The 43,349-nt window shown below is 66.6% G+C and carries 35 protein-coding genes (1 of these 35 cut by a window edge); 23 read left to right on the top strand and 12 right to left on the bottom strand.

Annotation, left to right across the window (positions count from 1 at the left end; all coding sequences use genetic code 11):
• Positions 1–263: 263 nt before the first annotated feature.
• Genes D3226_RS12765 through mnhG form a run of 6 tightly spaced genes read left to right on the top strand, consistent with a single transcriptional unit; the run spans position 264 to position 6,583 of the window.
• A complete protein-coding gene (locus tag D3226_RS12765) occupies positions 264–3,140 on the top strand; it encodes a Na+/H+ antiporter subunit A (RefSeq protein ID WP_237462812.1) in 2,877 nt (958 codons plus the stop codon).
• Complete coding sequence (locus D3226_RS12760) at positions 3,140–3,691, top strand: Na(+)/H(+) antiporter subunit C (protein WP_202382966.1); 552 nt, start codon at positions 3,140–3,142, stop codon at positions 3,689–3,691. Before D3226_RS12765 ends, D3226_RS12760 begins: the two co-directional genes overlap by 1 nt.
• The gene (locus tag D3226_RS12755) at positions 3,688–5,352 is read left to right on the top strand and encodes a Na+/H+ antiporter subunit D (protein ID WP_202382965.1); all 1,665 of its coding nucleotides are present in this window, start codon (positions 3,688–3,690) and stop codon (positions 5,350–5,352) included. Before D3226_RS12760 ends, D3226_RS12755 begins: the two co-directional genes overlap by 4 nt.
• Positions 5,345–5,905 carry a Na+/H+ antiporter subunit E gene (locus tag D3226_RS12750; protein WP_202382964.1) on the top strand — a complete coding sequence of 187 codons (561 nt, stop codon included), beginning with the start codon at positions 5,345–5,347 and terminating at the stop codon, positions 5,903–5,905. Before D3226_RS12755 ends, D3226_RS12750 begins: the two co-directional genes overlap by 8 nt.
• Positions 5,902–6,216, top strand: a complete 315-nt coding sequence (locus D3226_RS12745) for an MrpF/PhaF family protein (protein WP_202382963.1) — start codon at positions 5,902–5,904, stop codon at positions 6,214–6,216. Before D3226_RS12750 ends, D3226_RS12745 begins: the two co-directional genes overlap by 4 nt.
• Complete coding sequence (gene mnhG / locus D3226_RS12740) at positions 6,209–6,583, top strand: monovalent cation/H(+) antiporter subunit G (RefSeq protein ID WP_202382962.1); 375 nt, start codon at positions 6,209–6,211, stop codon at positions 6,581–6,583. Before D3226_RS12745 ends, mnhG begins: the two co-directional genes overlap by 8 nt.
• A 39-nt stretch (positions 6,584–6,622) precedes the next feature.
• On the opposite strand, the gene D3226_RS12735 is transcribed toward mnhG, so the two are convergent.
• The 4 genes from D3226_RS12735 to aceB all read right to left on the bottom strand — a co-directional run bounded on the left by D3226_RS12735 (position 6,623) and on the right by aceB (position 12,765).
• Positions 6,623–8,578, bottom strand: a complete 1,956-nt coding sequence (locus D3226_RS12735) for an ATP-binding protein (RefSeq protein ID WP_202382961.1) — start codon at positions 8,576–8,578, stop codon at positions 6,623–6,625.
• On the bottom strand, positions 8,575–10,488 hold the full coding sequence (locus D3226_RS12730; RefSeq protein WP_202382960.1) for an HSP90 family protein: 1,914 nt from the start codon (positions 10,486–10,488) through the stop codon (positions 8,575–8,577). The genes D3226_RS12735 and D3226_RS12730 overlap by 4 nt, the downstream gene beginning before the upstream one ends.
• Before the next feature lie 11 nt (positions 10,489–10,499).
• Positions 10,500–10,988 carry a type III secretion system chaperone family protein gene (locus D3226_RS12725; RefSeq protein ID WP_202382959.1) on the bottom strand — a complete coding sequence of 163 codons (489 nt, stop codon included), beginning with the start codon at positions 10,986–10,988 and terminating at the stop codon, positions 10,500–10,502.
• 124 nt (positions 10,989–11,112) lie between these two features.
• Entirely contained in the window at positions 11,113–12,765 is a 1,653-nt protein-coding gene (aceB, locus tag D3226_RS12720; RefSeq protein WP_202382958.1) for a malate synthase A, read from the bottom strand.
• Between the two features lie 151 nt (positions 12,766–12,916).
• Between aceB and D3226_RS12715 the strand changes: the two genes are divergently transcribed.
• From D3226_RS12715 to D3226_RS12700, 4 genes are all read left to right on the top strand, one after another.
• On the top strand, positions 12,917–14,407 hold the full coding sequence (locus D3226_RS12715; RefSeq protein ID WP_202382957.1) for an XRE family transcriptional regulator: 1,491 nt from the start codon (positions 12,917–12,919) through the stop codon (positions 14,405–14,407).
• Positions 14,408–14,533: 126 nt separating this feature from the next.
• Positions 14,534–14,998 (top strand): FHA domain-containing protein, encoded by a 465-nt coding sequence (locus D3226_RS12710; RefSeq protein ID WP_337248992.1) that lies wholly within the window; start codon positions 14,534–14,536, stop codon positions 14,996–14,998.
• Between the two features lies 1 nt (position 14,999).
• The gene (ftsR, locus tag D3226_RS12705) at positions 15,000–15,677 is read left to right on the top strand and encodes a transcriptional regulator FtsR (protein WP_202382956.1); all 678 of its coding nucleotides are present in this window, start codon (positions 15,000–15,002) and stop codon (positions 15,675–15,677) included.
• A gap of 148 nt (positions 15,678–15,825) precedes the next feature.
• Positions 15,826–16,407: a MerR family transcriptional regulator gene (locus tag D3226_RS12700; RefSeq protein ID WP_202382955.1), complete on the top strand. Its 582-nt coding sequence runs from the start codon at positions 15,826–15,828 to the stop codon at positions 16,405–16,407.
• A 104-nt stretch (positions 16,408–16,511) separates the two neighbouring features.
• On the opposite strand, the gene D3226_RS12695 is transcribed toward D3226_RS12700, so the two are convergent.
• Positions 16,512–17,351 carry an AAA family ATPase gene (locus D3226_RS12695; RefSeq protein ID WP_202382954.1) on the bottom strand — a complete coding sequence of 280 codons (840 nt, stop codon included), beginning with the start codon at positions 17,349–17,351 and terminating at the stop codon, positions 16,512–16,514.
• A gap of 157 nt (positions 17,352–17,508) precedes the next feature.
• On the bottom strand, positions 17,509–20,184 hold the full coding sequence (locus D3226_RS12690; RefSeq protein ID WP_202382953.1) for a M1 family metallopeptidase: 2,676 nt from the start codon (positions 20,182–20,184) through the stop codon (positions 17,509–17,511).
• Between the two features lie 308 nt (positions 20,185–20,492).
• On the opposite strand from D3226_RS12690, the gene D3226_RS12685 reads away from it, so the two are divergent.
• Both D3226_RS12685 and def read left to right on the top strand, forming a co-directional pair.
• On the top strand, positions 20,493–23,891 hold the full coding sequence (locus D3226_RS12685) for a pyruvate carboxylase (protein WP_202382952.1): 3,399 nt from the start codon (positions 20,493–20,495) through the stop codon (positions 23,889–23,891).
• A gap of 10 nt (positions 23,892–23,901) precedes the next feature.
• Complete coding sequence (gene def / locus D3226_RS12680) at positions 23,902–24,393, top strand: peptide deformylase (RefSeq protein ID WP_202382951.1); 492 nt, start codon at positions 23,902–23,904, stop codon at positions 24,391–24,393.
• A gap of 79 nt (positions 24,394–24,472) precedes the next feature.
• Here the strand turns inward: def and D3226_RS12675 are convergent, their stop codons facing one another.
• The gene (locus D3226_RS12675) at positions 24,473–26,299 is read right to left on the bottom strand and encodes an AMP-binding protein (protein ID WP_202382950.1); all 1,827 of its coding nucleotides are present in this window, start codon (positions 26,297–26,299) and stop codon (positions 24,473–24,475) included.
• Positions 26,300–26,439: 140 nt separating this feature from the next.
• On the opposite strand from D3226_RS12675, the gene D3226_RS12670 reads away from it, so the two are divergent.
• Positions 26,440–27,120 carry a 1-acyl-sn-glycerol-3-phosphate acyltransferase gene (locus tag D3226_RS12670; protein WP_202382949.1) on the top strand — a complete coding sequence of 227 codons (681 nt, stop codon included), beginning with the start codon at positions 26,440–26,442 and terminating at the stop codon, positions 27,118–27,120.
• A 160-nt stretch (positions 27,121–27,280) separates the two neighbouring features.
• Positions 27,281–28,651: a class II 3-deoxy-7-phosphoheptulonate synthase gene (locus D3226_RS12665; RefSeq protein WP_202382948.1), complete on the top strand. Its 1,371-nt coding sequence runs from the start codon at positions 27,281–27,283 to the stop codon at positions 28,649–28,651.
• A 16-nt stretch (positions 28,652–28,667) separates the two neighbouring features.
• Here the strand turns inward: D3226_RS12665 and D3226_RS12660 are convergent, their stop codons facing one another.
• The 3 genes from D3226_RS12660 to D3226_RS12650 are packed head-to-tail and all read right to left on the bottom strand — an operon-like array spanning position 28,668 to position 31,629.
• Positions 28,668–29,609 carry a TAXI family TRAP transporter solute-binding subunit gene (locus D3226_RS12660; RefSeq protein ID WP_202382947.1) on the bottom strand — a complete coding sequence of 314 codons (942 nt, stop codon included), beginning with the start codon at positions 29,607–29,609 and terminating at the stop codon, positions 28,668–28,670.
• Complete coding sequence (locus D3226_RS12655; protein ID WP_202382946.1) at positions 29,606–30,979, bottom strand: histidine kinase dimerization/phospho-acceptor domain-containing protein; 1,374 nt, start codon at positions 30,977–30,979, stop codon at positions 29,606–29,608. Before D3226_RS12655 ends, D3226_RS12660 begins: the two co-directional genes overlap by 4 nt.
• Positions 30,976–31,629, bottom strand: coding sequence for a response regulator transcription factor (locus D3226_RS12650; RefSeq protein WP_202382945.1), 654 nt, complete (start codon positions 31,627–31,629; stop codon positions 30,976–30,978). Before D3226_RS12650 ends, D3226_RS12655 begins: the two co-directional genes overlap by 4 nt.
• A gap of 196 nt (positions 31,630–31,825) precedes the next feature.
• Here D3226_RS12650 and D3226_RS12645 point away from each other — a divergent pair, with 196 nt between their 5' ends.
• Positions 31,826–33,268 (top strand): MFS transporter, encoded by a 1,443-nt coding sequence (locus tag D3226_RS12645; RefSeq protein ID WP_202382944.1) that lies wholly within the window; start codon positions 31,826–31,828, stop codon positions 33,266–33,268.
• 71 nt (positions 33,269–33,339) lie between these two features.
• Here the strand turns inward: D3226_RS12645 and pknB are convergent, their stop codons facing one another.
• Positions 33,340–35,361, bottom strand: a complete 2,022-nt coding sequence (pknB, locus tag D3226_RS12640) for a Stk1 family PASTA domain-containing Ser/Thr kinase (protein WP_337248991.1) — start codon at positions 35,359–35,361, stop codon at positions 33,340–33,342.
• A 94-nt stretch (positions 35,362–35,455) separates the two neighbouring features.
• Between pknB and D3226_RS12635 the strand changes: the two genes are divergently transcribed.
• Entirely contained in the window at positions 35,456–35,803 is a 348-nt protein-coding gene (locus tag D3226_RS12635; protein WP_202382943.1) for an Rv2175c family DNA-binding protein, read from the top strand.
• A 28-nt stretch (positions 35,804–35,831) separates the two neighbouring features.
• Here the strand turns inward: D3226_RS12635 and D3226_RS12630 are convergent, their stop codons facing one another.
• Positions 35,832–36,932 (bottom strand): polyprenyl synthetase family protein, encoded by a 1,101-nt coding sequence (locus D3226_RS12630; protein WP_202382942.1) that lies wholly within the window; start codon positions 36,930–36,932, stop codon positions 35,832–35,834.
• Between the two features lie 72 nt (positions 36,933–37,004).
• Between D3226_RS12630 and D3226_RS12625 the strand changes: the two genes are divergently transcribed.
• The 7 genes from D3226_RS12625 to D3226_RS12595 form a co-directional block, all read left to right on the top strand.
• The gene (locus D3226_RS12625; RefSeq protein WP_202382941.1) at positions 37,005–37,388 is read left to right on the top strand and encodes a DUF3040 domain-containing protein; all 384 of its coding nucleotides are present in this window, start codon (positions 37,005–37,007) and stop codon (positions 37,386–37,388) included.
• Positions 37,389–37,730: 342 nt separating this feature from the next.
• Positions 37,731–38,162, top strand: a complete 432-nt coding sequence (gene mraZ / locus D3226_RS12620) for a division/cell wall cluster transcriptional repressor MraZ (RefSeq protein ID WP_202382940.1) — start codon at positions 37,731–37,733, stop codon at positions 38,160–38,162.
• A 10-nt stretch (positions 38,163–38,172) separates the two neighbouring features.
• Positions 38,173–39,141, top strand: a complete 969-nt coding sequence (gene rsmH / locus D3226_RS12615; RefSeq protein WP_202382939.1) for a 16S rRNA (cytosine(1402)-N(4))-methyltransferase RsmH — start codon at positions 38,173–38,175, stop codon at positions 39,139–39,141.
• Entirely contained in the window at positions 39,138–39,743 is a 606-nt protein-coding gene (ftsL, locus tag D3226_RS12610; protein ID WP_202382938.1) for a cell division protein FtsL, read from the top strand. Before rsmH ends, ftsL begins: the two co-directional genes overlap by 4 nt.
• Before the next feature lie 27 nt (positions 39,744–39,770).
• Positions 39,771–41,567, top strand: coding sequence for a peptidoglycan D,D-transpeptidase FtsI family protein (locus D3226_RS12605; protein WP_202382937.1), 1,797 nt, complete (start codon positions 39,771–39,773; stop codon positions 41,565–41,567).
• Between the two features lie 26 nt (positions 41,568–41,593).
• On the top strand, positions 41,594–43,150 hold the full coding sequence (locus D3226_RS12600; RefSeq protein WP_202382936.1) for a UDP-N-acetylmuramyl-tripeptide synthetase: 1,557 nt from the start codon (positions 41,594–41,596) through the stop codon (positions 43,148–43,150).
• A protein-coding gene (locus D3226_RS12595) for a UDP-N-acetylmuramoyl-tripeptide--D-alanyl-D-alanine ligase (RefSeq protein WP_202382935.1) crosses the window boundary here: on the top strand, positions 43,147–43,349 show its 5' portion. The gene runs 1,207 nt beyond the window's last position; 203 of the gene's 1,410 nt are visible here — the first part of the coding sequence; its start codon is at positions 43,147–43,149; its stop codon lies off the right edge, out of view. The genes D3226_RS12600 and D3226_RS12595 overlap by 4 nt, the downstream gene beginning before the upstream one ends.

Below are 43,349 nucleotides of genomic sequence, written 5' to 3'. Positions count from 1 at the left end.
TTTTATAGGGAGGGTTGCACTTGTTGGTCACCAGTGATGGTGGCTTGCGGGTGTGGCCCTCCCTTTTTTTGACCCCAAAAATTGGTGGGTGTCATGTCCGCACCTCTCCTCGTATCGGACAGTGAGACTGTAGTCCGCTTTCGGGTCAATTCGACGCGCCGTTCTCGGGAGAACCCTCAGGCAAAGCCATCGCTTTCCGATACCATAAATGAGGAAATAGACGACGACCTCAGTACGGAAGTGGGCCGCCTATGGGTGCGATGATGAGTGTGTTGCTCGTTCTCGCCCTCGCCGCCCCTGCCGCCTATCCACTGGTTCGTCGCGTTAGCCGCAACGGCTTCTTCGCGCTGTCTGGTGTGCTTGCGCTTGCCTTCGTAGCTCTGCTGGTGCTTGCTCAGCCCGTATTCGGGGGAGCGGTGCTGACAGAGTCCCTGCCGTGGGTGCCACAGCTGTCGCTGACGCTCACGTTCCGTCTCGACGTCCTGTCGGCACTGTTCGCGCTCTTGGTCACTGGCGCGGGCTCTCTCGTACTGCTCTACTGTGCGCGCTACTTTGATGAGGGTGAAGCGGGCCTTCCTCGTTTCGCAGCCGTGTTCATGGGCTTCGCGATGTCGATGCTTGGCCTGGTGCTCGCTGATGATGTCTTCCTGCTCTTTGTGTTCTGGGAGGGGACGACGATCTTCTCCTTCCTGCTCATCGGCCATGTGACACGACTGCGCACCTCGAACGCCGCCGCACTGCAGGCGCTGATCGTCACGACGCTCGGTGGCCTCGCGATGCTCGTTGGATTTGTGATCCTCGCTCACGCCGCAGGAAGCTCGTTGCTCTCGGACATCGTCGCCGCCGCGCCCACCGGACCGGCGGCCGTGACCGCGGTGTTCTTGGTCCTCGCCGGCGCACTCTCGAAATCCGCGATCTTCCCCTTCCACTTCTGGCTTCCCGGCGCAATGGCTGCGCCGACTCCCGTGAGCGCGTACTTGCACGCCGCCGCGATGGTGAAGGCAGGCGTCTACATGATTGCCCGGCTGAATCCGGGCTTCTCGGAAGTAGTCGGCTACCGCGAGGCGCTCGTGATCCTGGGCGCCATCACGATGCTGAACGGTGGCATCCGTGCGCTGAAGCAGTACGACATCAAGCTCATCGTCGCGCACGGCACCGTGAGCCAACTCGGTCTGCTCATCATGGTGTTTGGCGTCGGTGATCCTCGGGCAAGCTTCGCGGGCCTCGCGCTGCTCTTTGCGCACGCCCTCGCGAAGGCGCCGCTCTTCCTTGCCGTGGGCGCAATTGACCACGCTGCGGGAACTCGCGACCTTCGGAAGCTCAGTGGCCTGGGTCGGCAGCTTCCGGCACTCGCAGTCATCACCATCATCGCTGCTGCGTCGATGGCCGGTGTCCCGCCGTTCATCGGCTTCGTCGCGAAAGAGGCAGCGTTCACTGAACTGCTTGATCTTGCGCAGGATGAGCCGCTCGCGGGGCTCGCCTTCGGCGTTGCCGTGCTCGGAAGCATACTGACCGTGGCGTACATGGCGCGCTTCTTGTGGGGCGCGTTCGCACGCAAGCCCGGTGTTGCCGACTGTGGTCTCGCGCATCGCCCAGAGATCGTCTCGCTGTCGGTTCCCGCGGTCTTTGCGGCGCTGACGGTGCTCGGCGGCCTCCTCGCGCCCGCTGTCGACTCGGTGCTCCAGCGCACCGTGACCGGGGGAGCGACGCCGGAACACCTCGCGCTTTGGCATGGCTTCACTCCCGCCCTCGGCGCCTCCGCCGCGGTGCTGGTGCTCGGCGGTCTGCTCGGCGTGCTGCTCTCCCGCCCAGGCCTCCGGATGCCCGCGCTGCCCGATCGCTTCTCCGCCTCGCACGCGTACTGGCTGGTCACGCATCGTGTCGATAGCATCGCTGTCCGTGTGACGTCACTCACCCAGCGCGGCTCGCTCCCGTTCTACCTCGCGGTGATCCTCATCGTCCTCGTGCTGACGCTCGGCGGTGCGATCCTCACGACCGCTGAGTGGCCGGAAGAAGTCACCCTCGTGACCTCCCCAGTACAGGTGCCGATCGCGCTCATCATGATCGTTGCCGCACTGTTCAGCCTTCGCGCACGCACGCGCTTCCAGTCAGTCGTGCTCGTGGGCATCACGGGCTACGGGATGGCGGCGATCTTTGCCATGCACGGCGCCCCGGACCTCGCGCTCACGCAGGCGCTCGTCGAGACGGTCACGCTCATCGCATTCGTGCTCGTTATCCGTCGACTGCCGCAGCGCATCGGCTCGCCTCCATCAAAACGCGTGCGTTGGGGCCGCGCTCTGATTGGTATCTCGGTCGGTCTCGTCATCGGCGCTTTCGCGGTCATCGCGCTGGGTTCTCGGATCGCGGAGCCGATTTCGCTCCAGCTCCCGGAGATGGCGTATGCCGGCGGCCACGGCGCGAACACGGTGAATGTCATGCTCGTGGATATTCGCGGCTGGGACACCATGGGTGAGCTCTCCGTGATCCTCGCTGCCGCGACCGGTGTGGCCTCCCTAGTGTTCTTGAACACGCGCGCGGACCTCCGCCCGAAGCTGCGGCGCCGCGACGCGCGGAGCCAGGCGCAGGCGCATCTTCTGCATGTCGCGGATCCGAACCACCCGGCCAGCCGGGTGTCCTGGTTGCTTGCAGGTCGCCAGCTGAACCCTGCACGCCGATCGATTATTCTCGAGGTCGTCGTGCGTCTGATCTTCCACGCGCTGATCATTCTTTCGATCTATTTGCTCCTCACCGGACACAACACTCCGGGCGGCGGCTTCGCTGGCGGGCTGGTCGCTGGGCTCGCGCTCGTCGCACGCTATCTTGCAGGCGGCCGGCACGAGCTTGGGGCGACTGTGCCGCTTGATGCCGGTCGCATCCTCGGGGTGGGCCTCGCGCTTGCAGTCTCGATGGCAATCCTGCCCATGTTCTTCGGCCAGTCCGCGCTTGCCTCCGCCTGGATCGATGTGGATCTCGGCCCGTTCGGAACGCTCCCGCTGGTGACCTCCACGCTGTTTGATATCGGCGTCTACCTCGTTGTGTTCGGTCTGATCCTTGACGTGCTGCGCAGCCTCGGTGCTGAGATCGACGAGCACGAGGAAGCTGAGGCGAACTCGTTCGTGGATGAGGAGGTGAACCGCTGATGACGATGCCGCTGGTTCTCGTGGTCGTGATGGTGGTGCTCTACGCCTGCGGCGTGTATCTCATGCTTGACCGCACGCTCACCCGTCTGCTGCTCGGCTTTCTGCTTGTCGGCAACGCGACCAACCTGCTCATCTTCTTGATGTCAGGCTCGTTCGGCACCGCGCCGCTCGTTGGCGCGGGCCCCGCGGACGAGATGAGCGACCCGCTCCCGCAGGCGTTTATCCTCACCGCGATTGTGATCACCTTCGGGGTGAGTGCCTTCCTGCTGGCGCTGATCTACCGCTCCTGGCGACTCGCGCAAGACCGCACGGACACCGTGCGCGACGACGATGGGGATCTCGAGCTTGCGGACGCCGACGAGCTCAGCTCTGACGAGGTCACGGAGGAAGATCTGGCGGATACTCCGGACTACACCGACGATGATGACCTTACCGAGGACGGCCAGGCGGTGGGATACGCGGTTCCGATCCCGGGCGTCGATGTTCGCCCAATTGATGCGCCCGGGGCCGGCCCCGACGGTGGCAGCTTCCCCGTGGAGGATCGCCGATGACCGCGCTTGTTCCCCTCGTTGTCTTGATTCCGCTCGCGAGCGCCGCGCTGGCGCTCGCGGTGCCGGGGCATCGTCGGCTGCAGCAGGGCATCACCCTCGTCGCGCTCAGTTCCGTGCTCGTCTTGAGCGGCACGCTGATGTGGCTGGTCGATGCCCACGGCGCTCTGGTCATGGAGGTGGGCGGCTGGGCAGCTCCGTTTGGGATCGCGCTCGTGGTGGACCGCGTGTCCGCGCTGATGCTCGCGGTGTCTTCTGTCGTGCTGCTGGGCGTCTTCCTCTTCTCGATCGGGCAGGGCCTCGCTGACGGAGACGAGGATACTCCCGTCTCGATCTATTACCCGACCTATCTCGTGCTGGGCGCGGGCGTCTTCAACGCGTTCATCGCTGGCGACCTCTTCAACCTCTACGTCGGCTTCGAGATCCTGCTCGTGGCGAGCTACGTGCTCATCACCCTCGGCGGCACCGCGCAGCGGATCCGCGCGGGTGTCACGTACGTGGTGGTGTCGCTGGTCTCCTCCGTGCTCTTCCTGGCCGCGATCGCGCTGATCTACGGCGCCACCGGCACGGTGAATATGGCGCAGTTGACGGTGCGTATCGCTGAGCTCCCGAGCGAAGTGCAGTTGCTTCTCAACCTGATGCTGCTGATCGCGTTCGGCATTAAGGCTGCGGTGTTCCCGCTGTCGTTCTGGCTGCCGGACTCGTATCCCACGGCTCCGGCACCCGTGACCGCCGTGTTCGCTGGTTTGCTCACGAAGGTCGGCGTCTACGCGATCATCCGCAGCCAGACTCTGTTGTTCCCCACCTCAAGCGTGGACACCGTGCTCCTCGTGGTCGCGGGCCTCACGCTTATCGTCGGCATTCTGGGTGCGGTCTCGCAGCTCGACATCAAACGCCTCCTCTCGTTCACGCTGATCAGCCACATCGGCTACATGATCTTCGGTATCGGGATGGCGAACGCCGCCGGCTTCGGCGCCACGATCTTCTACATCGCGCACCACATTATTGTGCAAACGACGCTGTTCCTCGCGGTCGGTCTGATGGAGCGCCACGGCGGCACGACTTCACTCTCCGGGCTCGGAGGCATGCTCCGCACAGCCCCGGTCATCGCGGTGCTGTTCTTTATCCCCATGCTGAACCTGGGCGGCATTCCGCCCTTCTCCGGCTTCATTGGCAAGCTCGGCCTCTTCACCGTGGCTGCGGATCTTGCGACCCCCGGTGCGTATTGGTTGATGGGGATCGGCGCACTCGTCTCGCTCCTCACGCTGTACGCGCTTGCCCGCGCGTGGGTGTTCGCGTTCTGGCGCCCGCGCCGACGCGCGGAGGCGGAAAGCCGCAGCACGCGGAAGCCGAGCACCGAGGCGATGATGCTGCGCGAGCGCGAAGAAGCGCTCTTTGAGCAGCTCCACGACGCGCCCGACGCATCACCGCAGCAGGAGCAGAAGGAGATTCCGCGGTTGATGATTGCGGCGACGACCGGAATGGTGGTCGTGAGCGTCGGCCTGACCGTGTTCGCCGGTCCGTTGTACGCGTACGCTGATCGTGCGGGCGAGAACATGGCCGAGCCGGGTCGCATGGTCGAGCTGGTACTCGGGGATACCCCGGGGCAGCTCGGCGGCGGCTCGGGTGATACGCGACCGGGAGGGGAGACGACTCATGACTGAGACACCTGCACCCCGCGCCGCGCGGAGAGTCGCGCTTGGCGTCCGCTTGCACGAGCTGCCCCTGCTGGTCGGCCTCGTGGCACTCTGGATGATGCTGTGGCACGAGGTGTCGCTCTTGTCCGTTGTGAGCGGCATCGTCGTCGCGATCCTGGTCATGCGTGTGTTCTATCTACCGCCGGTGGAGCTCGCCGGGCGCTTTAATCCTTGGTACGCGCTGCGCTACTTGGGCTTCTTCTTTTGGAACCTTGCGCATGCGTCCTGGCAGGTGGCCTACTTGTCGATCCGGCCGGGGCCGCCGCCGCCCACTGCGATTATCGCGGTGAAGCTCAGCACCCGCAACGACTTCATTCTCACCGTGGTGGGCCTCACGATCTCGCTCATCCCGGGGTCGCTCGTGGCCGAGGTCGACCGGTTTGAATCGACGCTCTACCTGCACGTACTGAACACGCCCACCCAGCGCGCAATCACGAAGATGCGACACGATGTGCGCCACATCGAGCGTCTCCTCATCCTGACGCTGGGGTCGAAGCAGGAGATCGGAGCGCTGCGATGAGTCTCGTCACCACCGCGCTGCTGATCGGAGCAGGAATCGGCCTCACCGCGACCGCGCTCGCTGCGATTGTGCGTATTGTTCGCGGACCCACGATCCTCGACCGAATGGTCGCCTCCGATGTGCTGCTCACCACGCTCATGCTGGCGGTGGGCACCGACATGGTGGTGCGCGGCCACACGGACTCGATCGCGCTGATGACCGTGATTGCGGCGACCGCGACATTCGCCACGATCGTTGTGGCGCGATTTGTGAAGCGACGCGCAGAGCAGCCGCTGCCCGAGGAACCAACGGAAGGGGCCGGCCATGTCTGATCTCGCACTGTGGGAACAGCTGATGGATCTCGCAGCCGTCGTGTGCGTGTTCCTCGCCGCTGTGCTCTCAGTCGCGGCGGGAATCGGGCTCCTCCGCTTTCCAGACGTGCTGAGCCGGCTCCACGCTGCGACGAAGCCGCAGATCTTCGGCCTGCTGCTCATCATCGCGGCGATCGCGCTCGACCAGCGTTCGTTCCCCACACTGCTCGCGCTCGTTCCGGTGTTCGTGTTCCAGTCGCTGACCGCGCCGGTTGCCGCTCACATGGTGGGACGTGCCGCGTACCGCACGAGGCAACTTGATGCGAACTCGCTCGTGGTCGACGAACTCGGCCCCGCAATCGAGCGCAGCGACACGCTCTACGGCTAGGGCGGGGCAGTGCGCGGGCCGAGCCCGCGCACCGTCTTCCTAAAGCTCGGCGATGAGCTGCTCGGCCCGCTCGTCCTGACCGCTTGCGCGGAGCAGCTCGATCAGCTCGCTCGCGACCTCGGCACGCGCGTCGCGGCTTCGGGCGATCGTGAAGCCCTCGAACGCTGACTCGAGTGCCCACACCGCCTCGCCGGTTGCGCCTGCTTCACGCTGGAGCTTTCCGGCGAGCCAGAACGCGTGTGCCGCGTCGCCGATGCGTCCGAGCTGCGCGTATTCCTCACCGGCGAGGCTGGCCTCGGAGAGCGCACGTTCAGCAGTCAGGCCCGCCGGGCGCTGCGCAGGGAGCGCTGCGCTGATGGAACGGGCCAGTGTGTCGCGCAGCTCCGCCCGCTGCGCGATCCATGCGAGACGTCGACGTTCTGCGAGCTCCTCAGTCATATCGGAGCCGTCGAACTCGCCGTATTCGCTGAGTTCGTCTGCGGTCGCGGTGAGGTGGCCGGTGGCATCGCTCATGCGAGCCGCGACGGGCGCCCACGCGGTGAGCACAGCGACTCGAACCTCGGGCTCCGCCTCACCGGCACGAAGGCGCGGCAGCGCCGCTGCGAAGAGCGCGTGTGCCGCCTCCTCGTCCTGGTCCTCCGCCGCATGCTGCGCGGCCTCGGCGTACGCGATCCCCGCTCGCCCGAGCCACCCCTCGCGCTCGAGGAGCTCTGCGGCAGACGCGTATCCGCGTGCCGCCTCGCCGTGCTGTCCCCGCGATGCGAGCGTCTCGGCATGAGCAAGCGCCGCGGCGCTCTCGGGTGCCCGGCCCGCTCCGTCCACTTCATCACCGACAGCCGTCGTACCAGTCGCCGCTGCCTCGACGGCGACCTCGGGCGCTGCAGTCACGGTCGGCACGGCGGTGCTCCCGATGACGGAGGCGGACTCCGGAAGCTGCGCGGCGACACGCTGCGCAGCAAGTGACCGATCGATGTGTTCGGCGTACATGCGGGTGCCGTTGCGGGCATCGAGTGGCCCCGCGAGTCGCTGTGCTGCGGCGAGCACCCACGCGTGGAGCTCGGCAACCGTGCGCCACTCGGGCTCGGCAAACCCGGTTTCGAGCTCGCCACGATCAAGATTTGCGGAGAGCCCCGCGAGGACGCCAACGTAGAAGCGAAGATGCAGCGCTGGGCTGGCGCCCTTCCGCAGCGCGTCTGGGTAGTCGCTGCGGAGGATCCGGAGGGCCTGCTCAATGCGGCCACCACGCGCGAGCATCTCGAACCCGTGGCCGCGCGCGGCCGGAAAATCGGTGATGTCGCCGTCGTCTGCGGCAACGGCCTGCTTGTGCACTCGCTCCGCTGCGACGGGATCCCCCTCGAGAAGCAGGGCGAGCGAGAGGGCGTAGCGCGTGCGTGCCGGCTCCAGGTTGCAGCGATCCTGTTGCGTCTGTCCCAGGGTCACTGCCTCGGCCGTGCGCTCGGAGTCAACAAAGAAGTCAACCTGCTGGCCGATCGTGCACGCCGCGCAATCCTCGAACTCGTCTCGCAGTCCGGTGATCCACGCGATCCGTTGCACCTCGGCATCGGGCCTTCCGGCGTGCCAAGCCCACCTGAACCAACTCATGCGCACGGAGGAGAGCCCGTGCCCGGCAAGAGTGAAGCGCCGCTCCATGTCCGCGAGGAACGCCTCTGCCTGGGGCGCGGTGATTTGCGGGTACTCCGAGAGGTCGGAGGCCACCCACTTAAACTCCCAGAACAGGTTCTGCTCGTCCGACGCGTCGAAGAGTTCGGGGCTCTCGTCCCACAGCCGGAGTGCGCGTGCGAATACCACGAAGGACTTTGCGCCCTCATCCGCGAAGGAGTAGGCCTCGACGAGATCGAGGAGCGCCTCAGCGAGGTACTCCTTCGGGCCCTCCGTCTCAATGCGTCGGGTGAGCGCCTCCGCGGTGGCGGTACGGGCGGTGCCGTAGGGCATGCGCCGAACGCTGGCGAGCTCGCGAGCGATGTCTTCGGTCACGGTGAGTCCTCCTGTGCAGGATCGTCGGGGGAGTGCGTGGGATCGGGGCGAGCGGCGGCCGACGGTGAGTCGGTCCCCCCGGCGGGTTCGACGACTGGTGCGAGGGCCGAGTCGAGCAGCACTCCCAGTGCGCCGGCGAGCGCCGCGGATTCGGCGCTGCGGAGGCCTTCGCCGGCGAGCATGACGGCGGAGAGGTAGAGCGATCGGAGCCCAGCAGCGAACACCTCGCCCCGCGGCGCCGCGAGCAGTCGTCTCGCGACGGCCGAGTCGTCGTTGAGGACCAGCGTTCGGCTGCGCTCAGGCCCGTTCTCCGCGAACGCATCGAGGAGGCCGCCCCAGAGATCTGGTGACGCCTCACGCTCTCGGTCGCGGTCGCGGCGGTGCTCGCCCTCCGAGTCGCGCAACAGAATCGCGGGCACCGCTTCGGGCGCAAACGTGCGAACAATGACATCGCAGTCGTCGTCCGTCAGCAGCTCGCGCGCGTGCGCAACCGCCTCAGAGACCTGCCACTCGCGCTCCAGCGACGGCACACCGAGCGTGTGCACAAGATCGGCGCTTTCGAGTTCGCGCACGCGCCACCCGGGCCGTCGGCCCAAACGGTCGAGCAGATCAGCATCGTAGACGTACCCGGCGTTCAGCACGATGAGTCCCTGCGCGCGTGCGACCGCGGCGACCCGACGATAGGCCTCGGTCGTGGTCGTGTACACGATCTCCGCGCCATCCGCCCCGAGCTCGGCGAGCGTACGCGGTCCGTCGGTCGTTTCGAAGGGGAGGATCTGTGCGATGAGGTCGAGCATCTCAGGGTCGGTGAGCGCCAGCCCTCGGAGCGCGAGGTGGTGCGTGCGAATCACCGCACGCGCGAGCTGTGACTCGCTCGCCAGTTCGGCAAGCGCCCACTGCTTCAGTTGCCCGCCGATGGCCTCGCGCACGCCAAGAAGCACCTCGTCGTCGTGCAGCTGTTCGCGTGACGCCGTGGGTGAGAGCGTATCCGTGTCGAGCACGGCGCGCACGAAGAACGACCACTCGGGAAGCACGCGGTCGACACGCGGTCCCAGGAGCATGCGCTTCATGTAGACCCGGTGCTGGCCAGCGCCCGGTGATACCGCCTGCGGGAGGATGAATGCGACACCGCTCACCCCGGCGAGCTCAAGCTCGAGATCGATGGCGCCGAGCGGTGTGAAGCCGAAAGTGCGCTCGCAGTACGCGGAGAGCGCCTGCTCACGCTCCCTGGTGCGTGCGTACTCCACGCGCCAGGGCAGCTCAGGCTCGGTCACGCGCACCCAGGCGTCGCCCGCGTCATCGATCGCAGCTCGCACCGCGATGTCGAAGGGGAGGAGCGAACCATACTCGCGGGCGAGCGCAAGTACAGTGTCGTGGCTGAGCCAGTGCCCCGCATCTGCCCGTGCCGTGAGGCGCACGCGAGTGCCGACGGGAACGGTTTCTGTTCCCGCCGGCAACTCTGCAACGTCGAAGGTTCCTTCGGCTCGTCCCTCCCAGCGAATTGCTGGCGCCCCGGGCTCAATGGAGCGCGAGATCACCTCGATCCGATCTGCGACCATGAACGCAGCGAGCATGCCGATGCCGAACTGGCCGATGAACTCGGCGCGGCCGAGCCCGAAGTCAGCGTCGCGCTTCGACGAGCGGCCGATGGTCGCGAGGAGCTCTGCCGCCTGCTGAGCGGTGAGCCCCACGCCCGTATCGACCACCTCGAGTGTTTCGCGCCCAGCTTCGTCGCGCCCCGCTGTAATGCGGATGTGCGCTGGCGCCGCTGCGTCGTGTTCACGGCGCGCGGTAACCGCGTCGACGCCGTTCTGGATGAGCTCGCGCAGGTAGACCTGCGGGCCAGAGTAGAGGTGTCGGGAGAGAAGGTCGACCATCCCGGAGAGGTCAACCTGGAACCGTTCGGTCATAGTGCTGCGGCTTAGTCCTCAGGCTTGTACTCGGCCCAGGTGGCCGGGAAGACCTCGTTGAGGTGCTCGTAGAACGACATGCCAGTGTTCACCGCGCAGAGCAGCTGCTGGTCAAGCTGACCATCGGTGATGCCCTGCTCGTAGTCGACGTTGTGCTCCGTGTGCACGCGCACCAGGCCCTCGTCGTCCAAGCGGGCGTACGTCTTCGGCCAGAGCTTCTCCGCGTTCCAGCTGTTGCAGGCCTCGATGGCCTGAGCGAGCTCGTCGGCTTTGAGCTTTCCGCGCCAGCTGCCGCGGATGCACAGCAGCTCCTCTTCCTTGCCGCTCAGGAAGAAGAAGAACGAGGCGTACTCCCAGCCGCCCCCAATGTCACCGTCTGAATCGACACTGTACGACCAGCCTGCGCGCTCGAGGCCCGCCTTGATCCGATCCTTGGAGATAGGGGAGAGCGCGTCACCGCCGCCTCCGGTGGGGGTGCTGTCCTTCGTGAAGAATCCCATGTTCGTACTGTCCTCTCGTGGGGATCGTGTTCTTCGAGGATGGCACATGCCACCGACACAGGAAAATGCGCGGCGCCTCCGAATCTCCGCAGATTCGAAGGCGCCGCGCGGGAACTCTGAGACTTTACGCGTCGACGAGGTAGCGGCTGTACGCCGGAACCGTGAGGAACGTGGGGAAGTCGTCGCCGAGCGCGACATCCGCGAACAGTTCGGCAGCGTCGTCGAAGCGGTCGCCCGCGAAACGCTCAAAGCCGGCGACCGTGTCGCGGAGGATCTCGGACACCCACTCACGGGTGATCCGCGTGCCCTCAGCGGTCGACTGATCCTGATGGATCCACTGCCAGATCTGCGAGCGGCTGATCTCTGCGGTCGCAGCATCCTCCATCAGATTGTCGATCGCCACCGCGCCGTTGCCGCGCAGCCAGGCCTCGATGTAGCGGAGCCCGATCGAGACGTTCTCCCGCACGCCGGCCTCGGTGATCTCGCGCCCGATGTGCACGTCGAGCAGCTGTGCCGCGGTCACCTCAACATCGTCGCGCTGGCGCTCAACCTGGTTCGGGCGCTCGCCGAGCACCGCGTCAAACTCTGCCTGTGCCACCGGAATCAGGTCGGGGTGCGCCACCCAGGTGCCGTCGAAGCCGTCGCCAGCTTCGCGCTGCTTGTCCGCACGCACCTTCTCCTCGGCACGCGCGGTCACCTCCGCGTCGCGCCGGTTCGGGATGAATGCACTCATGCCCCCGATCGCGTGTGCGCCGCGCTTGTGGCAGGTCTTCACGAGCAGCTCGGTGTAGGCCCGCATGAACGGCACGGTCATCGTGACCTCGCTGCGGTCCGGCAGCACGAAGCGTGCGCCGCGACCGCGGTAGTTCTTGATGATCGAGAAGATGTAGTCCCAACGCCCGGCATTCAGCCCAGCGATGTGGTCTCGCATCACGTAGAGAATCTCTTCCATCTCAAACGCTGCCGGCAGCGTCTCGATGAGTACCGTCGCGCGGATCGTTCCGTGCGCGAGCCCCAGCTGCTGCTCGGTGAAGGTGAAGATGTCGTCCCACAGCTTCGCCTCCTCGCTCGACTCAAGCTTCGCAATGTAGAAGTAGGGGCCGCGGCCACGCGAGACCAGCTCCTGCGCGTTATGGAATGCGTAGAGGCCGAAGTCGACGAGGCTGCCCGACGCTGCGCCCGACTGTCCCTGTGCGTCGGTGAAGCGCATGTGCTTCTCGACGAGGTGCCAGCCGCGAGGCCGCATCACGATCGTCGGCGTGGTCTCCGCGGTGATGCGGTACTCCTTGCCCTCCGGGCTCGTGTACTCAAGCTGGCCGCGGATCGCGTCAAAGAGTGACAGCTGGCCGCCAATGACGTTCTTCCACGTGGGGCTGGTCGCGTCTTCCTGATCAGCGAGCCACACCTTCGCGCCCGAGTTCATCGCGTTGATGGTCATCTTCGGGTCGGTCGGGCCGGTGATCTCCACGCGGCGGTCCTCCAGGCCGGGGCCCGCTCCGGCAACCTGCCAGTTCGCATCTTCGCGAATCTGGCGGGTGTCCTCGCGGAACTTCGGGTCGCGGCCGTTGCCGATCTCGTAGCGCCGACGCTGGCGATCTGCGAGCCGCTCGTGGCGGGTGCTCGCGAAGCGGTGGTGCAGCTCCGTGAGGAATGCGAGTGCCGGGGCGGTGAGGATCTCTTCGCTGCGTGCGAAGGGGCGGCCGGTGACCTCGATGCGGGGACCGAAGGAGGAGGTGGCGGTCTGCGACTGCTGCGGGGCCGCCTGCGTGGTGGTCATGATGCGTCCTTTGAAGTGAAGTGGCTCCCACGATGGAGCTTGGCTACTTCCATCTTTGGGCCTCCGGAACCCCTAAGGGAGGGCATTTAGGGGGAGAATATTCGCAGAATTTCTGCTTGCTGAAAGAATGTGGAGGTGAGAGGCTGTGTGCATGACGTCACTCGCCACCCCGCTCACGCCCGCAGTCGGCTTCGATACAGAGCCTGAAGACGGGGGAGACGCGCTGACGCTCGGCCGCCGTGTCCGTGAGCGACGCACCGAGCGAGGGATGACGCTCGAGCAGCTCGCCGCCGCAGTTGACCGCGCTCCCTCGCAGCTCTCCGCGATCGAGAACGGCAAGCGCGAGCCCCGGCTGCCCCTGCTCCGCGCGCTCGCCGCAGCGCTCGGCGTCACAGTGGACGAACTGCTCATCGACGAGGCTCCCAGCGAGCGAGCAGCGCTCGAGATTGCGGTCGAGCGTGCCCAGCGCGGCACGGTCTTCGGGTCGCTCGGCATTCAGCCGATTCGGGTCTCGAAGGCAACAAGCGACGACACGCTGAAGGCCATTCTCGGACTGCACCAGGAGGTGGAGCGGCTGCACCGGGAGCGCGCTGCAACGCCCGAGGAGGCGCGTCGCGCGAACACGGAACTCCGAGCGGAGATGCGTGTTGCCGGCAACTACTATCCCGAACTCGAGCGGGCGGCCTCGCAGCTGCTGGATAGTGTCGGCTACACGGGCGGCCCCGTGTCGCAGCAGACCACCTCGAATGTCGCGGAGAAGTTGGGCTTCAGTCTCCACTATGTGTCGAACATGCCGCACTCCACCCGATCCGTCATTGACCGGCGCAATGGGCGCATCTATCTGAGCAGCAATCTCCCGTCGCGGGATGCGCGCGCGCCAATCCTGCGCGCCCTTGCGAGCCTCGTCTGCGGGCACGAAGAGCCGCGCAGCTACGGCGACTTCCTGCGTCAGCGGGTGGAGGCGAACTATCTCGCCGGTGCGGTGCTACTGCCAGAGGAAGCCGCGGTGGAGCACCTTGCCGCAGCGAAGAAGCAGCGACAGATCTCGATGGAAGATCTGCGCGACGCGTTCGGCGTCTCGTACGAAATGGCGGCACACCGCTTCACGAACCTCGCAACTGAACGACTCGACCTCCAGGTGCATTTCATGAAAGCGCACGAGTCGGGCACCCTTATCAAGGCGTATGAGAACGACGGGGTTCGTTTCCCCTCCGATGCGCTGGGCAACTTCGAGGGCGCGATGGTGTGCCGCAACTGGACGGCGCGCACAATTTTCAGTCAGCCGGATCGCTTCAACCCCTGGTACCAGTACACGGACATGGCGGCGGGGGGCACCTACTGGTGCACCTCGCGAGTTGAGAAGGCCAAAGAAGGGCTCTACTCCGTGAGCGTGGGGGTGCGCTTCGAGGACGTGAAGTGGTTCCGCGGCCGAGAGACCCCGCACCGCTCACAGTCGTTCTGCCCCGATGATCGCTGCTGCCGGCAGGCGTCAACCGAGCTCACCACGAAGTGGGAAGCTGCGGCTTGGCCCGAGGCGGCAACCCCGACGAGTCTCCTCGCCGCGTTGCCAACGGGAACCTTCCCGGGCGTCGACTCGAATGAGGTCTATGCGTTTTTGGAGCAGAACGAGCGCAGCTCATAGCACGCCGCGCCGCTCTCGGCCGTGAATTCGCTCGGCGGGGTGCGCCGCGCCCGTCGGCTGCGATAGCGTAGAGGGACTGAGCCGACTGGCTCACCGAAGCCCCGAGCAGTAGGAGTGGGTGAGCACGTGAACACCGAGAATCACGCCCGTCGCGCCGACCACACGGAGGTGCGTGCAACGCAGCAGTTCCGCGAAGACCTGGGAGCGATGATTCGCTCGCGAGCGACCGACTTGTCGATCGACGAGCGCGAGGCCGTCGAGGCGCTGCCCTCGGGAGCGGCGCTGCTGGTGGTGCGTCGCGGACCGGACCTCGGTGCCCGCTTCCTGCTGGACCAGGAGGTCACGGTCGCCGGTCGTCACCCAGCGGTCGATATCTTCCTGGACGACGTGACGGTGTCGCGCCGCCACGCAGAGTTCCGCCGCTCGGGCACTACGTTCACGGTTGCCGACAAGGGCTCGCTGAACGGTACGTTCTGCGACGGCGAGCGCATCTCGGGTGAGGTCGTGCTCGAGGACGGCGTCGAGGTGCAGGTGGGCAAGTTCCGCTTCACCTTCTTCGCTTCGCGGTTCGACCTCGCAGAAGGCGCGTGAGATGACGGGCGCGGCAGCACGCCAGCCCGTTTCCGGTCTCCTCAGTATTGGACAGGTGCTGAGCCTGCTCGCGGACGACTTCGCGGACCTTTCACCCTCGAAGCTGCGCTTCCTTGAGGAGCAGGGCCTTGTCGCCCCCGAGCGTACGAAGTCGGGCTACCGAAAGTTTTCGCAGACTCACATCGAGCGACTCCGCTTGATTCTGACCCTCCAGCGGGATCACTACCTCCCACTCAAGGTCATCGCTGAGGTGCTCGAAGAGTTGGATCAGGGCCGCGACCCGATCATCCCGGGGGCCGCCCGTCGGAGCGCGTCAAGCATCCTGTCCCCGAAGCGGGTACTGAGCGCCGACGAGCTGTGCCGGTCGACCGGCGCGAGCACTCGGTTCTTGGGAGAAGCGATCGCGGTGGGTTTGCTTCCCGCGGCAGAGGTCTTTCCGCATGATGCGGTCGCCCAGCTCACTGCGCTGATGCGCCTGGCGGAGCGCGGCATCACACCGCGTCACCTCCGATCGGTGCGCGTGGAGGCTGAGCGTGAGGCGGAGCTCATTACCCGCGCCGCCTCGACGCGCGGTGTGAAGAGCGGCACACCTGCCGGTGACGAGGAAGCGCTGGAGTTCGCCGGCTACCTCGACACGGTGCGGTCCGGCGTGTTGCGGCGGGCAATTTCCGGGGCCTAAATCGGGTCAGATCCGCACCGTTTCAAGCTTCGCGATTGCGGGCTCGGCGACACGGTGAAAATGACGGCTCGGGGTCGTTGCACGGGGCAGTGCCTGTGGGTAGCGTTGTTGAAGTTGGGCGCGCTCGCGTCCCCGGGAAAGGAACGCCATGAAGGACACGCAGCACCCGTTCGGGGAAGACGGTTCTTCGCAGACGCTCGGGGAATCCATCGCGGACGATCTGCTGTTTGATGATGGCCTTCCACGCCCCAATCAGGATGGTGGCTTCAAGGGCGCAACCGCAGCGCGCGCCGCTGGCATCACTTACCGTCAGCTTGACTACTGGGCCCGGACCGGGCTCGTTGAGCCCACGGTGCGGGGAGCCGCAGGATCGGGATCGCAGCGTCTCTACGGTTTCCGCGACATTCTCGTGCTGAAGCTCGTGAAGCGCCTGCTCGACACCGGCATCTCGCTGCAGCAGATTCGCACCGCCGTGGCGCAGCTCCACGAGGCCGGCGTGCACGATCTGTCACAGACCACGCTGATGAGCGATGGCGCCGGCGTGTACCTCTGCACCTCGAGCGACGAGGTCATCGACCTGGTGAGCCGTGGACAGGGCGTGTTCGGCATCGCTGTGGGGAAGGTGCTGCGCGAAGTGGAGACCTCTCTCGTAGACATGGACGAGCACCGCGAACAGGCCGCATCGGTCGACGAGCTCGCTGAGCGTCGCGGCAGCCGCAAGATCTCCTAGAGCTTTCCCGGCGTTGCTCCTCCGCGGCGCCGGTGTTGTCTCTCCGACAATGAAGAAGCCCCCTGCCACGGCAGGGGGCTTCTTCGTTGTGCGAGTGTGTGCGCCTAGTCGGTGACCGTGGTCGCCTGTGCGGGGGCCTTGCCCGAGCGGGTCGCGTCCATGCCTGCGCTGCGCAGCACACGGTCCAGGATGAGGTCGAAGTTGCCAGCCATTTCCTGCGACTGCTCGCCGGGCCACATGTGCACGGGCTTCGCCGCGCCCTGCGCCTGCTGCAGAGAGGGACGCTCGGGGAGCTGAGGGGTCAGCACGAGGGGGCCGAACATCTCACGGAGCTCGCGAATGCGGAACTGGTGTTCCATCGACTGCGGCTGCGTGCGGTTGATGAGAATGCCGAGGGGCTGCAGCCGGGGGCTCACGCCGCGGCGGATCTCCTCGATGGCGCGGAGCGCACGGTCCGTCGCCGCAACGGCGAACAGGCTGGGCTCAGCAACCACGAGCACGCGATCACTCGCTGCCCAGGCCGTGCGGGTCAGCGCGTTCAGCGACGGTGCGCAGTCGATCAGTACGAGGTCGTACTCAGACTCGACGACCGCAAGCGCTTCCTCGAGCTTCCAGATGTCGCGCGCAGACGGGTGGGGGCCGTCGAAGTTGATGGAGGACGGGCTGCCGACCATGAGGTCGATCGTGCCGCCCTCGTGGTAATCGTTCCAGCCGCTGTGCGCGATCGCTGCGCGCACGGTCTTCTCCTTGGGGCTTTCGAGAACGTCTGCGACGTTCAGGAAACCTTCCGGGTTCACCGCGAGACCGGTGGACACATCGGACTGCGGATCAAAGTCCACAACGAGGGTCCGCAGGCCGCGCGAAAACGCTGCCGAAGCGAGGCCGAGGGTCACGGTGGTCTTGCCGACTCCGCCCTTGAGGGAACTCACACTCAATACATGCACAGGACGAGTTTAGTCGATCTGGGCTGGGCGCGAGCTAGTGCGAGGAAAACATGCTCGCGGAGAGCGGAATTTCCCCGTCGCGACGGGCGAAACGCAGCGGGGCCGCGGGAGCAGCGTATTGCTGCACTCCCGCGGCCCCGCCGCGCCAGGGTACCCGCTAGGCCGTCACGCGTCGCCTCCGCGCCGCGATCAGCACACCGCCAGCGAGGAGCAGTGTGGCTGCCAGCGCCACAGCCGCGAGCGGTGCGGCCGAACCGGTGGTTGCGAGACCGCCCTGTTCGATCAGGATCGGGCCCCACCCGATCACCGCGCCATCCGCGTGCGCGGCCGCGAGACGATGCTCACCCAATTCCGTGTTTGCCGGAATTGTGAGACGCACGTCGCCCTTCGCGTCGACGCGCAGTGTGCCGAGGTGGGTGGGGGAAGAGAACAGCCAGCCCTCGATCTCAGTGCCCGCGAGCGCACGGCCCACGTGCACAGTGATCTGCTCACCCGGGTGCGCCTTTCCGGGGAACGTGATCTTGCCGAGGAGCGCTGCCGTGAGGGCCGACTCGGCCGGCGGAACGGGGTCGGTGGCGCCGGGGTCGGTTCCTGGGTCGGTTCCCGGGTCGGTGCCCGGATCTGTTCCTGGATCCGTGCCCGGGTCCGTCGCGGCCGCGACCTGTGCGGTCGGGTCACTCGTCACGGTCACGGGGAGGAACCGCTCCTTGGTGCCCGTCACGGTGACGGTGACCGTCTTCCCGAGCGCCGCCTCGTCGAGCTCCAGGGTGGCACCGTGTGCGCCAGCGACGTCCGCCCCGTCGATGGCCCACTGGTAGCTCAGCGTGGCGCCAGCGAGCCAGCCGTCGGTCTTCGCGGTGAGCGTCTCACCGACGCGGGCGAGCCCGGCGACCGTCGGCTTCGGGGCGGGGGACACGGGATACTCGTCGACCGCGAGCTCGGTGCTGCACTCGGCGCAGGTGCCGCCAAGCGTTGCGACCCGGGCCTCGGCGGTGATGCTGCCACCGGAGGCCGTGTCGCTCACCGTCGCCGCGAAGCTCAGTTCAGCCGTCGCGCCGGGCTCGGTTGCGGGCACCTGCCAGCTCAGCGTGGTGCCGTCGAGGGTCAGCCCCGCGGGCAGCTGATCGAGCTCTGCGGATTCGAGCAGCGACTGCGCGTCGACCGTGATGACTGAGCTCGCGAGGGGAACGAGCCCCGTGTTCTTGGCGCTGAGCGTGTACTCCACCCGGTCGCCGCGCTCGAGTCGCTCGGTGCGCTCGGGGGTGGCGAGCGTGGCCGTGAGCTTCTCGGGCCAGGCCGGCTTCCCCGCCTTCATCACCCAGTCCTGCCAGAACGCGTCGAGGTCGCGGCCCGAGAGTTCCTCTGCGAGTGCCTGAAGCTCCGCACCAGAAACGCTCTGCCCACCGTAGCGGTTCTGCCACTCGAGCACGATGGCGAAGTACGCCTCATCGCCCACGCTAATCTTCAGCGCCTCCCAGAACTGCGCGCTGCGCGTGTACGTCTGGTAGCCATACAGCAACGCCGAGTCGTTCTGGGCTCCCGGGGGAATGAGCCACTGCGGAGCACCCGCCGGGGTTCGGTTCCAAGACTCGAAGTAGCTCTGTTCAGTGGACCTGCCCGTGCCGAATCCCGCGGCGCTGTTGTAATGGGTGGGGCCCCAGGTTGCCATGCCCTCCGCGATCCAGATATCGGTCCAGTTGGTGGGCGACACGTTGTCGCCGTACCACTGGTGCACCAGCTCGTGAATGAGCGTGTTTCCGCCGACTGAATTCGCGGACGGGAAGAACGAGCGGTCCTGCGTCTCGAGCGCGTAGTTGATCTCTCGCGGCACGCTGTCGACCACCACGCCGGTGCTGTTGCCCGGGTACGGGCCGTAGACCTTCTCGAGGTTCTGGGTGATCTGCTGCAGCTGACCGAGCCGGTTCCGCACGATATTCTTGTCGGCGTCGGAAAGCTTCGAATCAATGAACGACCAGCTCGGGATCGTGCGGCCATCGCTGAGCTGCACGCTGCCCTCGATGATGTCGAAGCGGCCGATGCCGATGATCGCGAGCTCGGACGCCATCTGCTTCTCCTGCACCCACTTCCAGGTGGTGCGGTTGCCGTCTGGTGACGGCGTGCGCGACGCAAGCTCGCCATTGCTGACGGCCGCCGCGGGCATGGGGTCGGAACCGTTCGCTGCGGAAAGGGTGGTCGGAATGTCGACGGTGAAGGTGTAGCTCGCCTTATCGGCCGGGGTGTTGTTGTGCGGGTACCCAGCCATCATGCCGATCGGCTGGCCCAGCAGCATAGCGCCGTCGCTCGTGGCGCTCCAGCCTTCCGCGGCCCCGTCCTTGTCAATGTGTGTGACCGGGACGCCGTGATAGGTGACCGTCGTGGTGAATTCACCAGACACTGGGGTCTTCGGCGTGACGATGAGCTTGAACTTGATGGCGTCGGCATCAACGTCGCGCGACCAATCGGCAGCTACGCCGTTGACCAGCACGGAGTCAACCTCCATGCCCTCGAAGTCGAGCGAGAAGGAGCGGAGCGGCTGCTCGGCGCGCGCAGTCATCGTGGTGGTCGCAGTATCGATGCGTCCAGACACGAGCGAGGTGGTCTGTACCTCGTCGGGCGTCCACGCGAGCGCGACATCGTAATTGAGAGCGTCGTAGCCGCCGTTGCCGACGTTGGGTACAACGCTGTCGCCTGAGGTCCGTGGACCATCGATGGCGTCGGCCGCGAACGCGCCGGCCGCGGGGAATGCAAGCAGGCCAGCGGTGAGCGCAAGGACTGCGGTAGTGGCAAGGGAGCGGCGCGCACGCACGCCACCTCCCGGTGTGGTGGGGGTCATGTGTTCCTTCGACGGTGGAGGGACAGAGATATAGCTGCATGATCAGCGGTGATCGAGACGCAGCTCCCGACCCAGAGTAGTTGGGCCGAGCCACCCCCGGAAGACGGGACCCTCGCAGAGGCTCTGCAGCCCTCCAGTCCCAATCTGGAGCGAGAGCGCCCCACGCAGACTCATCAGCTGCGGACACGGTGCGTCGCAGATCCTGCGGTATTCCGCGCGTGATCCGCATGAGCATGTATCTTGATATCGAACGAATCGCGCGGTCTGGGCAACCGGCGACGAGCCGATTGACAGAGAGGTACATCTGCATGTTTAGGAAAGTTCTGGTTGCCAACCGCGGTGAGATTGCGATCCGCGCATTCCGTGCCGCGCACGAGTTGGGCGCGTCGACGGTTGCGGTCTTCCCATACGAGGATCGCAACTCGTTGCACCGGTTGAAGGCCGACGAGGCGTACCTCATTGGTCAGGTCGGCCACCCGGTGCGCGCGTACCTCGACGTGGCGGAGATCGTGCGTGTGGCGCTTGAGTCGGGCGCAGACGCGATTTACCCGGGCTACGGCTTCCTCTCGGAGAACCCCGAGCTCGCCGCAGCGGCCGAGGCAGCGGGCATTCGCTTCATTGGGCCCGGCCGGAGCGCGCTGGAGATGGCGGGCAACAAGGTAGCCGCGAAGGAGCACGCGATCGCCGCTGGCGTTCCCGTGCTGCGCTCCACGCCGCCGTCGCAGGACATCGACGCGCTCATCGCAGGCGCGCGCGAGATCGGATTCCCGGTGTTCGCCAAGGCGGTTGCCGGAGGAGGAGGGCGTGGCATGCGTCGCGTCGAGCGGGCCGAAGACCTGCGGGACGCGCTCGAGTCTGCGATGCGCGAGGCAGAGTCGGCGTTTGGCGACGCGACGATGTTTATTGAGCAGGCCGTGCTGCGGCCGCGCCACATCGAGGTGCAGGTGCTTGCCGACGCCACGGGTGCGGCGGTGCACCTGTTTGAGCGCGACTGCTCCGTGCAGCGCCGCCACCAGAAGGTCGTGGAGATTGCGCCGGCCCCGAACATCACGGAGGAGAAGCGAGCTGAGCTGACGCGCGACGCGATCGCGTTCGCGCAGTCGATCGGCTACGAGAACGCTGGCACCGTCGAGTTTCTGCTCGACACCGAGGGGGAGCGCGCTGGCGAGCACGTGTTTATCGAGATGAACCCCCGTATTCAGGTGGAGCACACGGTCACGGAGGAAGTGACCGACGTGGATCTGGTGCGCGCGCAGATGCGCATTGCGGCCGGTGCAACCCTTGAGGAACTCGAGCTCACGCAGGACCGAATCCAGCTGCGTGGCGCGGCGCTGCAGTGCCGCATCACCACCGAGGATCCGGCAAACGGCTTCCGCCCAGACCTCGGCCGCATCACGGCGTACCGCTCGCCGGGCGGCGGCGGCGTTCGGCTCGACGGCGGCACGATCAACGCGGGCGCTCAGATCAGCCCGCACTTCGACTCGATGCTCGCAAAGCTCACCTGCCGTGGTCGGACGTTCGAGGATGCCGTGGTGCGCGCACGCCGGGCGCTCGCCGAGTTTCGCATCCGGGGTGTCGCCACGAACATCCCCTTCCTGCAGGCAGTGCTCGCCGATCCCGATTTCCAGGCCGGTGACGTCGCGACCTCGTTCATTGAGGAGCGCCCCGAACTCCTCGTGATGAACAAGCCGAAGGACCGCGCCACACGCCTGCTGCAGCACGTCGCCAACGTGACGGTGAACCAGCCCAACGGTCAGCGCCCCGGCCAGGTCAACCCGGCCACGAAGCTTCCCGCGCTCGACCTGTCGCAGCCCGCGCCCGCGGGTTTGCGCTCGCGTCTTCTCGAGCTGGGGCCCGAGCGTTACGCGCGTAGCCTGCGTGAGCAGACCGCGCTCGCGGTGACGGAGACGACGTTCCGCGACGCACACCAGTCGCTGCTGGCCACCCGCGTGCGCACGAAGGATCTGACGCGCATCGCCCCGTACGTTGCGCGGATGACGCCGCAGCTATGGTCGGTCGAGGCCTGGGGTGGTGCGACCTACGATGTGGCGCTCCGCTTCCTCGGTGAGGATCCGTGGGAGCGGCTTGCGGCCCTGCGCGAGTCGCTTGGCGATGTGCCGATCCAGATGCTGCTTCGCGGACAGAACACGGTTGGCTACACCCCGTACCCCGAGAACGTGGCCCGCGCATTCGTGAGTGAGGCCGCGGCAACCGGCGTCGATGTGTTCCGGATCTTTGACGCGCTGAATGATGTGAACCAGATGCGCGTCGCGATCGACGCGGTGCGTGAGACGGGCACCACCGTCGCTGAGGTCGCGATGGCCTACACCGGCAACCTGCTTGACCCGGCAGAGGACAAGTACACGCTCGACTACTACCTCGGCCTCGCCGAGCAGATCGTCGACGCGGGCGCGCACGTGCTCGCCATCAAGGACATGGCGGGCCTGCTCCGCCCGGCGGCCGCGGCGAAGCTCGTCGCCGCTCTGCGCGAGCGCTTCGACCTGCCCGTCCATCTGCACACGCACGACACTCCGGGCGGCCAGCTCGCCACGCTGCTCGCGGCATCACAGGCCGGCGTCGACGCGGTGGATGTTGCATCCGCGCCCATGTCTGGCACGACGAGCCAGCCGTCGCTCTCGGCGCTGGTCGCTGGCCTTGCGAACACGGAGCGCGACACCGGGCTGGATCCCGACGCGGTCTTCGCCCTCGAGCCGTACTGGGACGCGGTGCGCTCGCTCTACCGCCCCTTCGAATCGGGCCTGCCGTCCCCGACGGGGCGCGTCTACACTCACGAGATTCCGGGTGGACAGCTGTCAAACCTCCGGCAGCAGGCCATCGCGCTCGGCCTCGCGGACGACTTCGAGAAGATCGAGGATATGTACGCTGCGGCAGACCGGATTCTCGGCCGGATCCCGAAGGTGACGCCCTCGTCGAAGGTGGTGGGCGACCTCGCGCTCCATCTTGCGGCCGTCGACGCAGATCCCGCTGACTTCGAGGCGAACCCCGGGCAGTACGATGTGCCCGACTCCGTGGTCGGCTTCCTCGCGGGCGAGCTCGGTGAGATTCCCGGCGGGTGGCCCGAGCCGTTCCGCACGAAGGTGCTTGCGGGCCGCACGGTCGACACTGAGGTGACACCCGTGAGCAACGAAGACGCAGCACTTCTGGAAACGCCGGGAACGACCCGCCGCGAGACGCTGAACCGCCTGCTCTTCCCGCAGCCGACGCAGCAGTACGAGCGCGACCGCACGCAGTTCGGTGACCTCTCGGTGCTCGATACTCCCGACTACCTGTACGGACTCGTGCCGGGAGCTGAGCACGCCATCGATCTCGCGAAGGGCGTCCGACTGTACGTGGGGCTCGAGGCGATCGGCGAGGCGGACGACAAAGGAGTGCGCACCGTGATGGTGCGCGTCAACGGTCAGCTGCGCCAGGTCTTCGTGAAGGATGAGAGCGTGGCCGTTTCCGCCCCGGTGGCCGAGAAGGCCGACCGCACGGTTGCCGGGCAGGTCGCGGCGCCGTTCTCGGGCACGGTCACGGTGAAGGTCGCCGTGGGCGATCAGGTGGAAGCCGGTCAGCCCGTCGCCACGATTGAGGCGATGAAGATGGAGGCGGCCATCACCGCCCCGGTCTCCGGCGTGGTTGAACGTGTGGTGTTCGCGGGCACCCGGGCGCTCGAGTCGGGCGACCTCATCGTCGTGATCGCCTAAGATACCGAGCGTGGCAGTTCGAGATATTCGCCTCTTCGGCGACCCGGTCCTTCGCACGGTTTGTGACCCCATCGAGGAGGTGGACGAGGGCGTACGCGCCCTCGTCCAGGATCTTCTGGACACGGTCGCCTTCGACGGGCGGGCCGGGCTGGCCTCGACACAGATCGGGCACCAGCAGCGCGCGTTCTCGCTGCACATCGATGGCGAGATCAGCTACATCTTGAACCCGGAGATCGTGGCGCTCGAAGGGGACCCCGTGCCAACCGGCGAGGGGTGCCTCTCGGTGCCGGATCTCTGGTTTGAGGTCATGCGCTACCCGAAGGCAACCGTGCGCGGGATCGACCTCGACGGCAATGAAATCGTCATTTCGGGGGAGGGGCTGCTCGCGCAGGCACTCCAGCACGAGTGCGATCACCTGGACGGCAAGCTCTACATCCAGCGACTCGACCGAGAGGCGCGTGGCGAGGCGATGCGGCAGATCCGCACGTCCAGCTGGTTCTAACGCGCCAATCCGAAACGACCGTGGGCCGGGGAGAATCAATCTCCCCGGCCCACGGTCGTGTGTGCAGTAGCGCGCGGTACTACGGCCTCGTCTCGACCGCCGCGGTCTGCGGGTTGTCGCCGTAGATCTTCGAGATCTCACCCGCGAAGTCGCGAAGGATCGCATCACGGCGAATGCTCATCTTCGGCGTGAGGTGGCCATTTGCCTCGATGAACTCGGTCGGAAGGATCACGAACTTGCGGATCGACTCGGCGCGGGAGACATACTTGTTGCCCTCATCGATGGCGCTCTGCACCTCGGCCAGCACTTTCGGGTGACGTGCCGCCTCGAGGCGCGTCATCGTCGGGTCCTCGCCCTGGTTGTTGAGCCAGGCGGGGAGCATCTCCATGTCGAGCGTCACGAGGGCCGAGATGAACGGCTTCTGGTCGCCGACCACAACGACCTGGCTGATGATCGTGTTCGCGCGGATTGGATCCTCGAGCGCCGCGGGAGCGACGTTCTTGCCGCCCGCCGTTACGATGATCTCCTTCTTGCGGCCGGTGATGGTGAGGTAGCCGTCCTCGTCAAGCGAGCCGAGGTCACCGGTGCGGAAGAACCCGTCCTCCGTGAACGCGTCGCGCGTCGCGGAGGGGTTGTTCCAGTACTCCTTGAAGACGTCGATGCCCTTGATCTCGACCTCGCCATCGTCGGCGATTCGGATGGTGTGGCCGGGAAGCGCGGGGCCGACCGTGCCGATCTTGAACTTGTCCGGCAGGTTCACCGAGACCGGCGCGGTGGTCTCGGTGAGGCCGTAGCCCTCGAGGATCTTCACGCCAAGGCTGCGGTAGAAGTGGCCAAGGTAGTGGCTGAGCGGCGCGGAGCCAGAGACGGCATACTTCACGTTGCCGCCGAGCTTGGCGCGCAGCTTGGCGAAGACGAGCTTGTCGAACAGCTTGAACTTGAGGCCCAGCATGAAGGGGACGTGCCCCGCGTCGAGCGCCTCAGAGTGTTCGACACCGACCTTTGCCGCGGTGCGGAAGATTTTGCCCTTCCCCTCGGCCTCAGTGCTCTGCTCCGCGGAGTTGTACACCTTCTCGAATACGCGAGGGACGGCCAGGAGGAATGTCGGCTTGAACGAGCCGAGCGCCGGCAGCAGTTGCGATGTGTCCGGCTCGTGCCCCACCCGCACACCCGCGTGCACGGCGAGAACGGAGATGAACCGAGCGAAAACGTGCGCGAGCGTGACGAACAGTAGCGTCGACGCGCCGGGCTGCACGACATCGTCGAGCGCGGCACCGGCGTTTCGGGCGAGGTCAACGAAGTTCGAGTGCGTCAGTACGCAGCCACGCGGTCGGCCGGTGGACCCCGAAGTGTAGATCAACGTGGCCATGTCGCTGCCCACCGCGATGTTGCGGCGGCGCTCGATCTCGTCGTCGCTGATGTCTGCGCCCGCGGCGACAAGCGCGTCGAGTGCGCCCTCGTCCAAGCGCCAATCGAGCGTCAGCGCGGGGAGGTCGCTGCGCACCTCAGCGACGCGCGACGCGTGCTCCGCGGTCTCGGTGATGATGGCGCGTGCGCCCGAGTCTTCGAGAATCCAGTGGATCTGCAGCGGCGAGGAGGTCTCGTAGACCGGGACCATCACCGCGCCAGCGTAGTGCAGCGCGAAGTCGATGAGCGTCCACGGGTAGCTCGTCTTGCAGATCAGTGCGACGCGATCACCGGGCTCGATGCCCGATGCGGCAAGCCCCTTGGCGAGCGCCACGACCTGTGCGCGGAACTCCGTGGCGGTGATGTCGCGCCACGCTCCGCCTTCGGGAACGGCAAAAATGATGCGTTCGGGCGTGGCGATCACGCGTTGTTCCAGCAAATCCGAGATGTTGTCCTCGGGAATCGAGGGGATCAGGATAGGCGTTTCAGTCTGTTTCACGGCAGCTCCCTTGATACCTAGTACAGGCCTTCACGGTGTGCGGCAGTTCGCCGCAGCTTCATCACATCAGCCTATACGCATACTGCTTCACGGCCCCTGGGTCAGCTAAGGTGGACTCCGTCGAGAGGAAATCACCGACTGTGCTCTACTGGTTCTTTAAACACCTGATCATCGGGCCGTTCTTGAAAACGCTCTACCGCCCGTGGGTGGAGGGTGCCGAGAACATTCCGGAGACCGGGCCCGTGATTATTGTGGGAAATCACCTTTCTGTGATCGATTCCTTCTTCATGCCTCTCATGATCGACCGTCGGGTCTATTTCCTCGCGAAAAGCGACTACTTCACCGGGAAGGGCCTGAAGGGCTGGCTCGTCAAGACCTTCATGACCGCGGTGGGGCAGCTGCCCATCGACCGCTCGGGTGGCAAGGCTTCGGAGGCTTCGCTGAACACCGGACTCAGCGTGCTCGACCGCGGTGAGGTGCTCGGCATCTACCCCGAGGGCACCCGCAGTCCCGACGCGCGGCTCTACCGGGGCCGCACGGGTGTTGCGCGGCTCGTGCTCGAGTCGGGTGCAACCGTGGTGCCGATCGTCATGATCGACACGGAGAAAGCGATGCCGATCGGGGCGAAGGTGCCGAAGATCCGCCGCATCGGCACGGTCATCGGCAAGCCGCTCGACTTCACCCGGTTCGCAGGCATGAGTGCCGACCGTTTCGTGCTCCGCAGCGTGACCGACGAGATCATGCTCGAGATCCAGAAGCTCAGCGGCCAGGAGTACGTGGACGTGTACGCGTCGAGCGTGCGCGCACGCGCAACGGCGTAACCCGCGATCGGGATCGGGGCAGCTTCTCGTTCCCCGTCTGAGGCAGCGTTCGCCCTGCGCGTGACGGCCCGTTCTCGTGGCCGGTCAGTAGTAGGCTGGGGCGGTGTGGCACCCGCCACACTTGAGGCTGAACCCACCCCAACAACACAAGGGATCGAAGATGACACGCCAGACCATCGAGACTGCAGAATCGCGAGCGTTTGCTGGGCTGGACGCCTATCGCGCGCTCGAGGCGAAGCAGCAGCCGGTCTGGCCGGATCCCGATGCCGCGGAGCGGGCCTCTGCAAACCTCGCCACGCAGCCGCCGCTCGTGTTTGCGGGGGAGGCGGATCAGTTGAAGACGCGCCTTGCCGCCGCCGCGCGCGGGGAAGCTTTCCTGCTGCAGGGCGGCGACTGCGCCGAGACCTTCGAGGCCGCGACCGCCGACAAGATCCGCGATCGCGTGAAGACGCTGCTGCAGATGGCCGTCGTGCTCACCTACGGCGCTTCGATGCCCGTCATCAAGGTGGGCCGCATGGCCGGCCAGTTCGCGAAGCCCCGCTCGAGTGACACCGAGACACGAGAGGGCGTCACGCTGCCCGCGTACCGCGGGGACATTGTGAACGGCTACGACTTTACGCTCGAGTCGCGCACCGCGGACCCCGAGCGCCTAGTGCGGGGCTACCACGTCTCCGCATCCACCCTGAACCTCATCCGCGCGTTCACGCAGGGCGGCTTTGCCGATCTGCGCCAGGTGCACGAGTGGAACAAGGGCTTCGTGTCGAACCCCGCAAATCAGCGCTACGAGTCGCTGGCAGCAGAGATCGACCGTGCACTGAAGTTCATGGACGCGTGCGGCGTCGACCACACCGCGCTTACGCAGACCGAATTCTACGTCAGTCACGAGGCCCTGCTGCTCGACTACGAGCGTCCGCTGACGCGCGTTGACTCGCGCACCGGTGAGCTGTACGACACCTCGAGCCACATGCTGTGGATTGGCGAGCGCACGCGCGACCTCGACGGTGCACACGTCGAGTTTCTCTCGCACGTGAAGAACCCGATCGGGGTGAAGCTCGGCCCGACGGCCACCGTGGACGACGCACTGCGGCTCATTGACAAGCTCGATCCCGAACGCGAGCCCGGCCGCTTGACCTTCATCACACGGATGGGCGCCGGAAAGATTCGCGACGTGCTGCCCGGCTTGCTTGCCGGCGTGCGCGACGCGGGAGCGACCCCGCTCTGGGTCACCGATCCGATGCACGGAAACGGAATCACCACCGAGACGGGCTACAAGACGCGTCGTTTTGACGATGTGATGGACGAGCTGCGCGGCTTCTTCGAGGCGCACCGCGAGGTGGGCACCGTTCCCGGTGGCATCCACATCGAGCTCACGGGTGACGACGTGACCGAGTGCCTCGGCGGCTCTGAGAACATCGACGAGGCCACCCTGGCGACGCGCTACGAGTCGCTCTGCGATCCCCGTCTGAACCACATGCAGTCGCTCGAGCTCGCGTTTCTCGTCGCCGAAGAGCTCAAGCAGACCGCACGATAGCGTCTGCCGGCGCCGCTCACCCGTAGCGGCGCCGGTATTCCGCTGCCGCGGCGGGGTGAAGTCGCATCTCTCCGGTGTCGATGAGGCTTGCTGGCGTGAGAAACTGCACGCCAACGGTGCCGCTCGGAACGAGCTCAGGGGCGTGATCGATGAGCACACCCACCAGTGAGGCAGCGGCTGCGTCCGGAAGGCTCGGCTGCGCCAGGAGGTAGTTCGGGATTCCGATGGTGGGCGTGGGCAAGCTTCCTCGGTACACCCCGGCCGGAACGCGCGTTGCGAGGTAGCGTTCGGGGTAGCGCGCGGCAAGATCAGGCAGCGCGTGCGCGAGATCGAGCAGTGTGAGCGGAATGCGCGCGTCGAGCTCGGTGAGGAGCGGGGTCGGCAGGCCGCCCGACCAGAAGAGGGCGGAGATCCGGCCCGCGGCAAGCTCGTCGATCGCATCGCTGATTGGGAACTCACGCAGCTCCGTCCCCGCGACGTTCTGGCCGATTCCCCGTGTCTCCAGGAGTCGCCGGGTCGTGATGGCGCAGCCTGAGCCGCGGGCACCGATGGAGACGCGCGCGCCGCGCAGATCGTCAAGCCTGGTGATTGCCGAGTCTGCTCGAACGACGCACTGCAGATAGTTCTGGTAGACGCGGCCGAGCGCGACGAGCTCGTGACCGGGCACCTCGGCGGAGTCGGCGAGTGCGAGCGCGAGATCCGCTTCGTTCGTAGCGAGGAGCGTTGTGTTCTCCTCGCTGCCGTGCGTTTCTCGCAGCCGCAGAGCACGCTGGCCTTCCCGCGCGAACGCAGCGCTCAGCAGCCGCCCGAAGCTGAGGTACACCCCGCCCGGTTCGCCCGCTGCGAGGACGAGCGCTGGCCCACTCTGGCGCTCCGTGCAGCCTGCCAGAGAGAGGGCGAGCCCGCTCGCCACTCCCGCTGCGCTGATGAGCGCGGTTCTTCGACTGATCGTGCTCATGCGGACTCCAACGATATCCGAGTGCGCAAGCCGCCCGATGGTGCGCGGTCGACGGTCACGATGCCCCGGTTTGCGCCAGCGAGCTGCCAGATGATGGGGTACCCAAGCCCGCTCCCGGGGCGTTGGTCTCGATCTGGTCCGCGCCAGAACCGCGTGCCCAGCTGGCGCAGATCTGCATCGCTGAGGCCGGGGCCCGAGTCCGCGAAGGTCAGCACCTCGCGGCCCTGGTGCGGCGCAAAGCCGACGGCCACTCGAGTACCCGGGCGGAGGTACCTGCTCGCGTTGTCCGCGAGAATGCCGACGATCTCCTCGAGATCGTGCCGCCGGCACCGCACCGTCGCGAGCCGGTCATCCGCGTTCAGCAGCAGTCCGGCCGCGGCCACTTGGGGCGCGTGCGGCTCACACAGCTCGGCAGCCGACAGTGTGAGTGCGGGGAGAGCAGCGTCTGTTCCCGTGTCCTCGGTCAGCGCGTTCGCTCGGTGCTCAGCGTCTGCGAGCGTGAGCATGCGCTCCAGGGTGTGATCGAGCCGGTCGAGATCCGCATCGATCGCGTCCAGATCATCCGTTGAGTCTGCACGGGGAAGCGCATCGACCCGCAGGCGGATCGCGGCGAGCGGGTTACGCAGCTGGTGCGAGGCGTCAGCCACGAGGCCGCGCTGCTGCTCAAGCGTGGTCTCGACACGTTCGGCCATGCGTGTGAACGAGACCGCGAGGCTGCGCAGCTCCGGGGGACCAGTAACGGTGCTCAGGCTGAAGCCGCGGTGTCCCGCCACGGCGCGCGTTGCTGCATCAAGGGCATGCACCGGACGGAGCACCCAATTCGTCCAGAGCGCGGCGACCAGCAACAGGAGTGCGAGCAGGGCGGCTCCGACGCCGCCCGCGACGATCCATCCCGACACCACGTCCGCGCGCGCCACGGACTGATCGACGCGGAGCGCGACGGCGCCCGCGGGTGCCGTGCCGTCGGTGGTGATCGGTTCCGCAACGAAGTGCGTCTCGTCGCTCCACGGCATCACCGTGGGGAGCTGCCACTGCGGCACGCCGCGCAGCGCCGCGGTGACGGCGGCACTCGCTGGGCCCTCGACAGAAATATCGCCGACGGCGGCGACGGTCTCGCCGCGCCCATCCACCACCAGCACCGACTCACCGTAGGTCTCAGCGAATCGCGCGAGATAGCGTTCGAGCCCGGTGTCATCACCGCGCTCGAGTGCCGCGTAGGCCCGTTGCACGAGTTGACCGAGCGCTCCCGCACGCTGCAGTTGGAGCTGCTGCGTGCGAGATTCCGCGATCGACGCCGCGGTCGGGATCAGTACGGCGATCACCGCAACGAGCCCGAGGAGGAGCATGGGGAGGAGAACACGTAGCCTCACCGGCGCTCCTCAAGTCGAAACCCCACGCCGCGAATCGTGGTGATCGTCACCATGGGCAGTTTTCGTCGAAGCTGAGCGAGGTGCACGTCGAGCGCGCGCGAGCCGACGGCGTGGTCATCACCCCACACTTCTGCAAGGAGTTCGCGTCGTGCGACGGGGGTGCCCGGGCGGCGGGCGAGCGCACGTAAGATCCCGGCCTCGGTCGGCGTGAGCGTCACCGTCGCGTCGTCGTGGCGCACCTCATGAGTTGCTGCATCGAGCGTCGCGTCGCCCACCGAGATGAACTCCGGGGTCGGCTGCGCGTAGCGACGGGTGACAGCCAGGAGCCGGGCCAAGAGCTCGTGGACCCGAACTGGTTTCACGAGGTAGTCGTCCGCGCCGAGCCGGAGCGCGTGCACCGTCGAACGCTCGTCGCCGCGAGCGGTGACCACCAACACGGGGACTGAGCTCACCCGTCGAAGATCGCGGAGCGCGTCGAGCCCATCCATATCTTCGAGCCCAAGGTCAAGGAGTACGGCATCGACGTCCCGGTACCGGGCGAGCACCTCGTCACCTCGAGCGACGCGTACGCACGTGTGACCGGCGCGAGTCAGCGCCGCGGTGAGCGCCGCAGCCACCGAGCGATCGTCTTCAGCGACCAGTACACGCATGCGCTCAAGTATGCAGGTCGCCTCGAAACCGTGCTCAGTACGACAAGCTGCGAAGCGCAGATCGTAAGCGGAACGTGACTCCGCCGTGTAAAGGGAGTGTAAAGACGCGCTCGCTGGGCGGTAGCCGCACGGCCCACAATGACGGCGTGCGGCTCTCGCACCCCACCTCACCCCAATTGATGACGATTGGAAATTCATGTCAGTGTCAACGACGACCGCGACGTCTCCCACGATTCGACGGTCCATCTCTAACACGCTCAAGGGCTCGGCAGGCAACCTGGTTGAGTGGTACGACGTTTACGTCTACTCGGTGTTTCTGAGCTTCTTCGAGTCGCAGTTCTTTTCCGCGGACGAGCAGAATTCCACGCTCTATATCTGGGCGATCTTCGCGGTCACGTTTGTGATGCGACCGATCGGCTCGTGGTACTTCGGCCGCTTCGCCGATCGGCACGGTCGACGACTCGCCCTGACGATCTCGGTGTCGCTCATGGCCGCCTGCTCGATGGTGATTGCGCTGACCCCGAGTGCTGAGCTCATCGGTGCCTGGGCCGTTGTGATCCTCGTGTTCGTGCGCCTCCTCCAAGGGTTCGCAACCGGCGGGGAGTACGGAACGAGCGCGACGTACATGTCCGAGACCGCCATCGCTGGGCGACGTGGCTTCCTCTCCTCGTTCCACTACGTGACCCTCGTGGGCGGGCACGTCCTCGCGCAGTTCACCCTGCTCATCATGATGCTCACGATGACGCATGACCAGATTGCGTCGTGGGGCTGGCGCGTGGCCTTCGCGATCGGTGGCGTGGGCGCGCTCCTAGTGCTGTGGTTGCGACGCACCATGGACGAGTCGCTGGGGGAGTCGACGCTCGCGGCGGTGCGGTCAGGGCAGTCGGTCGAGTCGGGCTCGATGCGCGAGCTCCTCCGCTTCCACTGGAAGCCGCTGCTGCTCTGCTTCCTGGTGACTGCGGGCGGTACGGTCGCGTTCTACACCTACTCGGTGACGGGCCCCGGCATCGTGAAGTCGGCGTTCTCCGGCGGAGACGCGCTTGCGGGCACTGTGATCAATCTCATCGCACTCACAATCCTCATGCTGCTCCAGCCACTCGGTGGCTGGCTCTCCGACATCGTCGGCCGCAAGACGCTGCTCGTGTTCTTCGGGGTGGGCGGAGTGCTGTACACCGGGTTCTTCATCACCGCGCTCCCGGCACAGCAGAACCCTCTCGTTGCGTTCGCGATCCTCGTGGGCGGGTTCGTCATCCTCACCGGCTACACCTCGATCAACGCGGTGGTGAAGGCGCAGCTCTTCCCCACGCACATTCGAGCGCTGGGCCTGGGGCTCGGGTACGCGCTCGCCAACTCGGTGTTCGGCGGCACGGCTCCCATGCTGTACCAGGCTGCGGGCGACGCCGGACACGTGCCCTGGTTCATTGGGTACGTGACCGTGGTGATCGCGGTCTCCCTGATCGTCTACGTGTTCTTCCTGAAGAACCGTGGCCCGAACTGGCTTGATGATGAGCAAGGGATGCGCGCACGGTTCCCCGAGCGAGGCGGCCGTCCGCACGGGGAGACAACGTTCGCCCCGGTCGCCGACGCCGCAGCGGTTCCCGCGACCGACGCGAGCGAACTGCTTCCAGAAGCGCGGTAGCGCCCAGCTCCCACGCCCGTACGTGAGACGCCCCGGACCGATCGGTCCGGGGCGTCTCACGTACGGGGGCGCTACAGCGAAATCGTGCTCTTCACACGGATCTCGGTGCCGGCCTCGACGCGTTCACCCGCGGCGGGATCGGTCGACGTCGCCTTCGCGAGGTCACGCAGCGGGCCGCTCGGCACGAGCGAGCTCGGCGCAAAGCCGGCATCCGTCAGGATGTCCATGGCCTCCTGGAGTGGCTTCCCACTGACGTCCGGGATCTCGAACAGCTCGGGGCCGAGCGATACCTGCAAGCCGACGGCGTCGCCCGGGCGCACCGGGTCAGTGTTCGTGATGAGCGCCAGCACGTTGCCATTCGGCATCTCAGGATCGTGCGCCTCGGACCCGAGCCCCGCATCGAGCGTGAGGCCGGCCTTCTCGAGCGCCGCGGTCGCGTCTGCCGCGCTCGAGCCGACCACGTTTGGAAGCGGACCGGCCGAGACCACCAGGTTGACCTTCGCGCGCTCGGGATACTCCTCGCCCAGCGCATCGCCATCCGGATCAAGGGCCGCGAGCACGACATCCTTGTTGTCATCTGCGAACCGCGTGTCGACCACCTCGCCAACGGTGAAGCCCGCCTTCGTGATCTCCTCACGCGCCGCGTTCAGTTCAAGCCCCACAATCGTGGGGACCGGCTTCAGCTCGGGGCCGGTCGAGGTGCACAGCCGCACCGTCGCGCCGCGGTCGAGGCGAGAGCCCGCTTCGGGCTCGGTGCGAGCGGCCTGTCCCGCGGGCACGGTGAGACTGGGGCACTCGAAGACTTCGACCACCAGGTCCTGCTCCGCGAGCGCGCTCTCGGCGGTCGCCATATCCGCGCCGGCGATATCTGGCACGGTGACCTGTGAACCGGGGCCCTGCCCAAACCACCATCCGATACCGCCAGCGAGCGCCACGAGGAGCACGAGGACCGTGGCGAGCAGCCGCCCGCGGCGAGTGCGTCGCTGTGCCGAACTCGCAGCGCGGTCGAGCGCGGTCGCCGGCACCGAGGCGGGCGCCCCGGAGGCAGTGTGTGCGCCATCGTGCAGGATCGACGTACCGTCGGGGAGCACCGTGGTGCCGTCGCCCAGCACCGTCGTCCCGTCGCTGAGCACGGTGGTGCCCGCCGTCGCCGCGCCCGCCGCGCTGGGGACTGCCTCGTCGAGCACCGTGGTCGCGGGCGAGCCGCCGGCCGCGCCAAAGTCGAGCACCCGTGTGGCCCCGGGCGGCAGCGGCTGGCCGAGGCGCAACTGCGTGAGCGCTGCGAGTGCCTCATCGGCATCCTTCGGGCGATGATCCGGCTCTCGCTGGGTGGTCCAGCGCACGAAGTCGTCGAGCTCCGGCGTCGCCTCCGCGCACTTCGCAGAGGGCGGCGGTACCTCGGAGTGTGCGTGCTGGTACGCGATCTGCATGGGCTGTTCGCCCGTGAAAGGCTGCGTGCCCGTGAGCATTTCGTAAAACATGATGCCAAAGGCATAGAGATCGCTCCGCGCATCGGCAACGCCACGGGTCACCAGCTCGGGGGAGAGGTACGCAATCGTGCCGAGCAGTGCCTGACCCGTGGTGGTGTTCGCGGAGACCGCGCGCGCGAGACCGAAATCACCGAGCTTGATTCGACCGTCGTCCGCAAGCATCACGTTCTCTGGCTTGATGTCGCGGTGGACGATACCCGCGCGATGCGCGGCCGCGAGACCGGAGAGGACGGCCTCGCCGATCTCAAGTGTCTGTTCCGCCGTCAGCCGCTTCTGCTGCTTGAGGAGATCGCGGAGCGTGATGCTCGGCAGGTACTCCATCACCAGGTAGGTGCGTCCCGCGTCATGCCCCTGGTCGAACACGTTCACAAGATTGGGGTGCGACAGCCGCGCAGCGCTCCGTGCCTCCTGCTCGAAGCGGCGGGTGAAGTTCTCGTCCTCCGCCAGGTGCTCATGCATCACCTTGACGGCGACGCGGCGCTCAAGCCGCAGATCGTTGGCGAGGTACACCATCGCCATCCCGCCGCGGGCGATCCGCGAACGAATCGCGTAGCGCTCATCGAGCGTATGCCCGATCAACGGGTCGGAGGGCGCAGAGGTCACAGCGGAAGTCTACGGAACATTCGGGGGCTGAAACTCGACGCGCGCCGGGTTCGGGCGGATTGCGCTTCGTGGATCACGCTGGCAAAGTTGAGGTGTGGCCGAGAACATCGCACCTGACAGGTCCTATTTCACGATCCCCGAGCTGGTTGAGCGCTTCGCGCTGACCCCGGGGAAGCTGCGGCGCCTGATTGAGGATCATCAGCTCGCCGCCGTGCGCATCGACGGCGTCCTGATGGTCCCCGTCGAGTTCGTGCAGGGGGATCACCCGCTGCCTTCGCTGCGTGGCACGCTGCTCGCGCTGCTCGACGCCGGATTCGCGGATGACGAAGCGCTTGACTGGCTGTTTGAAGTGAATGAGGAGCTCGGCGAGCGCCCCATCGACTCGCTCGTTGCCGGGCGCAAGAGCGCGGTACGTCGCGCAACGCAGTCGCTCGCGTTCTGAACTCAGTGCGAGCGCACCGCGCGAGCGACTAACTCGCGCGGCGGGCCGCCCGCTCCGCGAGCACCATGAGCTGCGCCGCGGCGTCGGGAAGGACCGGGGCTGAGCGCAGAGACTCAGTCGCTCGCTCCACGTTGCGCGAGATCATGTCCTCGACGCGCTCCACTGCACCGCTCTCCCGAATCGTGCGCTGCATCATCATCACCTGCTCGGGATCGAGATCGGTGCCGAGCAGCCCATCGAAGATGTTGCGCTGTGTGGTGGGGAGGTGCTCGCGCGCGAGCGTGACGAGTACCGTGCGCTTGCCCTCGGCGAGATCGTCGCCGATCGGCTTGCCCGTGAGCTCTTCATCGCCGAACACTCCGAGTTGGTCGTCGCGAAGCTGGAACGCCACCCCGATCGGCAAACCAAACTCGGAGAGTGCATCTTCGACCTCGGGGGATGCTCCCGCGAGTGCGGCGCCGATGAGCAGTGGCGCCTCGACGCTGTACTTCGCGGATTTGTAGACGAGCACTCGAGTAGAGCGCTCGAGCTGCTCCTCATGTCCCGCGAAGGTGGGCTGCTGCTCTTCGAGGACGTCGAGGTACTGGCCCACCGCCACCTCGCTGCGCATCCGATTGAAGTGGTCGCGAGCCTGGCGTGCCGCGCCGCGGTCCGCCGTCGCATCGCACGCGCGGTTCATCAGCTCATCGGCCCACGATTGCAGCAGATCGCCCAGCAGGAGCGCCCCGGCCAGGCCGAAGTGATCGGCAGCACCCATCCAGCCCTGCTGCTCATGCATCGTGGCAAAGAGCCGGTGCACCGCTGGGCGTCCGCGGCGCGTATCAGAGCGGTCGATGATGTCGTCGTGGATCAGCGCTGCGGCGTGGAAGAGTTCGAGTGCGCATGCGGCGTCGAGCACACGGTCGAGCTCGGGGGAGAGTTCGCCCACGAGATCGAGCGGTGCCACCGCGCGGAAGCCGAGCACCGCGAACTGCGCGCGGAAGCGCTTGCCGCCGGTGAGGAAGCCAAAGGCCTCATCGAGCAGCGCGTGTGCGTCGGGCCCGAGTGGGGCGAGGGCCGCCCGGTGATGGGAGAGCGTGTCGTTGATTCGCTCCTGAATAAGCCCTGCGAGTCGCGTCGTTTCTTGCACACGACTAGCCTACTCTCGGCCGAGCGCCGTACACTGTAGGGTACAGATCGTTTGAGTGTCGGGAGGATCGTCATGGCGCTGTCAGAACACGAGCAGCGGCTGCTTGACGAGATGGAACGCGGTTTCTATCAGAGCGAGGCCGACGTGATGCAGACCGGTTCGGTCCGCCAGCGTCGTCTGAACTATCGCTCCCTCGTCCTGGGCATCGTCGTCCTCTTGGTGGGGGTTGGCGCGCTCATTGGCGGGGTCGCCGCACAGCAGCTGTGGTTGGGGCTCATCGGTTTCGCGGTCATGGTCGGAGGCGTGACACTCATGATGTCGCGCGGCTCGGAGACCGTGACGGTTGAAGACGTGTTGAACGGCGGTGGTCCGAGTGGGAAGAGCTCGGCACCGCGTGAGTCGCTCAGTGAGCGCATGGAGCGCCGCTGGGATGAGCGGATGGAGGGGGAGCGCTAAAGCCTCCCCTGAGTACGGCTTCGAGCCGCGGATCGGAAACGATCCGCGGCTCTTTTTTTGTGCCCGCTTCAGCCCGCGTCGGGCTCGAAGGAGTGCCGCTACGAAACTGACTCCACTTTCCTCCACGGAGACCTCGCGGAGGGCGATTCTTGCTGCAAACTCACAAGAAAGACCTTCCCAACGCGCCGAGCGCCCGCGTCTGCCGTTCGAAGTTCACGCGCAACAGGCCCGGAATCTTGCGGGTCTTGCGCCTCGCTGGAAGAAAGTGGAGGGGAAACCCCCTGGGGTGGAGGAAAGTGGAGTAGTCTGGTGCCCAAGTCGATCCGGCGGAGGGAGGAACCCATGTTCTTGGGAACCTTCACGCCCAAGCTCGACGACAAAGGGCGGCTCATCCTTCCCGCAAAGTTCCGTGACGAGCTCTCCGACGGACTCGTTATTACGCGTGGGCAGGAGCACTGCCTGTACGTCTTCAGCGAGCAGGAGTTCACCGCAATGCACGAGCGCATCAGCCAAGCGCCGATGACCTCGAAGCACGCTCGCGACTACCTGCGTGTGTTCCTCTCGGGCGCACACCCGGAGACGCCGGACAAGCAGCATCGCGTGACGATCCCGCCTGGCCTGCGTGACTACGCGGGGCTCGATCGCGATCTCGCCGTGATCGGCGCCGGGTCTCGAGCTGAGATTTGGGACGCCACTGCGTGGGAGACCTACCTGCGTGAACAAGAAGCAGCATTTTCCGAAACTGACGGGGAGGTGATCCCGGGCATGTTCTAGCCCGGACATCATGACGATTGATACCCGCGACCCCAGTGAGCTGCACGTCCCCGTGCTGCTTGATCGCTGCCTGGAACTCCTCGCCCCCGCGGCGAGCCGTGAGGGCGCCGTGCTCGTTGATGCGACGCTCGGCATGGGCGGCCACAGTGAGGCACTGCTGTCCGCTCACCCTGGCCTCACACTGATTGGCCTGGACCGCGACACGGAAGCGCTCGCGCTTGCCGGGAAACGGCTGGAACGCTTCGGCGACCGCGCAATTCGTGTGCACGCCGTCTACGACGAGATCGCGGAGGCGGTGCGCGGCGCCGGTTTTGAGCGCATCGACGGCGTGCTCTTCGATCTCGGTGTCTCCTCACTGCAGCTTGATGAGGCGGATCGCGGCTTCGCATACGCGCAGGACGCCCCGCTCGACATGCGCATGGACCAGAGCCGGGGCGAAACCGCCGCCGAGGTGCTGCAGACCGCACCGGAGGGCCGGCTCCGCGCGATCTTCGAACGCTACGGCGAGGAACCGCTCGCCGGGCGCTACGCTCGCGCGATTGTCGCGGCGCGAGCCGAGGCGCCCATCGAACGAAGTGGACAACTGGTCGACGTGCTTCAGCAGGCTACGCCGGCCGCGGTGCGGGATCAGCGCCACCCCGCGAAGCGGGTGTTCCAGGCGCTCCGCATCGAGGTAAACGGTGAACTCTCCGTTCTTGAGCGCGCGATTCCCGCGGCGCTCGATCTGCTGAACCTGGGTGGCCGCGCCGTCATCATGTCCTACCAATCGCTTGAGGATCGCCTCGTGAAGCGCGAGCTCACGAAGCGGAGCCGCTCGACCGCTCCCGCTGGGCTGCCGGTTGAGCTCCCCGAGCACCGTCCCGAGTTCCGTCTGCTCACCCGCGGCGCCGAGCTCGCTGACGACGCTGAACGCGCCCGCAACCCGCGAGCGATCCCCGTGCGGCTCCGCGCCGCCGAACGAGCGAGGGACGTGCGATGAACAACACGGTGCCGATCGAGTTCGACCGCGATCTGGAGCACAGCTTCGAACTCGCGCCACAGAGCACCCCGGCCGCGCCGAGCGAGCGCCACCTGCGCCTTGCCCCTGCGGCCCCGCAGCAGCGCAAGCGCGCCGGGCTGAGCCCGCTCGTTGGCTCGCTCGTTGCCGTCGGCGTGATCCTCGTGATCCTCGCGACGCAGCTCGGGCTCAGCATCGCGATCTCGCAGGGCGCCTACGAGACGCGTGCGCTCGAGCTCGAGCAGCGCGACCTCGCCCGCGTGGAGCGGGTGCTCTCGCAGAACGTTGACAAGCTCTCCTCGCCCCAGAACCTCGCGGAGAACGCGGCCGCGCTCGGCATGGTGCAGAACTCACGCCCGGCGACCCTGCGCATGAGTGACGGAGCGGTGCTTGGCGCGCTCGAGTCGGAGACCTCTGAGGCGCGGGGGAACCTGGTGCCCAACGCCACCCTCGAGACGATGCCGGTGGTCGACGCAGCGGGGCTTCTCGTTCCTCGTGACGGCGCAGGCGCCTCCGCCCAGGCGGGTCCGAGCGAGCCGGCGGTACGGTGGCAGGGCAAGCTGCCCGCACCCGAGACCCACTAACCCGGCAGCTCGTACGGGAGGATCGGAATGCGGAGTCTGCGCGGCGGAGCCACACGGCGCCTGATCGCGCTCATCATCGTCGTGATCACGGCCGCGGTGTTCCTGATCCGGCTCGTGGACGTCCAGGTGATCTCGGCGCCGCAGCTGAACGAAGATGCGAAGGATAAGCGCGCGGTGCCGATTACGGTGCCGAGCATTCGCGGCGACATCGTCGATCGCAACGGCGAGGTGCTCGCCACCACCGATGAGCGGTACGACGTACAGCTGTCGCCCAAGAACACGATCGTCAAGGGCGGCCGATTCTGGCGCGCCGACCCCGAGCGCGGCGGAATCGCGACGGTCGAGGTCACGGCGAAGCAAGCGTTCGGCGAGATCGGCGAGATTACGGGACAGAGCGCCGCTGAGATCCAGAAGATCGTTGACGATGCGCTCGAGATCAACAAGAAGTCTGACTTTGCATACGTGAAGCGCGGCGTCGACCTCGAGCAGCTGAATGCGCTCAAGGCGCTGCAGATTCCGTGGCTGACGTTCGAAAGCCACCACACCCGCACATACCCGAACGGCGCGGTGGCCGGCAACATCGTTGGTTTCGCGGGCTTTGAGGACGTGCCTCAGGCGGGCATCGAGCTCGCAGAGGACACGTGCCTCACCGGTGTCGCGGGGTCGGAGATCTACGAGCGCGGAGCAGACGGCGTGCCGCTGCCCGGCAGCGTCGTCGTGACGCGGAAGGCGGAGAACGGCGGCACGGTGAAGCTCAGCCTCGACCGCGACCTGCAATGGGAGGCACAGCAGACCATCAACGCGCAGGTCCAGGAGGTCGGCGCGGAGTACGGCTATCTCGTCATCATGAACGTGAAGACGGGTGAGCTTGTTGCGGTCGCTGAGGACGGTTCCGTCGACCCCAACGATGTTGACGCCTCCGACCCGTTGAAGCGCGAAGCGCGCTCGTTTGTCTCGCCGTACGAGCCCGGCTCCACGTTCAAGCCCCTCACCGCCGCGACGCTCATCGAGGAAGGCGCCGCGACGCCGCTCACCCAAAACCTCACCCCCGACTACATCGAGCCCGTTCCTGACGCCCGCTTCGGCGACTCGTTCAACCACGAGCCGATGCCCTGGACGCTCACCGGCATCCTCACCCAGTCCTCCAACGTGGGTATTGCCACGCTCGGCAGCGCGGTCAGCCCGGAGAAGCGGTACGAGTACCTGCAGAAGTTTGGGGTGGGCGCCTCGACCGAGGCGGGCATGCCGCTTGAAGACAGTGGCCAGCTGCCGGCAGTCGAGGATTGGGATCCCCAGACGTCTTACAACACGATGTTCGGCCAGGGGCTCTCGACAACCATCGTGCAGACCGCGGGGATCTACCAGACGTTCGCGAACGGCGGCGTGCGAATCCCGCCCGCCCTTGTTGAGAGCTGCACGAAACCCGACGGCACCAGCACGAAGCCGGATCACGGAGAAGAGGTCCGCGCCATTTCAGAGAGCACCGCGGACGACGTGATGGCGATGCTCGAAACCGTCGTGACCGAGGGCTGGTACAAAGACCTGATCAAGATTCCCGGCTACCGCATCGCTGGAAAGACGGGCACCGCGGAGCAGTCTGACAACCAGGGCGGCTACCGCGAGGACTACGTTCACTCCTTCGCCGGGATCTTCCCCGCCGACGATCCGCAGTACGTCGCGGTAGCATCGATTGCGTTCCCGTCGGCGGGGGACGGCGGCGTCGCGGCGATCACCAGTTTCCGTGAAGCCGCTGAAGCGACAATCCGTACCTTCCATATCCCGCCCTCCACCGGGGAGTTCACACCGCTCCCCACGGAGTACTAGACCACGCCCGCAGGAGGCACACCCACGTGAGTACCGGAGATGCGCTGAGCATTCGCCCGCAGACCCCCACCCCGTTTTCGCTCGCTGAGCTCGCGACCCGCTTCGGGCTCGACGCACGCGGGTCGCTCGAGGGCGTGGTGGTGACGGGCGTGTCGCTCGATTCGCGCGACGTGCGCGCCGGCGATCTGTATATCGGGATGCCGGGGGCAAAGCGACACGGAGCAGACTTTGCCGCACAGGCGCTGGCGCTCGGCGCTCACGCGATGCTCACCGACGCTGCTGGCGCGGAGCGCGCGGGCGAGGCCGGGATCGCCCTGCCGATCCTCATCTCGGAGGCGCACCCGCGCGAGCTGCTCGGCGCGGTCTCCGCCGCGGTGTACCGCACCGACGACTTCGCGCCGAAGATGCTCGGGGTCACCGGGACGAACGGCAAGACCAGCGTCGTGTACATCCTCGCTGAGCTGATGCAGGCCGCCGGACTCACTCCCGGGCTGAGCTCGACGGCGGAACGCCGGGTCGGCGACGAGGTGATCCCAGCAAACCTCACGAGCCCCGAGGCCTCCGAACTGCACGGTCTGCTCGCCCGCATGCGCGAGCGCGACGTTGATGCCGTGGCGATCGAGGTGTCCGCGCAGGCGGTGGTGCGTCACCGGCTCGACGGCGTGCACTTCGACGTGGTCGCGTTCAACAACTTCTCGCAGGATCACCTGGACGAGTTCGGTGACCTGGAGTCCTACTTCGCCGCGAAGCTTGCGCTCTTCACCCCGGAGCGCGCGGCGCGCGGGGTTGTGGTTGTCGATTCCGCGTACGGGCAGCGAATCGCGCGTGAGTCGCAGATTCCAGTGACCCGCCTGGCCACCGAGTACGGGCAGCAGGCCGACTGGCACCTCGCGATCACCGCGCAGACACTCGACGGTGTGTCGTTCGTGCTGCAGGGACCCGAGGGCGCCCACTTCCGCGGCAGCGTGCCCGTGTTTGGCCGCTTCATGGCGGAGAACGCCGCCCTCGCGCTCATCATGCTGCACGAGGCAGGGGTGCCACTCGAACAGGTCGCGGCTGGACTTGAGCGGGGCAGGATCCCGGTCTACATCCCCGGGCGTCTCGAGGAGATGACCGAGCCGGGCTCGCGCGGCCCCCGCTTCTTCGTGGACTACGGCCACACGCCGGGATCGTTCGAGGCGATGCTCGAGGCACTCGGCGAAGTCGCCCCGGGAAAAATCATCTTCATGTTTGGCGCTGACGGCGACCGTGACACGACGAAGCGCGAGGAGATGGGCCGGATCGCCGCTGCGGGCGCCGACACGGTGATCATTTGCGACTACCACCCGCGATCGGAGCCGCCCGAGGCGATCCGTGCGCAGTTGCTCGCCGGCGCACGCTCGGCGAACCACGCAGAGGTGATCGAGGAGGGCGATCCGCGGAAGGCCGTGCGGCTCGCCATTTCGCTCGCCGAAGCGGGGGACGTTATCCTGTATGCCGGTCCCGGACACGAGGATCACCAGGAAATCGCCGGGCAGTTTCTTCCCTACTCGGCGCGGGATGAAGTACGCGGGGCGCTCCGCGAGGCAGGATTGCTCCAGTGATTGAACTGACGCTCGCTGAGATTGCGGCCGCCACCGGCGGACGCCTGGTGCCCGGCACTTCCGGTGCCGGACCCGAGACACCCGTGCGCGGGGAGTCGCAGACCGATTCTCGCGAGGTGGCCCCCGGGCAGATCTTCTTCGCCCGGCGCGGCGAAGAGACCGACGGCCACCGTTTTGTCCCGCAGGCAATTGCCGCGGG

Origin of the sequence: Leucobacter chromiireducens subsp. chromiireducens (assembly GCF_016758255.1) — a bacterium.
Classification (GTDB): domain Bacteria; phylum Actinomycetota; class Actinomycetes; order Actinomycetales; family Microbacteriaceae; genus Leucobacter; species Leucobacter chromiireducens.
This window is presented reverse-complemented; position numbering and strand designations above follow the sequence as displayed.

Bases quoted from the DNA above. Each gene is read 5' to 3' on its own strand.
- D3226_RS12765 (WP_237462812.1), top strand. From the start codon at position 264: ATGAGTGTGTTGCTCGTTCTCGCCCTCGCCGCCCCTGCCGCCTATCCA.
- D3226_RS12760 (WP_202382966.1), top strand. From the start codon at position 3,140: ATGACGATGCCGCTGGTTCTCGTGGTCGTGATGGTGGTGCTCTACGCC.
- D3226_RS12755 (WP_202382965.1), top strand. From the start codon at position 3,688: ATGACCGCGCTTGTTCCCCTCGTTGTCTTGATTCCGCTCGCGAGCGCC.
- D3226_RS12750 (WP_202382964.1), top strand. From the start codon at position 5,345: ATGACTGAGACACCTGCACCCCGCGCCGCGCGGAGAGTCGCGCTTGGC.
- D3226_RS12745 (WP_202382963.1), top strand. From the start codon at position 5,902: ATGAGTCTCGTCACCACCGCGCTGCTGATCGGAGCAGGAATCGGCCTC.
- mnhG (WP_202382962.1), top strand. From the start codon at position 6,209: ATGTCTGATCTCGCACTGTGGGAACAGCTGATGGATCTCGCAGCCGTC.
- D3226_RS12730 (WP_202382960.1), bottom strand. From the start codon at position 10,488: ATGACCGAACGGTTCCAGGTTGACCTCTCCGGGATGGTCGACCTTCTC.
- D3226_RS12725 (WP_202382959.1), bottom strand. From the start codon at position 10,988: ATGGGATTCTTCACGAAGGACAGCACCCCCACCGGAGGCGGCGGTGAC.
- aceB (WP_202382958.1), bottom strand. From the start codon at position 12,765: ATGACCACCACGCAGGCGGCCCCGCAGCAGTCGCAGACCGCCACCTCC.
- D3226_RS12715 (WP_202382957.1), top strand. From the start codon at position 12,917: ATGACGTCACTCGCCACCCCGCTCACGCCCGCAGTCGGCTTCGATACA.
- ftsR (WP_202382956.1), top strand. From the start codon at position 15,000: ATGACGGGCGCGGCAGCACGCCAGCCCGTTTCCGGTCTCCTCAGTATT.
- D3226_RS12700 (WP_202382955.1), top strand. From the start codon at position 15,826: ATGAAGGACACGCAGCACCCGTTCGGGGAAGACGGTTCTTCGCAGACG.
- D3226_RS12690 (WP_202382953.1), bottom strand. From the start codon at position 20,184: ATGACCCCCACCACACCGGGAGGTGGCGTGCGTGCGCGCCGCTCCCTT.
- D3226_RS12685 (WP_202382952.1), top strand. From the start codon at position 20,493: ATGTTTAGGAAAGTTCTGGTTGCCAACCGCGGTGAGATTGCGATCCGC.
- D3226_RS12665 (WP_202382948.1), top strand. From the start codon at position 27,281: ATGACACGCCAGACCATCGAGACTGCAGAATCGCGAGCGTTTGCTGGG.
- D3226_RS12660 (WP_202382947.1), bottom strand. From the start codon at position 29,609: ATGAGCACGATCAGTCGAAGAACCGCGCTCATCAGCGCAGCGGGAGTG.
- D3226_RS12650 (WP_202382945.1), bottom strand. From the start codon at position 31,629: ATGCGTGTACTGGTCGCTGAAGACGATCGCTCGGTGGCTGCGGCGCTC.
- D3226_RS12645 (WP_202382944.1), top strand. From the start codon at position 31,826: ATGTCAGTGTCAACGACGACCGCGACGTCTCCCACGATTCGACGGTCC.
- D3226_RS12625 (WP_202382941.1), top strand. From the start codon at position 37,005: ATGGCGCTGTCAGAACACGAGCAGCGGCTGCTTGACGAGATGGAACGC.
- mraZ (WP_202382940.1), top strand. From the start codon at position 37,731: ATGTTCTTGGGAACCTTCACGCCCAAGCTCGACGACAAAGGGCGGCTC.
- rsmH (WP_202382939.1), top strand. From the start codon at position 38,173: ATGACGATTGATACCCGCGACCCCAGTGAGCTGCACGTCCCCGTGCTG.
- ftsL (WP_202382938.1), top strand. From the start codon at position 39,138: ATGAACAACACGGTGCCGATCGAGTTCGACCGCGATCTGGAGCACAGC.
- D3226_RS12605 (WP_202382937.1), top strand. From the start codon at position 39,771: ATGCGGAGTCTGCGCGGCGGAGCCACACGGCGCCTGATCGCGCTCATC.